Annotated in this window: 45 protein-coding genes and 1 pseudogene (2 of these 46 cut by a window edge); 19 read left to right on the top strand and 27 right to left on the bottom strand. The window is 71.7% G+C overall.

Annotation, left to right across the window (positions count from 1 at the left end; all coding sequences use genetic code 11):
- Both ACIGXE_RS15445 and ACIGXE_RS15440 read left to right on the top strand, forming a co-directional pair.
- Nucleotides 1–826, top strand: partial view of a dipeptide ABC transporter ATP-binding protein gene (locus tag ACIGXE_RS15445; protein WP_399747407.1) — the 3' end only. 1,286 nt of this gene lie to the left of the window's left edge; only the last 826 of its 2,112 coding nucleotides appear in the window; its start codon lies off the left edge, out of view; it ends in the stop codon at nt 824–826.
- Nucleotides 827–902: 76 nt separating this feature from the next.
- Complete coding sequence (locus ACIGXE_RS15440; protein ID WP_399747405.1) at nt 903–2,600, top strand: ABC transporter family substrate-binding protein; 1,698 nt, start codon at nt 903–905, stop codon at nt 2,598–2,600.
- A gap of 77 nt (nt 2,601–2,677) precedes the next feature.
- On the opposite strand, the gene ACIGXE_RS15435 is transcribed toward ACIGXE_RS15440, so the two are convergent.
- The 11 genes and pseudogenes from ACIGXE_RS15435 to ACIGXE_RS15385 form a co-directional block, all read right to left on the bottom strand.
- On the bottom strand, nt 2,678–4,078 hold the full coding sequence (locus tag ACIGXE_RS15435; RefSeq protein ID WP_399747841.1) for an aspartate aminotransferase family protein: 1,401 nt from the start codon (nt 4,076–4,078) through the stop codon (nt 2,678–2,680).
- A 201-nt stretch (nt 4,079–4,279) separates the two neighbouring features.
- Nucleotides 4,280–5,536 (bottom strand): annotated as a pseudogene (locus tag ACIGXE_RS15430) (methylaspartate mutase); the annotation flags it as partial.
- Complete coding sequence (locus tag ACIGXE_RS15425; protein ID WP_399747403.1) at nt 5,529–5,975, bottom strand: cobalamin-dependent protein; 447 nt, start codon at nt 5,973–5,975, stop codon at nt 5,529–5,531. The gene ACIGXE_RS15425 and the pseudogene ACIGXE_RS15430, both read right to left, overlap by 8 nt.
- Nucleotides 5,976–6,025: 50 nt before the next feature.
- On the bottom strand, nt 6,026–7,243 hold the full coding sequence (locus tag ACIGXE_RS15420; protein WP_399747401.1) for a fatty acid desaturase: 1,218 nt from the start codon (nt 7,241–7,243) through the stop codon (nt 6,026–6,028).
- A gap of 46 nt (nt 7,244–7,289) precedes the next feature.
- Nucleotides 7,290–8,813: a pyridoxal phosphate-dependent decarboxylase family protein gene (locus tag ACIGXE_RS15415; RefSeq protein ID WP_399747399.1), complete on the bottom strand. Its 1,524-nt coding sequence runs from the start codon at nt 8,811–8,813 to the stop codon at nt 7,290–7,292.
- A gap of 175 nt (nt 8,814–8,988) precedes the next feature.
- Nucleotides 8,989–10,266 carry an MFS transporter gene (locus ACIGXE_RS15410; protein ID WP_399747398.1) on the bottom strand — a complete coding sequence of 426 codons (1,278 nt, stop codon included), beginning with the start codon at nt 10,264–10,266 and terminating at the stop codon, nt 8,989–8,991.
- A complete protein-coding gene (locus tag ACIGXE_RS15405) occupies nt 10,263–12,863 on the bottom strand; it encodes an ATP-grasp domain-containing protein (protein WP_399747396.1) in 2,601 nt (866 codons plus the stop codon). Before ACIGXE_RS15405 ends, ACIGXE_RS15410 begins: the two co-directional genes overlap by 4 nt.
- Before the next feature lie 61 nt (nt 12,864–12,924).
- On the bottom strand, nt 12,925–14,382 hold the full coding sequence (locus ACIGXE_RS15400; RefSeq protein ID WP_399747394.1) for a biotin carboxylase: 1,458 nt from the start codon (nt 14,380–14,382) through the stop codon (nt 12,925–12,927).
- The gene (gene hypF / locus ACIGXE_RS15395; protein WP_399747393.1) at nt 14,379–16,823 is read right to left on the bottom strand and encodes a carbamoyltransferase HypF; all 2,445 of its coding nucleotides are present in this window, start codon (nt 16,821–16,823) and stop codon (nt 14,379–14,381) included. The genes ACIGXE_RS15400 and hypF overlap by 4 nt, the downstream gene beginning before the upstream one ends.
- Nucleotides 16,824–16,826: 3 nt before the next feature.
- Nucleotides 16,827–17,852, bottom strand: coding sequence for a hydrogenase expression/formation protein HypE (gene hypE, locus ACIGXE_RS15390; RefSeq protein WP_399747391.1), 1,026 nt, complete (start codon nt 17,850–17,852; stop codon nt 16,827–16,829).
- A gap of 59 nt (nt 17,853–17,911) precedes the next feature.
- Entirely contained in the window at nt 17,912–18,502 is a 591-nt protein-coding gene (locus ACIGXE_RS15385) for a cysteine hydrolase (protein ID WP_399747389.1), read from the bottom strand.
- A 1,114-nt stretch (nt 18,503–19,616) separates the two neighbouring features.
- Here ACIGXE_RS15385 and ACIGXE_RS15380 point away from each other — a divergent pair.
- Together ACIGXE_RS15380 and ACIGXE_RS15375 are read left to right on the top strand one after the other, a co-directional pair.
- Nucleotides 19,617–20,543, top strand: a complete 927-nt coding sequence (locus ACIGXE_RS15380; RefSeq protein WP_399747387.1) for a hypothetical protein — start codon at nt 19,617–19,619, stop codon at nt 20,541–20,543.
- 212 nt (nt 20,544–20,755) lie between these two features.
- On the top strand, nt 20,756–21,694 hold the full coding sequence (locus ACIGXE_RS15375; RefSeq protein WP_399747385.1) for a collagenase: 939 nt from the start codon (nt 20,756–20,758) through the stop codon (nt 21,692–21,694).
- Between the two features lie 93 nt (nt 21,695–21,787).
- Here the strand turns inward: ACIGXE_RS15375 and ACIGXE_RS15370 are convergent, their stop codons facing one another.
- The 11 genes from ACIGXE_RS15370 to ACIGXE_RS15320 form a co-directional block, all read right to left on the bottom strand.
- A complete protein-coding gene (locus ACIGXE_RS15370; protein ID WP_399747383.1) occupies nt 21,788–23,296 on the bottom strand; it encodes a DUF4246 domain-containing protein in 1,509 nt (502 codons plus the stop codon).
- Between the two features lie 167 nt (nt 23,297–23,463).
- Nucleotides 23,464–24,354 carry an acyl-ACP desaturase gene (locus ACIGXE_RS15365; protein ID WP_399747381.1) on the bottom strand — a complete coding sequence of 297 codons (891 nt, stop codon included), beginning with the start codon at nt 24,352–24,354 and terminating at the stop codon, nt 23,464–23,466.
- Nucleotides 24,355–24,365: 11 nt separating this feature from the next.
- The gene (locus tag ACIGXE_RS15360) at nt 24,366–25,217 is read right to left on the bottom strand and encodes an SAM-dependent methyltransferase (RefSeq protein ID WP_399747379.1); all 852 of its coding nucleotides are present in this window, start codon (nt 25,215–25,217) and stop codon (nt 24,366–24,368) included.
- 6 nt (nt 25,218–25,223) lie between these two features.
- Complete coding sequence (locus ACIGXE_RS15355; protein ID WP_399747377.1) at nt 25,224–25,487, bottom strand: acyl carrier protein; 264 nt, start codon at nt 25,485–25,487, stop codon at nt 25,224–25,226.
- A gap of 75 nt (nt 25,488–25,562) precedes the next feature.
- On the bottom strand, nt 25,563–26,108 hold the full coding sequence (locus tag ACIGXE_RS15350) for a PaaI family thioesterase (RefSeq protein ID WP_399747375.1): 546 nt from the start codon (nt 26,106–26,108) through the stop codon (nt 25,563–25,565).
- Nucleotides 26,105–26,896, bottom strand: coding sequence for a ferritin-like domain-containing protein (locus ACIGXE_RS15345; RefSeq protein ID WP_399747373.1), 792 nt, complete (start codon nt 26,894–26,896; stop codon nt 26,105–26,107). The genes ACIGXE_RS15350 and ACIGXE_RS15345 overlap by 4 nt, the downstream gene beginning before the upstream one ends.
- A gap of 47 nt (nt 26,897–26,943) precedes the next feature.
- On the bottom strand, nt 26,944–28,614 hold the full coding sequence (locus tag ACIGXE_RS15340; protein WP_399747371.1) for an AMP-binding protein: 1,671 nt from the start codon (nt 28,612–28,614) through the stop codon (nt 26,944–26,946).
- Between the two features lie 40 nt (nt 28,615–28,654).
- Complete coding sequence (locus ACIGXE_RS15335; protein ID WP_399747369.1) at nt 28,655–29,401, bottom strand: 4'-phosphopantetheinyl transferase family protein; 747 nt, start codon at nt 29,399–29,401, stop codon at nt 28,655–28,657.
- 98 nt (nt 29,402–29,499) lie between these two features.
- Nucleotides 29,500–30,750 (bottom strand): cytochrome P450, encoded by a 1,251-nt coding sequence (locus ACIGXE_RS15330; RefSeq protein WP_399747367.1) that lies wholly within the window; start codon nt 30,748–30,750, stop codon nt 29,500–29,502.
- A 3-nt stretch (nt 30,751–30,753) separates the two neighbouring features.
- Nucleotides 30,754–31,188: a hypothetical protein gene (locus ACIGXE_RS15325; protein WP_399747365.1), complete on the bottom strand. Its 435-nt coding sequence runs from the start codon at nt 31,186–31,188 to the stop codon at nt 30,754–30,756.
- Between the two features lie 49 nt (nt 31,189–31,237).
- The gene (locus ACIGXE_RS15320; protein WP_399747363.1) at nt 31,238–31,630 is read right to left on the bottom strand and encodes a hypothetical protein; all 393 of its coding nucleotides are present in this window, start codon (nt 31,628–31,630) and stop codon (nt 31,238–31,240) included.
- 330 nt (nt 31,631–31,960) lie between these two features.
- Between ACIGXE_RS15320 and ACIGXE_RS15315 the strand changes: the two genes are divergently transcribed.
- The 3 genes from ACIGXE_RS15315 (at nt 31,961) to ACIGXE_RS15305 (ending at nt 35,988) form a co-directional block, all read left to right on the top strand.
- Nucleotides 31,961–33,352, top strand: a complete 1,392-nt coding sequence (locus ACIGXE_RS15315; RefSeq protein WP_399747361.1) for a DHA2 family efflux MFS transporter permease subunit — start codon at nt 31,961–31,963, stop codon at nt 33,350–33,352.
- 135 nt (nt 33,353–33,487) lie between these two features.
- Nucleotides 33,488–34,381 (top strand): alpha/beta fold hydrolase, encoded by an 894-nt coding sequence (locus tag ACIGXE_RS15310; protein WP_399747359.1) that lies wholly within the window; start codon nt 33,488–33,490, stop codon nt 34,379–34,381.
- A 65-nt stretch (nt 34,382–34,446) separates the two neighbouring features.
- Complete coding sequence (locus tag ACIGXE_RS15305; RefSeq protein WP_399747357.1) at nt 34,447–35,988, top strand: AMP-binding protein; 1,542 nt, start codon at nt 34,447–34,449, stop codon at nt 35,986–35,988.
- A gap of 31 nt (nt 35,989–36,019) precedes the next feature.
- Here ACIGXE_RS15305 and ACIGXE_RS15300 read toward each other — a convergent pair whose 3' ends face one another.
- The 4 genes from ACIGXE_RS15300 to ACIGXE_RS15285 form a co-directional block, all read right to left on the bottom strand.
- The gene (locus ACIGXE_RS15300; RefSeq protein ID WP_399747355.1) at nt 36,020–36,928 is read right to left on the bottom strand and encodes a class I SAM-dependent methyltransferase; all 909 of its coding nucleotides are present in this window, start codon (nt 36,926–36,928) and stop codon (nt 36,020–36,022) included.
- A complete protein-coding gene (locus ACIGXE_RS15295) occupies nt 36,925–37,899 on the bottom strand; it encodes an acyl-ACP desaturase (RefSeq protein WP_399747353.1) in 975 nt (324 codons plus the stop codon). The genes ACIGXE_RS15300 and ACIGXE_RS15295 overlap by 4 nt, the downstream gene beginning before the upstream one ends.
- Before the next feature lie 78 nt (nt 37,900–37,977).
- Complete coding sequence (locus ACIGXE_RS15290) at nt 37,978–39,201, bottom strand: beta-ketoacyl-[acyl-carrier-protein] synthase family protein (protein WP_399747352.1); 1,224 nt, start codon at nt 39,199–39,201, stop codon at nt 37,978–37,980.
- Nucleotides 39,188–39,448: an acyl carrier protein gene (locus ACIGXE_RS15285; RefSeq protein ID WP_399747350.1), complete on the bottom strand. Its 261-nt coding sequence runs from the start codon at nt 39,446–39,448 to the stop codon at nt 39,188–39,190. Before ACIGXE_RS15285 ends, ACIGXE_RS15290 begins: the two co-directional genes overlap by 14 nt.
- A gap of 459 nt (nt 39,449–39,907) precedes the next feature.
- Between ACIGXE_RS15285 and ACIGXE_RS15280 the strand changes: the two genes are divergently transcribed.
- The 8 genes from ACIGXE_RS15280 to ACIGXE_RS15245 all read left to right on the top strand — a co-directional run bounded on the left by ACIGXE_RS15280 (nt 39,908) and on the right by ACIGXE_RS15245 (nt 50,431).
- The gene (locus ACIGXE_RS15280; protein ID WP_399747348.1) at nt 39,908–41,404 is read left to right on the top strand and encodes a condensation domain-containing protein; all 1,497 of its coding nucleotides are present in this window, start codon (nt 39,908–39,910) and stop codon (nt 41,402–41,404) included.
- A complete protein-coding gene (locus tag ACIGXE_RS15275; RefSeq protein WP_399747346.1) occupies nt 41,401–43,002 on the top strand; it encodes an MFS transporter in 1,602 nt (533 codons plus the stop codon). The genes ACIGXE_RS15280 and ACIGXE_RS15275 overlap by 4 nt, the downstream gene beginning before the upstream one ends.
- A 251-nt stretch (nt 43,003–43,253) precedes the next feature.
- A complete protein-coding gene (locus tag ACIGXE_RS15270; RefSeq protein ID WP_158688462.1) occupies nt 43,254–43,361 on the top strand; it encodes a keywimysin-related RiPP in 108 nt (35 codons plus the stop codon).
- Between the two features lie 111 nt (nt 43,362–43,472).
- Complete coding sequence (locus ACIGXE_RS15265) at nt 43,473–45,347, top strand: lasso peptide isopeptide bond-forming cyclase (protein WP_399747344.1); 1,875 nt, start codon at nt 43,473–43,475, stop codon at nt 45,345–45,347.
- Nucleotides 45,348–45,352: 5 nt separating this feature from the next.
- On the top strand, nt 45,353–45,610 hold the full coding sequence (locus ACIGXE_RS15260) for a lasso peptide biosynthesis PqqD family chaperone (protein WP_399747342.1): 258 nt from the start codon (nt 45,353–45,355) through the stop codon (nt 45,608–45,610).
- Between the two features lie 54 nt (nt 45,611–45,664).
- On the top strand, nt 45,665–46,081 hold the full coding sequence (locus ACIGXE_RS15255; protein ID WP_399747340.1) for a lasso peptide biosynthesis B2 protein: 417 nt from the start codon (nt 45,665–45,667) through the stop codon (nt 46,079–46,081).
- A gap of 4 nt (nt 46,082–46,085) precedes the next feature.
- The gene (locus tag ACIGXE_RS15250) at nt 46,086–47,885 is read left to right on the top strand and encodes an ABC transporter ATP-binding protein (protein ID WP_399747338.1); all 1,800 of its coding nucleotides are present in this window, start codon (nt 46,086–46,088) and stop codon (nt 47,883–47,885) included.
- 305 nt (nt 47,886–48,190) lie between these two features.
- Nucleotides 48,191–50,431 carry a sulfatase-like hydrolase/transferase gene (locus tag ACIGXE_RS15245; protein ID WP_399747336.1) on the top strand — a complete coding sequence of 747 codons (2,241 nt, stop codon included), beginning with the start codon at nt 48,191–48,193 and terminating at the stop codon, nt 50,429–50,431.
- Nucleotides 50,432–50,728: 297 nt separating this feature from the next.
- On the opposite strand, the gene ACIGXE_RS15240 is transcribed toward ACIGXE_RS15245, so the two are convergent.
- A complete protein-coding gene (locus ACIGXE_RS15240; RefSeq protein ID WP_399747334.1) occupies nt 50,729–52,396 on the bottom strand; it encodes a M4 family metallopeptidase in 1,668 nt (555 codons plus the stop codon).
- Between the two features lie 539 nt (nt 52,397–52,935).
- On the opposite strand from ACIGXE_RS15240, the gene ACIGXE_RS15235 reads away from it, so the two are divergent.
- The 4 genes in view from ACIGXE_RS15235 to ACIGXE_RS15220 are tightly spaced (at most 58 nt apart) and all read left to right on the top strand, a layout consistent with a single transcriptional unit that may run on beyond the window.
- Nucleotides 52,936–53,862: an ABC transporter permease gene (locus tag ACIGXE_RS15235; protein ID WP_399747332.1), complete on the top strand. Its 927-nt coding sequence runs from the start codon at nt 52,936–52,938 to the stop codon at nt 53,860–53,862.
- Between the two features lie 58 nt (nt 53,863–53,920).
- On the top strand, nt 53,921–55,711 hold the full coding sequence (locus ACIGXE_RS15230; protein WP_399747330.1) for an ABC transporter substrate-binding protein: 1,791 nt from the start codon (nt 53,921–53,923) through the stop codon (nt 55,709–55,711).
- A 12-nt stretch (nt 55,712–55,723) separates the two neighbouring features.
- Nucleotides 55,724–56,716: an ABC transporter permease gene (locus tag ACIGXE_RS15225; RefSeq protein ID WP_399747328.1), complete on the top strand. Its 993-nt coding sequence runs from the start codon at nt 55,724–55,726 to the stop codon at nt 56,714–56,716.
- A protein-coding gene (locus ACIGXE_RS15220) for a dipeptide ABC transporter ATP-binding protein (protein WP_399747326.1) crosses the window boundary here: on the top strand, nt 56,713–57,671 show its 5' portion. The gene runs 796 nt beyond the window's last position; the window shows 959 of its 1,755 coding nt (coding positions 1–959); its start codon is at nt 56,713–56,715; the stop codon falls past the right edge of the window. Before ACIGXE_RS15225 ends, ACIGXE_RS15220 begins: the two co-directional genes overlap by 4 nt.

Raw genomic sequence — 57,671 nt, 5'->3', positions numbered from 1 at the left:
GCTCCTGGAGATCCTGCGGTTCGGACGGCCGGAGAGCGGCCGGATCGAGATCGCCGGCACGGACGTCGCCGACCCCGGCTCCGCCGAGCGGCTGCGGGAGCTGCGCGGCGCCGTGCAGATCGTCATGCAGGACCCCATGGGGTCCCTGGACCCGCGGCTCCCGGTCTTCCAGCTGCTCGCCGAACCGCTGCGGGCCGTCGGTGCCGGCCGGCCGGCGATCCGGGCCCGGGTGGCCGAACTGCTGCGCCTGGTCGGCCTCGACACGTCGGTGGCGGACCGGTTCCCCGGCAGCCTCTCCGGCGGGCAGCGCCAGCGCGTCGGCATCGCCCGCGCGCTGGCGACCCGACCGCGGATCGTGGTCCTGGACGAGCCGGTCTCGGCCCTGGACGTGTCCGTGCAGGCCGGCGTCGTCAACCTGCTCGCCCGGCTCCAGCGCGAACTCGGTCTGGCCTACCTGGTCGTCGCGCACGACCTGGCCGTGATGCGGCACTTCGCCGACCGCCTCGCCGTCATGTATCTCGGGCACATCGTCGAGACCGGCAGCACCGAAGAGCTCTTCGAGAACCCCCGGCACCCGTACACCGAGGCCCTGCTCTCGGCGATCCCGGTGCCCGACCCGCGGCGCGAACGCTCCCGCGAGCGGATCGTGCTCGAGGGCGAGCAGCCGAGCGCGTCGAACCTCCCCCAGGGCTGCGTCTTCGTCGACCGCTGCCCGCTGTACCGGCTGCTCGACGAGGGGCCGCGGGAGCGATGCCGTACCGAACGGCCCGTCCTCGGCCCGGCGGCTCCCGGCTCCGGCCACCGCCACGCCTGCCACGCCCGCTGACCGCGGGCTCCACCACGCCGGCACCACACCCCACGGCGCCGCGCGACCCGTTCAAGGAATGAGGATCCACTCCGTCATGCGATCGAGATTCGCCGTCCCCGTAGCCGTCCTCTCGGCGGCCCTCACCCTCGCCGTCTCGGCCTGCAGCGCCTCCGGCCCCGGCACCGGGGGCGTCGGCACGGCACCCGGGAAGGGTGCGACCCCCGCCGCGGCCTCGGCGAAGGTCGACTACAACCCCCAGCCCTACGACAACGTCAGGGAAGGCGGCACCTACACCACCGCGGGCACCGTCGACGACCAGGGCAACCCGTTCAACGCCAACGCCACGCTCACCGCCAAGCGCGTCTGGTTCTGGTACAACCCGGACGTCATCACCTACTCGCCCACCGGTGAGGCGCAGTACAACCCCGACTACCTCACCGACGTGAAGGTCGACGTCAACGGCGGCAACCAGCGGGTGGTCCTCACCCTCAACCCCAAGGCGACCTACAACGACGGCACCCCGATCGACTGGACGGCCGTCAAGGCCACCTGGCAGGCCAACAACGGCACGGACAAGAAGTACAACGCCGCCGACACCGAGGGCTACGGCCACATCACCTCGGTCACCCGCGGCGCGGACGACAAGCAGGCCGTCATCGACTTCAAGGGCGCCGCCCCCTGGTGGTCCAGCCTCTTCACCACGCTCCTGCACCCCAAGGCCGCCACCGTCGCCGGGTACAACGACGCCTACGTCAAGCAGGTCCACCCCGAGTGGGGCGCCGGGCCGTACACGGTCGGGACGTTCGACGCCAAGAGCGGCGACCTCACCTTCGTGCGCAACCCCAAGTGGTGGGGCAAGAAGGGCAGGCTCGACAAGCGCGTCTACGTCAACCTGGAGTCGGACGCCGCGGCCAACGCCTTCAAGAACGGCCAGATCGACTACACCTCCGCCGGCGACGCCGAGGGCCTGAAGCGGCTCTCCGGCGTCCAGGGCACCGAGATCCGCCAGGGCGGCAGCCCCTTCGCGTACTCCTTCTACGTCAACGCCAAGTCCCCCAACCTGCAGGACGTCCAGGTGCGCAAGGCTCTCCTGGAGAGCATCGACCGGACCCAGATCGCCAGGATCCAGTTCCAGGGCCTGGGCGACTACAGCGAGCCCCTGCCCGGCTCCCTGCTGCTCTTCAGCTTCCAGAAGGGCTACTCCGACAACGTCGGCGCCGTGATCCGGCACGACCCGGAGAACGCGAAGAAGACGCTGGACGCCGCGGGCTGGAAGCCCGGCGGCGACGGCATCCGCGAGAAGGACGGCAAGAGGCTCACCGTCTCCTACACCCTGCGCGGCGACGACCCGCTGGAGAAGGCCACCGCCGGCGCCCTCGTCCAGATGCTCAAGCCGGTCGGCATCCAGGTCGACCTCAAGACCTCCACCGACGCCGACTTCGCCAAGATCCTCACCGAGCGCAGCTTCGACATCTTCCTCGTCGGCAACCGCTCCCCGGACCCGTACGGCGCCCGCTACCTGTGCGAGTTCTACTGCACCGACAGCGGCTCCAACATCGTGAGCATCGGCAGCCCCGAACTCGACAAGGAGATCCACGCCGTCTCCGCGATAGCCGACCCCGCGCAGCAGGCCGCCCGCGCCAACGCCGTGGAGCGCAAGGCGCTGGCGCAGTACGGCTACCTGCCCCTGTTCAGCGGCCCGTCCATCTACGGCGTCAAGAAGGGCTTGGCCAACGTCGGCGCCACCATCTTCGGCACACCGCTGCCGGAGACCGTGGGCTGGCAGAAGTAGCCACGCATCGACCGAGGGGCCGTTCCGGAACGATCCGGAACGGCCCCTCGGTCCACGACTGCGAGCGCGGGAGGCGGTCAGTCCACGTACTTGTCGGCGGCGTACAGCGCCTGGTCGAGGATGGCCAGACCCTCGCGGGCCTCCTCGTCGGTGATGGTGCACGGCGGAACGACGTGGATGCGGTTGTAGTTGTACACCGGCCACATGCCGCCCTCCTTGCAGGCGGCGACCACCTCGTCCACGGGGCGGGCCAGCTCGCCGCCGGCGGCGTACGGGACGAGCATCTCGCGGCTCTCGCGGTCACGGACGAGTTCCACGGCCCAGAACACTCCCAGGCCGCGCACCTCGCCGACCGACGGGTGCCGGTCCGCGATCTCGCGCAGTCCCGGGCCGATGACCTCCGCTCCCACGCGGGCGGCGTTCTCGTTGACGCCCTCCTCCCGCATCGCGGTGATGGTGGCGACGGCGGCGGCGCACGCCAGCGGGTGGCCGGAGTAGGTGAGCCCACCGGGGTAGGCGACCTCGCGGAAGGTCTCGTGCACGGCGTCGGAGAGGATGACCCCGCCGAGGGGTACGTAACCGGAGTTGACGCCCTTGGCGAAGGTGATCAGGTCCGGGGTGACGTTCCAGTGGTCGACGGCGAACCAGGCGCCCGTGCGGCCGAAGCCGGACATGACCTCGTCGGCGATGTAGAGGATGCCGTACCGGTCGCAGAGCTCCCGCACCCCGGCGAGGTAGCCGGCCGGCGGCACCAGGATGCCGGCGGTGCCGACGACGGTCTCCAGCACGATCGCCGCGATGGTGGACGGGCCCTCGAACGCGATGACCTGCTCGAGGTGGGCGAGGGCGCGCGCGCACTCCTCCTCCTCGGTGGTCGCGTGGAAGTGCGAGCGGTACAGGTACGGGCCGAAGAAGTGGGCGACGTTCCCGGACGCGCTGCCGGAGTTCTCGTTGGCCCAGCGGCGCGGGTCGCCGGTGAGGCTGATCGCCGTCGCCGTGCCGCCGTGGTAGGAGCGGTACGCGGACAGGACCTTGGGGCGGCCGGTGTGGATCCGGGCCATGCGCACGGCGTGCTCGTTGGCCTCGGCCCCGCCGTTGGTGAAGAACACCCGGTTGAGCTCGCCCGGCGCGATCTCCGCTATCAGGCGGGCCGCCTCACCGCGCCGGTCGTTGGCGAACGTCGAGGCGATCATGCAGATCCGGTCGGCCTGCTCCTTGATGGCGGCCACCACCTTGGGGTGGGCGTGACCGATGTTCAGGTTGATGAACTGCGAGGAGAAGTCGAGGTAGCGCTTGCCCTCGTAGTCCCAGAAGTGGCGGCCCGCTCCCCCGGCGACCGGCACCGGGTTCACGGCCCCCTGCGCCGCCCAGGAGTGGAACAGGTGGGCCCGGTCGTCGGCGACCACGCGGGCGCCGGCCTCCGGGTCGGGCAGAGCGGCGGGGACGGGGGCGGAGGAGCCGGTTGCGGTGCTCGTCATGGATACCTCGATCGATGGTTGGGCGAACGATGCGCGAGAGGGGTCGGGGGTCGGAGGCCGGGGGCTTCCGGAGGGCGGCCGGCCGGGGAGGAACAGCGACCTCTCCCTGGCCAGGAAGTAGTGGATGTCGGCGTGGACCGCGGCCATGCGGGTGCGCGGCGAGGTCCCCTCGGACGCGCGCAGCAGCGCGGCCTGGCGGCGCAGTACCGGACCGGAGAAGGGCAGCTCGCCGCTGCTTCCGTAGCGGATCGCGCCCTGGGCGTCGCGGCGCGGCACGATCGCGGAACGGGCGTGGACGCTGGCGCTGAACGGGATGTCCAGCCGCCCGTCCAGGAAGGCCCGCTCGATCCCCGCGAAGAGGTCGCCGGCCGCGAGGACCGGCTCGACGAGCTCGGCCACCTCGCGTTCCGTCCAGTGCTGTTCCTCCGCCACGCGGTCCTCGTCCACGCGGACGAAGTCGAACAGGTCCGACGCCCCGAGTGCCGCGGTGCGCAGTCCGGAGGCGTTCGCGGCCGCGTCGGGGATGCCCTGCGCCTCCTGCACCGTCTTCGTGATCACCTTGGTGGCGCCGCCGAGCCGGGCGGCCAGCCCGCCCAGCAGGATCAGTCCGCCGGCGAACTCGTGCGTGGTGGGGAACACGCCCATGAACTCGTGGAGGACGGGATAGACCTCCACGTCCGGGCCGAGGTAGCGGCGGGCCAGCGTGCGCGTCGCCCGCAGGGCCGCGACGTCCTGGTGGATCTCCCCGCTCTGCGGATAGGCGATCGACAGGCAGCGCACGCCTTCCGCGACGGCGGCGACGCCTTCCAGGAGCGTCATGGCGAGACTCACCGACGGCGGGACGAGCACGGCGGTGAGCGTGCCGAACAGCTCCCGGTCGACGACGACCCCGGAGCGCGCCAGCGCGCCGCACACGGCGTCCACCCGCTGCCACGCACGCAGCGAGCGGGACAGCGGAACGTCCTTGGAATAGGGCAGGTTGTAGCCGATGGCGCCGCCCTCGAAGGAGGTGATGCCCGCGGCCAGGGACACGGCGAACAGTTCGCGCGGGTCGGGCGACCCGTGGCGCACCTCCAGCGGCACGCCCACCGTCTCGACGAGCTCTCGGCCCCGGCGCCATCCGTGGGTGACCAGCGGATAGCCGTTGAGCTCGGCAGGGTCGCGGAGCAGGACCTCGCGGGCCGCGCCGAACTTCCGCAGCCGCGTGTGGGAGTCGATCGTGACGGACAGGATGTCCGGGCCGGCGCTCTCCAGGGCGCGCAGCAGGTCCCGCATCGGTTCGTGCCCGCCGACCCCGCAGCGTGGCTGCACGGCGGGGCGGCCGCGGGCCTCCGCGGCCCGCAGCACGTCGACCACGCGCGGAAGCCGCGGAGAGGCGAGCCGGGCCACGACGTCGGACCAGTCGGGAAGCGAGCCGGCGACGTCCGGGGCCAGTTCGAGTGCGTCGAGCTCAGTCATGCTGGAGTTCGGCCGCCTTGCCCGTGCTCAGCAGCCGGTCGAGGAGCAGCACGATCTCGCTGCCGTCGGCCAGGATGTGGTCGACCCCCAGGTCCCGCAGGCGCCGCAGGTCCTCCTCGGAGGTACGGCTGCCCACCGACAGGTTGCCGCCGACGATCACGGGCAGGCGCAGCCGGCCCTCGGCCCGCAGCTTCGGCAGGTCGCGGAGGTCGTGGTGGGCGTGACCGTTGAGGCTGCCGATGAGCACGGCCTCGGCCTGCGGATGGGCGTCCACCGCGTCGGCGTAGTCGCCGAGGGGCGTGCAGACCCCGAGGTTGACCACGGTGAAGCCGTAGTCCCGCAGTTGCAGGGCGATGAGCTGGTTGGCGACGGCGTGGGCGTCGCTCTCGGCGACGCCGAGGACGACGAGACGTTCGCCCCGGCCTGGCAGCGCGTACATCGGCAGCTTCCTCTCGGATTCCGGTGTCCTTCGGACCCGTGGGTGGTCGGTCAGTCTTCGAACGCCATGAAGAGGGCGCGGTGGTTGACCTCGGCGAGGCGATCGGGGTCGAACTCCTCGGGATCGGCGGTCCGCAGCGAGTCGAAGACGTGGTCGATGGCCGGGACCAGCCCCCACACCTCGTGGTACGGGGGCCAGCCGGGTGCTCCGCGCCGGTGGTCCTCCTCCCGCGCGAAGAGGTACGAGGCCCACTCCCGGCTCATGGGGTAGCGGTGGTGGTAGTCGTGCACGACCGTGTCCCCGGTGAGGACCAGGTAGCGGGTGGGGAAGTGGACGAACAGCATGCGCAGCCACCAGCGCGCCCAGGCCGCCTGACGCCGCAGCACCGGGAGTCGCGGTGAGGGCGCGCGCTCGCCGACGAAGATCGCGTTGGTCAGGCTCGCGAAGTACTCCCGGCCGCGGCGGGGGGCCTGGTCGGGCTGCGGGAAGCTGTGCTTCACACAGAGCCGGAAGACGTTGCTGATCTGGAAGAACAGGGTCATCGGCAGGACCCAGGCCACGAGGACCGGCACCCACAGGTCCAGTGCCACGACGAGCGCCGTGGCGAGCGCGTACCCGACGGTGGTGCCGACCCGCCAGGCGGGCGGTGCGTAGGAGTAGTACGAGCGGACCCGGGCGACCAGGAAGCGGACGTGGAACCAGGGGGAGACGCACACGCCCAGCACCCGGCGCCACATCCGGCCGCGGCTCATGCCGGGCCGCAGCTTCAGGGTCACCAGGAACGCCTGGACGGTGGGGTCCCGGGTCGTCATGTGGTGCAGGGCGTGGTGGTCACCGACGTGCTCGGCGCTGTAGCGGTCGAAGTCCTGGATCATGAGCGCCGCGGCGATGAGCCGGCCCACGAGCGCGTCGGGCTTCCGCTTGCGCCACATGTTCTGGTGGGCGCACTGGTGGTAGATCATCATCCGCAGGTTGCGGGCGCCGTGCAGGGTCGCGGCCCAGCCCGGCACGAGCAGCAGCAGCATCGGGCCGCCGGCCGTCAGCGCGGTCACGCTGACGGCCAGGCCCAGGGCGCACGAGACCAGGGCGTTCACCAGGTGCCGGGTGGCCGTCCGGCGGACGGCCCGCTGTCCCGCGTACGGCCGACCGGTCAGCAGGGTGAGCGGTGCGGCGAACACCCGCGGCAGCACCTGCATGGATTCGCGTACGGGGTCCGGCCGGCCAGGGCCGGCCGCGGGCGCCGTACGCGGGGCATTCACCTCGGTCATTCCCGTTCTCTCTCCACTGGACTCTCCGGGCGCGTGACGTGACGCGTCACGCCTGCTCTCCGGTCGCCTGCTCCTCCGCGGCGGCGAGCAGGTCGTCCAGGACGTGGTCGAGCTGTTCCGGGGTGGTCTCGGGGTTGAGCAGCATCAGCTTCAGGTAGACGCGGCTCACGCCGTCCTCGCCCGTGAGGTGCGTGCGGGCGATGAGGGAGCGGCCCTCCTCCATCAGCCGGCGGCGCAGAAGCCCGTTGAACGCGTCGGCCTCGGCGTCGCCGCCCTGCGCCGGGAGGTAGCGGAAGAGCACCGAGGTGAGCGGCGGCTCGGCGAAGAGTTCCAGCCGCTCCTCGCGGTCGATCCGCTCCGCCGCGTACCGCGCGAGGTCGTGGCAGGTGTCGACCATGGCCGCCATGGTCCTGGCGCCGAGGGTGCGCATCGTGACCGCGATCTTCAGCGCGTCGGAGCGGCGGGTGGTCTGCAGGGAGCTGCCCTGCAGACCGATGAAACCGGCGCAGGTGTCGTCGTCCGCGCTGAGGCAGGTGGTGGGCTGCAGGCCGAAGGAGATCAGCGTCTCGGCCCGTCGGACCAGCAGCACGGCCGAGGAGGCCGGGGACCAGCCGAACTTGTGCAGGTCCACGGTGATCGAGTCGGCCTCGGAGAGGCCGTCGAGGAGGCCGCGCAGGCGGGGGGAGAAGAGGGCGCCGGCGCCGTAGGCGGCGTCGGCGTGCAGCCAGACGCCGTGGCGGCGGGCGACGGCCGCGAGTTCGGGCAGCGGGTCGACGATGCCGAGGTCGGTGGAGCCGGCGACCGCGACCATGGCGACGGCGATCCGGTCCTCGGGGAGCTCGCGGAGGATCCGGTCGGCTTCCTCGGGGATCATCCGGCCGGCCTTGTCCACCGGGACGGTGACGATGTTCTCCTCGCCGATGCCGAGCAGGCGCACCGCCCGCTCGACGGAGAAGTGGACGCCCACGGGGCAGAGCACCACGGGCTGTCCGGCGCACGCGCGCATCCCGCCGAGGAAGGGGTAGGCGCCGGTCTTCTCCGCCAGGACGGTGTCCCGGGCCATGGTCATCGCCATGAGGTTGGACACGCTGCCGCCGGGGGTGAGGGTGCCTCCCGCCTCCTCCGGGTCGTAGCCCGCCAGCTCGGCCAGCCGGGCGACGACCCAGCGGTCCAGCTCCAGAGCGAAGGGGCCGCTCTCCCAGGCGTGGAGGGACTGGTTGAGCACCGCCGCGACGAGTTCGGCGACCGCGGCCGCGTCGATCGGGGGCGGCTGCATGCGGGCCAGGGCGGCCGGGTGCGTGAGGTCGGCCGACCACTGCGCGTACGGACGGATCAGCTCGGCCAGGACCGTCTCGGGCGCGCTGCCGTCCTCCGGCAGCAGGGGGCCGGTCAGCACCTCGCGGGCCGCGGCCCTGGCCCCCTCGGGGCCGCCGGCCGCCACCGGTCCGGTGCGCTGGGCCGACACCTCCTGGAGGATGTCGAGGGCCGAGTTGATCAGGGCCCGGACGCTCTCCAGACCTGCGGCGGTTCCTGCGGTCCGGAACAGGGGTCCGGGTGCGGACGTGGACACGAGGGATCTCCTCTGCGATGGGGGGTGTGCCGCGCTCGGGATGATGGCGGCGTACGGCGATGCCGGAAGGCCGGGGAAGGCTTCCGCGCGGGCCGGCGACCGCCGGGCCGGCCTGGGCCGGCCCGGCGCGCGCGGCGGACGGGCGGAAGGAAGCGGACGGGCGGAAGGAAGCGGGTCACGCTCTTTCGTCGACCGGCTCCGCGATCGGCTGGGTGGGGAAGTCCTTCAGCTGGGGCACGGGCGAGAACACGATCCACAGCAGCGCGGTCAGGAAGCCGAAGGCCGTCGCGTACAGGGTGTTGCGCAGACCGATCGCGTCGCCGAGGAGTCCGCCGGCCAGGGCGCCGAGCGGCAGCGGCCCCCAGGCGATGAACCGGCAGCCCGCGTTCACCCGGCCCAGCAGGCGGTCCGGGGTGATCGCCTGACGCAGGCTCACGACGTGGATGGTGGACATCGTGGAGCCGATGCCGCAGCAGGCGAAGGCCGTGACGTACAGGGCGTACGACAGCGGTCCCTTCCCGGGGGCCAGCGGGATCAGGAGCGGGGCGGCGCAGCACAGCACCAGTTCGGCGACCACGGCCCGGCCGAGGCCCAGCCGGTTCTTCAGCCAGGTCGCGGCGACCGCACCGGTCAGCGAGCCGACGGCGCCCACGCCCAGCACGAGGCCGATGGTGCCGGGGCTCATGCCCAGCTCGCGCGCCGCGTAGAGCACGAAGACCGTCTGCAGCGACATCCAGCAGAAGTTGTAGGTGCCGGCCTCCAGGGCGATGGCCCGGATGGAGCCGTTGCGCGCCACCACGCGGAGTCCCTCGGCGATGCTCCGGGCCGTCGAGGGCTTCTCGTCGGGGACGTCCGGAGCCGGCTCCGGACGGCGGATGGCGAGCAGGGTGGCCACGGAGACGGCGTACGAGAAGGCGTTGGCGAGCAGGGCGACCGGCGCCGTCAGCCATCCGACGAGCAGGCCCGCGAAGCCGGGCCCGCCGATCTGGGCCAGCGAACTGCTGGCCTGGAGCTTGCTGTTGCCCTCCACCAGGTGCTCCCGCTTGATGAGGGAGGGCAGATAGGACTGGTAGGAGACGTCGAACAGCACGGTCAGCACGCCGACGAGCAGCGCCGTCAGGTACAGGTACTCGATCCTCAGCAGGTCCAGGAAGGCGCACAGCGGCACGCTTCCCACCAGCAGGCCCCGCCCGATGTTGCTCCAGATCATCAGGGGCTTGCGGCGCCGGCGGTCGACCCAGACGCCGATGAACAGGGTCGCCCCGAGGAAGGGGGCGAAGCCGGCCGCGTTGAGCAGCCCCAGCTGGGTGGACGACGCCTGGAACTGGTAGACCGCCGCCAGCGGCAGGGCCAGCTGGGTGATCTGGGCTCCCATCAGCGAGACCGACTCGCCGCCCCACAACTTGAGGAAGTCGCCGTCCCGCCACAGTCCGCCGGACCGCTCGGCGCTCACGCCTCGCCTCCCGGCTCGTCGGTGACGTGGTAGCAGCAGCCGATCTGGGCACCGTTGGACATGCTGACGATGCCGACCCGCGGGTCGGGCGTGCCGCGCACGAGCATGCCGGCGTAGCCGCCGCCGACCATGAGCACGCCGTACGCGACGACCATGCGCTCGAAGCCGGCGCCGTCCTCGGCCACGAAGCGCTCCGCGACCGGCAGCACGCGCTGCTGGACGACGAACGGGCCGCCGACCGCGCCCCTGATGTGCTTCTCCCATTCCTCCTGGCTGACCGTCCAGCCCGGTATGACGCCGACGCCGCCGTACAGCAGGGTGGGCTTGAGCGCCAGGTCGTCCTTGTGCGCCAGGACGTACGGGAGCAGGTCGACGGTGCCGCCGTCCCGGTGCACGGGTTCGTCGCGCAGGAACCGGGTCCAGGGCAGGATCCGTTCCACCAGGGCGAGTTCGTCGGCGGTGAAGGCGTCGCGGTTGCGCTCGTCGCTGAGCATGGCCAGGCTGCCCTTGTTGCCGTACAGCTCGCAGTCAAGGCCGGCGAACAGGAAGGTGTGCCCCGCGTGCACCGCGTCGAGCAGCGGGTCGACCAGGTCGCGGCTGCGCTGCTCGTCGGCCATCTCCCCGGGGAGGAAGATCCGGTAGACGACGTCCACCTTGCGTCCGTGGACGTGCGGGACGCCGTCGCGGTACTCGAACTCGGAGAGGCTGCAGACCAGGGCGTCGAAGCCGTGCCGGAGCCAGTCGGGGACGACGAAGTCCAGCCACGGCTTGGTGTAGGTGTATCCGTCGGGCCATTCGGTGAGGGCCAGCACCGGACGTGCGGGCAGGTCGAACCCCGCGTCGGCGGCCTCGGCCCGCAGCACGTCGGCGATCCGGCCGATCGGGTCCGGGTGGGTCAGCCGCTCCTGGTGGGCGAAGTCCTGGAACGCCCTGTTGCGGTCCGCCGGGCGGGAGAACTCGCCCATCTGCCAACCGCCCAGCGAGCTGCCGGTGTTGAGCTCCATCAGCTTGAAGCCGCCCGGCTCGCGGTACATGTCCGCCCGGGACATGGCGGGCATCCGCCGGCCCGCTCCGCGCATCACGAGGTCGACCTGGGTGTCCGTCATGCCGACGGCGCGGGCGAAGGCACGGCGGTCGCCGTCGAAGAGACGGTCGGGGAGGGTGGTCAGCAGCTCGAACAGGCCGTTGAGGTCGGCCTCGAGCCGGACCCGGTCCGTGGCGTCGAGGAAGACCGGCCGGTTCAGCGCCTTGCCGCCGCCCGCCCCGTAGCTGTTCCAGTCGTTGCGTAGCTCCGGGACGACCATGTGCGCCGTCTCCCGCTCGGCCGACAGGTAGCGCCGGGTGACCGGGTTCTCCAGGAGCGCCCCGAGGCCGTCGAGGGGGGACCCGCCCAATACCGGCCTGATCTGGGCCTCCGCCCGGTCGAGCGCGGTGGTGCAGGACGCCTCGTCGTCGCCGGTCGCGATGACGGCAGCGGTCCTGGGGGTGAGCGCCTGCGGCGGGAGCAGCAGTTCGTCGCCGGGGCCGGCGAGCGGCACCACGTCCGTCACGCCGGGGACCTCGTGGGCCGCCCCGAGCTCCAGCCGCTCCAGGACGCCGTCGTGCGGCGGGTAGAGGAAGCGCACCTCGGCGTAGCGGTCCTGATGTGCCGTCAGGTCGGGGGTGCGGCCGGAGGCCAGCGCGGCGCCGGCGAGCGTGAGGTCGACGCCGAGGGCCAGCGTGCCGACGTACGGGATGAGGTCGCCGCCGAGGCGCCCGTTGAGCTCGATGAGGCGGCAGCCCGAGGGGGTGAGGCGGATCTCGATGTGGGTGATGCCCCGGTCGACGCCCAGCGCCCGGTGGGCCGCCTTGACGAGGGTCTCGACCTCCTCGGCCCACGGCTCGTGACGCCAGGGGCCGACCAGATGGCCGACCTCCTCGAAGCACGGGTCGAAGCCGAGCCGCTTGCGGGCGACGAACACCGGCTCCGCCTCGCCGTCGACCACGCAGCTGTCCACGCTGATCTCCGGACCGGTCAGGTACTCCTCGACCAGGACGCCCCGCTCGGCCGGGATGCCGGGGAACGTGGTGCCGGCCACCTGCGCGTAGGCCTCGGCCAGTTCGGAGGCGGCGCGCACCAGCGTCACTCCCATGCTTCCGGCGAGGGAGCGGGGCTTGAGCACGACCGGGTAGCCGATCTCGGCCGCGTAGGCGGCGGCCTCCTCCGCGCCGTGCACGAGACGGTGCCGGACGCCGGGCAGGCCGGCCCGGTCCAGCAGGGAGCGGGTGGTGTACTTGTCACGGCATGCCTCGGCGGCCGCGGCGGAGAGGTGCGGCAGCCCGAGACGTTCGGCCACCCGGGCCGTGGCGATCAGTGAGAGTTCGTCCCAGGTGAACAGACCGGCCGGAGCGCCGGCCCCGTCGGCCTCGGCCGCTTCCGCGTGCAGTGCCTCGACCGCCTCGCCCAGGGTCTCCGCGCGGGTGGTGTCGGCGATCCGGAAGGACGAGACGTAGGGCTTCTCCCAGGTGAGTTCCTGGGAGGTCACCAGGGAGATCTCGTACTCCCTGGCCAGCGAGGCCATCGCGTACTCGCGGTAGGCCTTCAGTCGGCTTCCCACGACCACGAGTCGGGGTCGGCGCTCTTGCATCCGAAGTTCACGCTTTCTTTCGTCGGGGAATTCAGCAGGGCCGGGGCCGGCAGCTCATGGCGAAGGACTCCGCGGTCTTGCGGATGGCGGCCTCGACGGAGTCGCTGGACGCTCCGCGGAAGCGGAACCGCGCGGCGACGTGCTCGTAGCCGCCCACGGCGGGGATCACGTCGCCCGGCCCGGGCACCACCTGGGCGTACGGGCCGTCTTCGCCGGCCGCCGTGGCCCAGGCGACCGCCGTGACCTCGCACGGGGGCGGAACGGGGAGCGGGAGCAGCAGCCAGCCGGCGGTCGCGTGGCCGCCGGCGGGCGTCGCCTCCTGCGCGGGCGTCGCCTCCCGCGCGGGTGCGGTGACCGTGCCGGAGGCGGGGCCCGTGCCCGAGGCGGGGCCCGTGCCCGAGGCGGGGCCCGTGCCCGAGGCGGGGCCCGTGCCGGAAGCGGGGCCCGTGCCGGAAGCGGGGTCCGGACCGGAAGCGGAGTCCGGACCGGAGGCGGGCTCCGGGCCGACCACGGCCACGGCCGGCCGGCGCCCCAGCTGGATGTCCGCCGCCGCCGACATCAGGTCGAGGCCGTGCACCTCGCGCCACACGAACGGGATCTCCCCTCCCCCGACGCGGGCCCCCGCCTCCAGGAAGACCGGCCGGGGCGTGCCGTCGGAGGCCCTGCCCAGGAAGAGCTCCATGTGGAACACCCAGGGCCGGCCGTCGCCGAGTGCCTCGGCCGCCGCGGCGGTGAAGCCGCCCAGCGGTCCGAGGAGCTCCGGATCGTCCACCTCGACCGAGCCCAGGTAGCTGCCCTTGGTGAACTCCTCGCAGTTGTTCACGTACCGCGACACGCGCCAGGCGCCGAGCGCGTCACCGGTCCAGAGCCCGTCCACGTGCAGGACCGGGTCCGCCACGAAGGACTGCACGATGCGCGGCTCGTGCCGGTCCGGCAGGAAGATCCCGGCGTGGGCGTCGAGCTCCTCCTCCGTGTGCAGCAGCAGCACTCCCCTGCTGGCGGTGCCGCGCCGTGGCTTGACCACCACGGGCCAGCCGTGGCGCCCGGCGAAGGCCCGTACGTCGTCGGCCGTGTCGGCGTCCGCGTAGTCCGGCACCCGCACTCCGGCGGCGTCGACCAGGCGGACCATGGCCAGCTTGTCGCGGAAGCGCTCCAGCTCCGCCGGGGTCTGGCCCGGCAGCCCGAAGGCGACGCGCAGCGCGGCCGCGTTGTCGAGGTCTCCCTCGTTGAGCGCCATCAGCCGGCTCGCCGGGCCGAACCGTCCGATCAGCTCGGCGACCGCGGTCCGCGTCTCGACGGGGTCGTCGGTGGCGCCGACCACCCGCACCCCGGCCGCGTCCTCGGGAACGGAGGTCCGGCCCAGTTCCGTCGTGACGTAGGTGACCCGGTGGGCCCGGTGGTCGAGGTAGGCGGCGTACCGGGCGTGGTCGCCCCGCCAGCGGTGCAGGACGACGACGTGCTCCGGCTCCGTTCCCTCGGATCCGCTCATCGGGGCGGCTCCTCGTCGGACGCCGTGAGCCGCGCGTGGGCCACCATGATCTGCCCCAGCGCGATGCCTCCGTCGTTGGTGGGCACCTGCTGCTGGCAGTACGCCGGGAACCCGGCGCGCCGCAGTTCCACCAGGCAGTTCACCAGCAGGAACTCGTTGAGGAAGACCCCGCCGGAGAGCACCACCTGCGCGAAGGCGTCCGCGCCCTCCGTCTCGCGGACGGCCCGGCAGCGCTCGACGACCATGTCGACGACGCCCGAGTGGAAGCGTCGGCTGATCTCGGCGCGGTCGACGCCGTCGGCGAGGTCCCGGGCCAGCGCCCGCACCACGGGCCGGGGGTCGATCTCGACGCCCGTTCCGGTGTCGTCGAGCGCGAAGCGGTAGCGCAGTTCCGGGGCCGCCAGGGAGAGGTCCCGGGCGAGCAGGCCCTCCAGCTCGATCGGCCCCTGCGCCTCGTACTCCGCATGGGTGGTGACGTCCAGGAGCGCGGCGACGCCGTCGAACAGGCGGCCCATGCTGGAGGCGAGCGGCGCGTTGACGCCCCGCCGGGCCATGGTGGCGAAGACGTGCAGCTGCTGCTCGTCCCACCGCCCGAGCACGGGGAAGGCGCCCACCGCGGCCTCGGGGTCGCCCAGGGCGTCCAGGGCCAGCGCGAAGCCGGTCCTGACCGGTTCCTTCACCGCGCGGTCGCCGCCCAGCAGCGGGACGGTGCGCAGGTGCGCGACCCGGCGGGCCTCCCGGTAGTCGCCGAGCAGGAACTCGCCGCCCCAGGTGGTGCCGTCCGGCCCGTAGCCGGCCCCGTCGAACACGACGCCCAGGGTGGCTCCGGTCAGCCGGTTCTCGGCCATGCAGGAGGCCATGTGCGCGTGGTGGTGCTGCACCTGGACGACCCGGTCGTAGCCGGCACCCTCCTCCTGCAGCGCCAGTCGGGTGGCCCGGAACTGCGGATGCAGGTCGACGGCGGCGTTCCGGGGCGTCAGCTCGTGCAGGGCGGCGAGATGGCGAGCCGTCTGCTGGTGGGACTCCCAGGTCTCGTCGTTCTTCAGGTCGCCGATGTGCTGGCTCAGATAGACCCGGGTGCCGCGGGACAGCGCGACGGTGGTCTTCAGCTCGGCGCCGAAGGCGACCGTCGGGGCCAGCTCGACGCCGACCTCGACGGGGTAGGGGGCGTAGCCGCGGGCCCTGCGCAGGAAGCTGATCAGCGGGGCGTCGAGCTCCGGGTGCGCGGAGCAGCGTACGAGCGAGTCGTCGACCCTCGTCTCGATGCCGCGGTCGTTGTACAGGACGAGGTCCGCGATGGCGAAGAGGTGCTCCAGGGCGTCCTCGTTGCGGTACGCGATCGGGTAGCCGGAGATGTTCCCGCTGGTCATGACCAGCGTGTCGAGCCCCTCCTCGGCCAGCAGCAGGTGGTGCTGGGGCGCGGAGGGCAGCATCACGCCGATGTTGGGGTTGCGGGGCGCGATCGCCTCGGGCAGCCCGTCGGGCCGCTTGCGGACGAGCACGATGGGCCGTGACGGCGAGGCGAGCAACTCCGCCTCCGCCGGCCCGATCTCGGCGAAGGCGGCCGCCGTCTCCAGGTCCCGGGCCATGACGGCGAAGGGCTTGGAGTCGCGACGCTTGCCCGCCCTCAGGCCGCGTACGGCCGCCTCGTCGCGGGCGTCCACCGCGAGGTGGAAGCCGCCGACGCTCTTGACGGCGACGATCCGCCCCTCACGGAGCGCCGCCACCGCCGCGGCCAAGGCCTCCTCCCCCTCGAGGGAGTTCCCGGCGGCGTCGGCCGACAGGAGCCGGGGTCCGCAGTCGGGGCAGGCGTTGGGCTGGGCGTGGTAGCGGCGGTCGAGCGGGTCGCCGTACTCGCCCGCGCAGGCGGCGCACATGGTGAACTCCGCCATGGTGGTCTGCGCCCGGTCGTACGGCAGCGCCCGCACGATCGAGTAACGCGGTCCGCAGTTGGTGCAGTTGATGAAGGGGTAGCGGTACCGGCGGTCCTCCGGGTCGCGCAGCTCGGCGAGGCAGTCCGCGCACACGTGCCCGTCGGCGGGGACGATGGTGTCCTTGCTGCCGGTGTGCACGCTCGTCCGGATGACGAACTCGGCCGGCGGGTCGGCCGGTACGGGAAGCTCCTCGACCCGGACCCCGGTGACCCGCGCCTGCGGCGGCGCCTGGTCGGTGAGCGCCGCGAGGAACGCCTCCACGGCGGCGAGCGGGCCGGTCACCTCGGTGAGCACGCCCTCCGGGTCGTTGAGCACCCAGCCCGCCAGACCGTGGGCGTGGGCCGCCTTGTAGACGAACGGCCGGTAACCGACACCCTGGACCACTCCGGTGACCCGGGCGAGGCGCCGCACGACCGGCGCGCCGGGGTCTCCGGCGGTCCCGCCCGTGCCCGTGGCGGAGTCACCCCGTCGAGGGCCGCCGCGCACATCCTGTTCGGTGGTGGTCATGGGTCAGCAGAGCCGCGGGAGTTCGGCGCCCAGCAGTTCCTCCACCACGGAGTCGCGGCCCTCGGCGTCGCGCATCAGGACGAGAGCGCCGTCCTGCTCGGTGACCTCGCCGATGACGACCGCGCCGGCACCGTAGGCGTGGGAGCGCAGGGCGTCCAGGACCTTCTGCTCCGCCGAGGGGTCGACGAACACGCAGACGCACCCCTCGTTCGCGGAGTGGATCGGGTTGATGCCCAGCATGTCCGTGGCCATGAGGGTCTCGAACTGGATCGGCAGCGCCTCCTGCTCGATCCGGATGGTGTGGCCGACCGCCTCCGCGTACTCGTGCAGGACCGCGGCGAGACCGCCCCGGGTGACGTCCCGCACGGAGCGCACGTCGCCCTCGTCGACGGCGGCGAAGAGCTCGTCGAGCATGCCGTTGACCGGGGCGCAGTCGCTCAGCACCCGCTGCTCGAAGCCGAGGCCCTCGCGGATCGAGAGGAGGTGCACGGTGTGGTTGCCGATGGGGCCGCTGAGGATCACCCGGTCGCCCGGCCTGACGTTCCGCATCCGCAGCGGAGTCCGCTCGAACACGCCCACCCCGGCGGTGTTGAGGTAGATCTGGTCCGCTTCGCCCTTGCGCACGACCTTGGTGTCGCCGCAGACGATCTGGACGCCGGCCTCCCGGGCGGTCTCCCGGATCGAGGTGAGGACCTGCACCAGACGGGCGATCGGCAGACCGGTCTCCAGGATCATGCCCAGGGTGAGGTAGAGCGGCTTGGCTCCGACCACGGCGAGGTCGTTGACCGTTCCGCAGACCGCGATCTTGCCGATGTCACCGTTGCCGAAGAAGGGCGGGTCGACGACGAACGAGTCGGTGGTCATGGCGATCTGCCCGGTGGCGATGGGCAGCATGGCGCTGTCCTCCATCTCGCCGATGTAGACGTCGCCGAGCGTCTCGACGATCACCTTGAGCAGTTCGTGACTGAGCTGAGTGCCACTGCCGTGGTCGAGGACGACTTCACCGAGTTCGGTTGCCGGGGTGGTCATCGGGGGTTCCCTTCGGGACGTAGGGGGTGGTGCGCTGTCCGCGCGATGGAAGGGAGGTGTTACGGAAGGATCTTGACGACCTTGCGGGGCAGCTCGCCGTCGCTGTCGAGGGTGGCGAGGATCTCCTCGGAGGTCGCCACGGTGGCGCAGTAACCGCTGAGCCACTCGAGGGAGCGGTCGCGGGCCTCGGGGTCGCCGGACACCACGCAGTCGGAGGGGACCCAGATGTTGTAGCCGCGGAAGAAGGCGTCGGCGGCCGTCGTCTGCACGCAGATCTGCGTCTGCAGGCCGGTGACCAGCACGGTGTCCACGCCGTTCTTCTGCAGCAGGTCGTGCAGCTCCGTCTCGTAGAAACCGCTGTCCTTGTTCTTCTCGACGACGGTGTCGGACGGGTCCAGGAAGTCCTTCAGGATGGCCGCGCCCTCGCTGCCGCGCTGCAGCGGCAGGGTGCCGTCGAAGTCCCGCTCCACGTTGGGGTCGTCGGGGAGGTTCACCAGCTGGAGGTGGTAGATGCCGTGCCCGCGGCGCCGCATCTCCTCGAGGAAGTGGACGAAACGGGGCTGCGCCTCGGCCATGGCGGCGGTCCGCTCGGGCGTCTTGTGGACGACGTCGGACTGCAGGTCGTTGGTGAGGACGGCGATCTTGCCCATGCGGGTTCCTTGTGTGGTTCGGAGCACGACCGAGCGCGGCCCGGCCCCTCCACGGGTGGTGGAGGGCAGGCTGCGTCGGTCCATGAATGCTGGTGGCAAATGAGGCATGACAAAGGCATGACAGACCGTCAGGCCGTTCGGGACACTGCTGGTTGAGAGGGGCTGCCCTTCCCGGCGCAAAGTGGTGGTCGGTCACGTGCGACCCGAGGCGGAGTGTCGGAGATCCTCGGGCGGGGCAGACATTTGCATATCGCCCATGAACACGTCAACAACGCCACGCTGTTGATGATTCTGTGAAGCTTCCGCGAGCGCCCCGCCGGCGGAACCGCCGCCGTCCACGCACACTCGGGACGCCGAACCGGGCCCTGCACAGGGCGACATGAGCGCCCGGTCCGGCAGTCGCCCCCGGGGCCTTGACCTGCGGAACCCGCACAAGTGATGATCTCCGTCGGCGAGATGCGCGTCGCCTCCCTCCGCCGACCCTCACGCGGCGAGAGCCCCGCCCCCACCGGAAAGCGTGTCCACGAGTGTTACCTGCTCAGGGCGAGTCGTCGCTCACAACTCCTCCACATCCAGGCCGGTTCCCCCACCACCGCCGGGCCGCCCGCGACCCCCGCCGGCACCCCTCGCACTTCGGCCACCCCCGGCCCCCACTGCACCCCTGGCCCCGGCTACGCCCCTGAAATCCGCGGCACTCCTGACACCCGCGGCACTCCCGGCGCTTCGGCACCGGCGCCACTCCTGGCGCCCCGCCCGTACCCGTTGCGCGTCACCCTTGAGCGCGGCGGCGCAGTCAAGCCCCCCGTTTTGCGGGCACCCGGAGAGCCCCCGCGACGCGGCCCGCCGAGACACCCTGAACCGCGGACGGCCGGGGCAGGGGCGACCCCGAGAGCCCGAGACGCGCCTCGACGGCAGGGCGAACGCGCCCGCGCACCCCTCCCTCTCCCCGGGCTCGACGGCCGGGCACGGCATGATCAAGTCTCTCGGGATTCGATGGTGGGGGGGTGGCGTGAGGGATTGGCGGACTGATCCGACGTTCGCGATGTGCCGGGCACTGGCAGACGGAGCGGATCTGGCCTCGTTCGCGGGAGGAGCGTTCGATGTGCGGGCGGTGGTGGCCGGCATTCAGTCCGGGACCCGACGCGGGTTGCTCCTCGACGCCGTGCCGTGGGGGAACTTCCCCCACGGGGACGATGCCCGGGCAGCCGTTCATCTGCTGCACACCGGCGAGGGCTCCGCCCGCCGTGCGACGGACATGCTGGGGGGCCTGTGCGCCAACGACAGCCGGGCCGCCGCCGCCCTCGCCGTTCCGTTCCTGATCCCCGTCGCCACCGATGCCGACCACCCTCACCGTGCCGCCGCCCTCGCCGTGCTCTCCGGCCCGGCCCGCGCCCGGCACTACGGCGTCGCCTCCCGGGATGAACTCCTTCTGCACCGCAACGATCCTCGGCACCACTCCCCCGACGACTACGACGACTACGGCGTCGAGGTGACGGGCTACCCGGCAGGCTGGTCGGTGGCCGCCGCACGAGCCGCGATCACCACCGCGACACCCGCACTCCTGCCGCTTCTCAACGACTCCGACCCCACCATCCGCATCGACGCCGCCTACGCCCTGGCCACCGCCGCCGACCCCGACCGCACGGTCGGAACCGCCCTCGCCACCAGGTTCACCACCGAGCAGGACGCCACGGTCCGCGCCGCCCTGGTCCTCGCTGCCGCCGAGACCACCCGAGCCCACGTACAGCCGCCGGCCGTCGCACGGTTCCGAAGGCGGTGGCGAGACCGAACAGAGGCACCCGAAGTCCGCCTGGCGGCGGCGATCGGCTGGCTCTGCCTCACAGATGCGCCCGTCCCCGAGGACCTTTACGAGACCATCGACGCCCTCGCCACGGACGAACGCGCGCAAGCCATGGACGCCCTGCCGTGGATGTACGCCGCCGCCGGAACCGGTGAACCGGGGCTCCTGCGCTGTATTCGCTGCATGCTCCACCCCGAAGAGCCCGAACCGTGCGACGACCCCTGGGCCTTCTCGCTCTGAGCGACCGGCCTCACCCCCGTTTGTGCATCGAGGTGGTCCGACGGGACCAGGTACGTGCTCGGTCGCCGGGGCGGAGCACCCCACCCTGAACCCGCCACGGCCGGCGCCTTGATGTGTCCCTGCCGTAGCTCTTGATAAGCCATGTGACATGTGCAATTTTACAGCGCAACCCGTCAACGGACGGGACTCCCCCTCTTCTTCAGGAGTGAATCTTGCGCGCCCTGGCCATCGCCACAGCCCTGCTCACAGCCGCCCTCGCGGCCTCTCCCGCCCAGGCCGCCCAGGCCGGTCCCCAGCCGGATCACGTCTTCGCGGACCCGGCCCAGCGGCCGGCCCACGGCGTCACGAAAGGCGCCCTCGGTGCCACCGGGACCACCGGCGGCAGGCTGGAGTCGCGCATCCTGCCGATCGTCCACACCTGCAGCCCCACGCTGCGGATCCGCGCCCAGGAGATGACCGCCGCCCAGCTGACGGCGACCTGTGTGAGCCTCGCCAACCAGGACGCGTACTTCCACAACGTGGTCAAGGACTCGGGCCCGGTGGCCGACGACTACAACACCACCCTGGAGGTCGACGTCTTCAACTCCAGCGCCGACTACAAGACCTACGCCGGGAGGATCTACGGCATCGACACCAACAACGGCGGCATGTACCTGGAGGGGGACCCCGCCCGGACGGGCAACCAGCCGCGGTTCATCTGCTACGAGCGCACCGACGTCAGCCCGGGCTGGCAGATATGGAACCTCAACCACGAGTACACCCACTACCTCGACGGCCGCTTCGACCTGTACGGCGACTTCGGCGCCAGCCAGACCACGCCCACCGTCTGGTGGGGCGAGGGCATCGCGGAGTACGTCTCGTACTCCTACCGCGGTGTCCCCTACACCAACGCGACGACCGAGGCCGGCAAGCACACCTACGCCCTGCGTACGCTGTTCGACACCACCTACGACAACAGCGACGTCAACCGCACCTACAACTGGGGCTACCTCGCCGCCCGTTACATGGTCGAGAGACACCCGGCCGACGTCGCCACCGTGCTCGGCCACTACCGCACCGGAAACTGGACCGCCGCGCGCGCCTTCCTCACCTCGCTGGACTACGAGAGCGACTGGAACGCCTGGCTGACCGGCGTGGCGACGGGCGTCTGACCCCGTGGGCCGGCCACGGCCGGCCTCCCCCGTACCCGCCCGGCAGGGACGAGCCCCCTGCCGGGCGTGCGCGACTCGGGTGGCTGCGGCGGGTCAGTGCTCGCAGAGGGAGAACTCCCGCTCGTAGAGCTGCTCGTTGTGCTCGTCGACGAAGAACTTGCGTTCCCGCATGAGCTCTTCGCGGTACGCCTTGGCCTGGTCCAGCGTCATGGTGGCGGTCTCGGACCACGGTTGCTGCGGGGGCACGTCGGAGGTCGAGACGATCCTCTCCGACGGGTCGACCAGGAAGAACGCGAGGATCTTGCGGTGCCCCGGGCGGGTGGGGTCCACGAGGCGGAACGAGCCGACGCGGTGTTGCAGGATGTTCGGGAACGCCAGGCAGCGCCCCGCCGGCGTCGATGCCGATCCCAGCTGCTGGTTCAGCGCGTCCTCGTCCTCCAGGCCGTAGACCTCACGAAGACCGTCGTCGTCGTTCTGCTCGTAGTCCGGGTCGTCGAGTGCGGCCCGGAAGCTCAGCCGGCTCTCGGTGATGTTCTCGCTGTCCCAGTAGTAGATGCCGGTGGAGACGATCCGCTCGTTCAGCATCCCCTCGACGTGCCAGGAACCGCCCGGGTACTCGGGCTTCTCCGGGGTGAGATGAACGGTGGCGAGCTTCACGATGACCTGCAGACGGCGGCCGCGCAGGTCGACCCGGGCGGATTCGTCGGGCAGCTCCGGCGGGGTGAAGGCCGGGGCGTCCGGGACGACGGGGCGGCGGTTCTCCCACCAGTCGTCCTGGGCCACTTCCCATGCCCGGACGGCCTCCTTGTGGGCCTCGGCATCGGCGTACGCGGACTTGTCCGGATACGCCGGCTCCGAGTCGTACCACCCGTAGGGATCGGCCTCGATGCGCAGCGGCCGCGGATGGCGCAGATCGGTGAGCACGTTCTCCAGCAGCGGGAGCATCCGGGCGAACAGCTCCGGCAGGACGGAGGCCAGCTCCTGATGCTTCTCGGGGTGGACGTTGTTCACGTACGAACGGAAGGCGACGTCGCCGTCCTCACTGACGTCGACATCCGTGGGCAGCCACTGGAACCGCTCCGAGAACTCGTACTTCGAGTACTGGTTCGTCGGGTTCCGCCAGGCCTCCTCGGGCGCCCCGCTCGCCTCCCTCACCAGGCAGAACAGTGAGGGATGCACCAGATCCAGCACCTGCCCGTCGGATCCGGGGTGCCAGTCCCGTTCTGCTTCCGGGACCTCTTCCAGAACCCGCACCGCCTCGCGCAGCCGGGATCCGAGCTTGTCGTCGACCAGCGTGTCCGACTGCCACACCCCGTCGACGGCGGACACCTCGATGCCGGTTCGTCCGTCCCGCAGGGCGGCGTAGTGCACGAGTTCGTCGAGCACGTAACGAACCTGCGCTTCGGTGAGGCCCTGGGCGACCGCCTCCCGCGTCCACCGGGCGACGATGCCGGCGTCGTTCATCTTGTCGAACCACCCCGGCTTCGCCCGGATGTGCGCGCTGCACTGCATCATCTGCAGTTCCCGCAGCGTTCGGGGTGTCGCGAACGCTATGGAACGGGCGGTGTGGAAGGGCAGCGGGAAAGCAGACAGGCCGGTCAATTCTCGTGGTCCCTACGGTCGGTGTGCGGTGGCGGGAAGGATAGCCCAGCGGTCTGACACCGCAGCCGTGCGGCGCACGAGAGGCCGCCCCCTCGTGGTGGAGAGGGCGGCCTCCGAGACGCGCTAGGAGGATGTCGTGGCCTCGCCGCCTCTTCGTGCCGCGCGGCTCAGAGCCGAGGCCCCAGCTGCCCGCACGCCGTGACGAACGAGATCAGTTCCTCCACCTTGTCCGACTTGGCGTCCACCGCGCGGTTGACGACCTTGACCAGGTGGTCGTACGCCTCGGTGTGGTCGTACCGAGCCGTGTCGGCGATCTTCAGGGCCCAGCGCCAGTACCCGCGAATGGTGTCCGCGAGCGGCATCCGGAACTCGGCGATCACTTCGCGGATCGGGTCCACCACCGCGTCCCCGTAGCGCTCCAGGTAGCGCCCGACCATGTCCGCGAAGAACGAGAAGTGCCGGGCCTCGTCCCTGCTGAGCCGCACCAGGATCTCCTTCAGGAGCGGATCGCCGACGACCTGGCGCAGATGCTGGTAGTAGATCTGTGTGGCCTTCTCCTGCACCAGGGGATAGACGAAGAACTGGACGGCCTGCGAGTAGGGCAGGTCGAAGTGCTTCCGTCCCTCGTCGGCCAGCGAGGCCCACAGTTCCTCCTGCTCGGCGAGGCCGGTGGCCAGCTGGTAGCGGGCGAGTGCCCGTGCGTGGGTGTCCTCCTCCTGCGCCCAGCGGACGGTGAAGTGGTACAGCTCCCGGTTGTGGATGTACGTCTCCCGGTCGACGCTGTCGTCCACCGGGAAGTTCTGCTCGTACAGCGCGAAGTAGCCGGGCAGATGGTCCTCGATGATGGTGACGAACTGCACCGCCGAACGCTCGCCCTCGGTCAGCCGGCCGGCGTCGGCCTGGGACCAGTCGAAGCTGAAGTCGGTGTCCCAGCGCTTCGCGGGAGGCGAGGTGCGCAGGAAGGCGCCGACCGCCGCGTCCACGTCCGCGGCGGGCAGCAGCGGTCCACCGACCTGGGCGCGCCGCCACCCGGCGGGTATGGCGTCGATCTCCGTCATCGTGCCCTCCATCAGCGGGATTTGGCGAGGGTCAGCGCGTAGTGCTTGGTCGTGTAGCCCCACCCCGCGTTGGCCGTCTTGAGATAGCGGACCAGCTGCTCGGACAGGCCGGGCTCGATCTCGTCCAGGCGTGCCGCGTTCCGCTCCACGTTGGCGAGCCAGTCCTCGATCGTGCGCCAGTAGCCCTCGGTCAGGTCGTCCACGGCGATGACCGAGAAGCCGGCGTTCTCCGCGCCGCGCACCAGGTCGGAGAGCGGACGCATGTCGCCCCAGCCGAAGATCGAGTCCCGCACGAAGACGGAGTTCTCGCGCTCGGCGAACTCGGCGCGCTTGGCGTCGTTGCGGTAGCAGCTCTCGGACACGTACATCCGGCCGCCCCGCTTGAGCGCCGCCCAGGCCTTGCGGTAGACCGCGTCCAGGTCGGGCATGTGGACGATCGACCCGAGCATGGTGATCGCGTCGTAGGAGCGCGGTTCGAGCTCCAGGTCCTCGATCTGCCCGATGCGGGTGCTCACCTGGCCGGTCAGGCCCATCGCGGCGGCCTGCTCGGCGATGTAGGCGTGCTGGTTGGGCGCGGGGCTGATGCCCGTCGTGGTCACGCCGTACTCGGCCGCCATGAAGAGGATCAGCGAGCCCCAGCCGCAGCCGATGTCGAGCAGTCGGTCGCCCTGCCCGACGCCGAGCCGGTCGGCGACGTAGTGCAGCTTGTTCTGCTGGGCCTGGTCGAGGGTGTCCTCGTCGGTGCGGTAGATGCCGGCGCTGTACTTGCGGGTGCGGTCGAGGTACAGCTCGAAGACCCTGGGGTCCTGGTCGTAGTGCTGGTTGGTCTTCGCTTCGGCCGGTTCGATGTGGTCGACGGTCATGGGCGGTCAGCCCCGCTCGGCGACGAGGGCGGCGACGGCGTCGGCCACGTCGTTGATCGTCTTGAAGCCGAAGACCTGGTCGTCCTCCAGCTCGATGTCGTACGTGCGCTCGATCCGGGCGACAGACCGCAGCACCTTCACCGAGTCGGCGCCCTCGACCGAGGTGAGATCGCGGTCGGGGGTCAACTCGGCTGCCGGGCGGCCGAACTCGGCGGCGACCAGTTCGGTCACGGTGCGGATGATCTCGTCCTTGGTGTGGGTCTGGGACATGTTCGTTCTCTCCTCGTACGGTGTCTTTGCGAAAGAGCTGTGTTCAGCGGGCCCGGCGGCGGCCGCGCCCGGCGGTCAGTCGGCGCGCAGCGCGGCCAGCGCCTCGTCCACGAGCCGGACCTCGTCGTCGGACATCGCCATCCGGGCCTTGGTCTGCTCCGGTGTCACCGGCTGATAGGAACCGGTGACGAAGACGACGGCCTGTCCGGCGGCGTCGGTGATCTGGGCGTGCGCCGTGTACGGGCCCGTGTCGCCCGCCACCGCCTCGGTGCTCGCCGTGCAGCGGTACGTGGCGCCGATGCGGAGGGGTTCGACGTAGCGGGTGCGCATGCTGGTGGTGAAGACCGAGACGCCCAGGCGGAGCACAAGGAGATTGCCCATGATCTCGTCGCAGACCGTGGCGGACATCCCGCCGTGCACCACGCCCGGGTAGGACTCGAAGGTGCGGTCGAACTCGAGGGTGCACTCGATGCCGCCGTCCGGCGTGTGCCGGAACTGGAGCCGCAGACCGTGCTCGTTGGCGGGCGAGCAGCCGAAGCACTGGTAGTCCGGCAGGACCCGCCAGGGCAGCTCGACCGGCTCGCCGCCCCGCGAGTCCGCCTCCGTGGAGAGCGCGGTCACGCGGCGATCACCTCGGCCAGCGCGCGGCGCACCTTGCCGTTGCTCGACAGGTCCATGTCCACGATGCTGCCGAACACCTTGCGGATCTTCCCCTGGAGCTCCAGCAGCTCGTCGCCGTCGGCGATGCGCTCCAGGAACAGCTCGAAGGCGGTGTCGATGGTCTCGTGGTCCTCCAGCTCGGTCAGCTCGCTCTTGAAGATGCCCACGGGGTGCTTGATGCGCTTGTCCGAGGTGTAGACGTAGAGCGTCTCGAGGACCGAGGCCGTCTCCTCGGGGTGCCGGAGCAGCCGGTCCTTGCAGTAGTGGATGAACTCCCGGGCGTGCCCGGCCTCGTCCCGACTGGCGTTCAGCAGCAGGGTGTTGAGGACCGGCTCGTCCACCGCGCTCGCCACCCTGCGGTAGATGTGGTTGACCGTCAGCTCGGAGATGATGTTGGTGGCCAGGGTCGCGGACGGGGTGATGCCCGGGGCGTACGGGGCCCGCATGGCCGCCACCGCGGCGTCGTCCACCTTCTCGCCGATGGCGTCGAGCCAGGCCTTGAACATGTAGTGGTGCTGGACCTCCTGGTTGCCCCACACCACGGCGAAGGTCGAGAAGTCGTAGTCGTCGACGAACTCGTTGAGGAAGCCGTGGACGGCGGCGATCACGTTCGACTCGCCCATCACGGCGCTCTTGGCGATCGTCACGTACTCGGGCTTGACCTTGTCCTTGTCGACGGCGGAGAAGTCGATGTCGGTCAGCTTCCAGTGGTTGCGCTCGTACTGGGTGAAGACGTCGTAACTGTGCATCAGTTCATCCCTTGGTCGTGGAAGTGAGCTGCGGCGGTGTGCCGGTGTCAGCGGCTGTTCGCGAAGTCGTTCCGGGCGGCGAGACGTTGGAGCTTTCCGCTGGTGGTGCGCGGCAGCGTGTCCGGGGCCACGAGCACGACGTGCAGGTCGTGCAGGCCCAGAGCCTTGCGGACCAGGGTGCGCAGGCGGTCGGCCAGGGCGGGGTGCTCCGCCTCGGGGCGGTCGGTCTCCGCGACGAGGACCATGAACTCCCGCTCGCCGTCCTGCTCCTGGTCGCGCTCGTGGTGGACGAAGGCCACACAGCGGCGGCGGTGCACGCCCTCGTCGGTCCGTACGGCGCTCTCCACGTCGTCCGGGTAGTAGTTGTCGCCACGCAGGATGAGCATCTCCTTGCGGCGCCCGGTGATGTGCAGTTCGCCGTCGGCGAGGTAGCCGAGGTCGCCGGTGCGCAGCCAGCCGTCGGTGGTGAACGGCTGGGTCAGGGTGCCGGTGTCGTCGACGTACCCCGCCGTGACGGACAGGCCGCGCAGCTGCACCTCGCCGACCGACCGCTCGTCGAGCGCCACGCCGCCGTCGCTGTCCGGGTCGGCGATCCGGACGTTCATCCCGAGCACGGGCCGGCCGACGGCGACCAGGCCGCGCGCACCCGGCGCCGTCCGCTCGACCGGTACGGCGACACCCCGCTCGGCGAGCGCCGCGCGGTCCACCCAGTCGAAGCGCGGACCGCGCCCGAGCGGCGGGAAGGTCACCGCGAGCGTCGCCTCCGCCAGGCCGTACACCGTCAGCATGACGCGCGGGTCGAAGCCGGCCGGGGCGAAGTGCCCGAAGAACGTCTCGAGCGAGTCCACGGCGATCGGTTCGGCGCCGTTGAACGCCACCCGCCAGCGGGACAGGTCGTACGACCCGGCCTCGTCGGCCGGCACGGCCTCCACCAGGTAGTCGTAGGCGAAGTTGGGCATCGGGCTGACGGTGTAGCCGCCCTCGGCGAACCGGCGCAGCCAGCCCGCCGGGTCCTTGACGAAGGCCGAGGGCCGCCAGATGGTGCAGGGCACGCCGGTCAGGATGCCGGTGAGCGTGCCGAACAGGCCCATGTCGTGGAAGAGCGGCAGCCAGCCGGAGTTCTTGTCGGCCGGCGTGAGCCGGATGCCGTCGCGGATCGCGCGCAGGGTGGCGAGGACGTTGGCGTGGGTCAGCCGGACGCCCTTGGGGTGCGAGGTGCTGCCCGAGGTGTACTGGAGGACGATCTCGCATTCGGCGGCCACGTCCGCGCCGCTCACCTCGTCCGCCTCCGCCTCGCCACCGTGGGCCAGGATCTCGGCCGCCCCGAGCACCCGGCGGCCCGGGAGCGCCTCCTCGATGAGGGGCAGCATCTTGGCGAGGCGGCTCGAGACCACCACGTCCTTGATCCCGGCGTCGTCGAGCACGCCGACCAGCCGGGCGGCACCCTCCCGTGAGTGCATCGGCAGCGGGCACACGCACGCGCCGAGGCGGCTGAGCGCGAAGAGGATCAGCAGGAAGTCCGGCTCGTTGGTGGACAGCGCGCCGACCCGGTCGCCCTTTCCTATGCCCAGGCCTCGCAGGTGCGCCGCGATCCGCCGGGACCGGGCGCTCAGCTCGGTCAGGCTCAGCGCCACCTTGTCGGCCGGGAAGTCGACGGTGACCTCTCCGTGTGCGATGGCGATCTCGTCAAGGGCGGTGTGCAGTGTCGGTTCGTCCATGGGCGTCCCCCGTTCGTACGACGGCGTACGACGGCATGCGTCACCAAGACGTCCATGCCGCCTGTACGGCGCTGATGTCGATGTCACTGTTGTCGTCGATGACCAGTGGTGTTGCGTCTGTCGAGGCGCTGGGGCCTAGCTCCCAACGCCCGTCGGGGCCGGTGTGCCGCGGTGTCCACCGGGAGAGGCGGACGGCGGCGGGCACCGTTGCCGCGGTGACCGCCAGGTGACGGCCGCCGAGGTCCACCACGCGCGTCCGCAGCCCGGCCGGCCGGCCGCGCCAGGTCGCCTCGGCCCACTCCCGGCCGGGGTGGCCGGTGAAGTGGATCGTGGAGAGTCCGGCGCGCAGGCCGCGCCCGAGCGCCTTGGCCACGCTCTCCTTGGCCGTCCACAGGTGCCGTGCCCCGCCCGGTTCGGACAGGAGCGCGCGGTCGGCGCCGCCGCAGAAGCGGTCGGCCACCTCGCGCAGCGCGTGCTCGTGGGTGTCCTCGACGTCGATTCCGCACGGGCCGGTGCCGAGCACCAGCACGAGCAGTCCGCTGTCGTGGCTGACGTTGAAGCACGGCCACCGCGTCGGCGCCCCGGCCGGCCGTGGGCGTCCGTCGGCGTCGGTGACGACGGACACCCGGTGCGCCGGCAGGCCGGTGGCCCGGCTCAGGACGGCCCGGACAAGCAGCCGGGACGCCTGTGCCTGGGCGCGCCTGCGGCCGGGGGCGTACCGGTCGCGCAGCGCCGCGCGCTCCGGCTCGGGCAGATCGGGCGGGCCCTGTTCCGCCGCGGTGTACACGGCGGACAGGTCCGCGAGGTGAACGTGAAGGGATGGGGCGTGGTGCGGTCCGGCGCCCGTCGCTGGTGCCATGAGGTCCCCGCCGGCGGTGCCGTGGGCTATGCCGGTGCCGGTCCGCCGGCCGTGGCGGGCAGCGTGGCGAGTCCGCGGAACTGCAGGTTGTCGGCGCGCCAGCGGTACGGGCGGGCTTCGTCCAGCGCCAGGTCGGGGATCCGCTGGATCAGCTCCCGCAGGACGCAGGCGCCTTCCAGTCTGGCCAGTCCGGCCCCGATGCAGAAGTGCACGCCGGTGCCGAGCGCCACGTGCCCGGTCTCGGTGCGGGTCACGTCGATCCGGTCCGGGTCGCTGAAGTGCTCCGGGTCGCGGTTGGCCGATCCCCGTACCAGGTAGACGAGTTGGCCTTCCTTGATGGCCGTGCCGTGCAGCTCGATGTCGCGGGTGACCAGGCGGTGGGTGAGCTGCACCGGACCGTCCCAGCGCAGGATCTCCTCCACGGCGGCCGGGACGAGCTGTGGCTGGGCCTTGATCAGCTCCCACTGGTCCCGTTGGGTGAGGAGCCCGCGCAGGCCGTTGCCCATCATGTCGACGGAGGTCTCGTAGGTGGCCACCAGGAGAAGCAGCAGGTTCGAGCAGAGCTCCTCGTCGCCGAGCCGCTCGCCGTCCGACTCGGCCTGCACCAGACGGGAGATCAGATCGTCCTTGGGGTTCTTCCTGCGCTCGGCGATCACCGCGCCCAGGTAGTCCATCATCTGCTCCAGCGACCGGACCGCCGGGCCTTGGGTGCCGAGCAGGTCAGGGGCGCCGCCGAGGAAGATCTTGATGGTGTCGCACCACTGGGTGATGAGCGAACCGTCTTCTTCGGGAAGGTCGTAGAGGGCGAGGAGCACACCGGCCGGCACGGCGTAGCTGAGGTCGGGAATCAGGTCGAAGCCGTCCGCCTTCTCCAGCATGGCGTCGACGAGCCGGGTGACGATCCCCGCCACCCGCGGTTCGAGCAGCCGCACGTCGCGCGGGCTGAAGCCCTGGTTCATGAGCTTGCGCACCCGGGTGTGCTGGGGCGGGTCGAGCATCCACATCCACTGCTCGGCGAGCGCGAGGAAGCGCTGCATCGCGGCGGAGGGGTTGGCCCCGCCGCGAGCGGCGAGCAGGTGGATGCGCCGGGACGAGAAGGTCTCGTGATCGCGTATCGCCGCGTTCACGTCGTCGTAGCGGGTCAGCAGGAAGCCGTTGAGCTGGTCGTCCCAGTGCACCGGATCGTGCTCGCGCAGCAGCGCGTACGTGGGGTAGGGGTCGGCGAAGACTTCAGGCGTGAGCAGCTTGAGGCCGCTGGTGGGGCCGTCGGTGGGCACGACTCAACTCCCCTCGTGCGCTGTGGCGTTCGCGAGACCGTCGGCCATGGCGCGGGGCAGCTCGGCGATGCCGGTGCCGACCAGCACGACGGTGCCGGCTTCGTTCTCCACGCTGATGTCGCAGGTGAGCAGCGCGTGGTCCGCGGGCAGCTCAGGGGCCACGGCGGACGCGGCTTCCGCGTCGGCCTCGGCGGCACGGACGGTCGCGGTGACGGTGTCGCCCGCGTAGACCGGGGCGAGGAAGCTGAGGGAGAGGGCTCGCACGTGCACTCCGGGCTCGGCGAGCAGGGGGACCACGGAGAGGGTGAGCGCGCCCTGGGCCATCCGGCGGTCGCCGTGTCCACCCATGTGGTGCGCGCCCAGGTCGCCGGTGAGGCGAGCGCTGACGTCGATGTCTTCGGCGCGTAACGTGCGCGTGTTGGTGCGGGTGGTGCTCACGGCAGAACCATCCGTTCTCTTGAAGCGCTTACGTAAGGAACGCTGCGGATCACGCGCTGACGATGAGGCCCTTGCTGCGGCCGCTGATCACGACCTCGCCCCCGCACCGGATGCGCGCGTCGAAGGCGATCTTGGTCATCCCGGCGGTCGGCTCCAGGCGGGTGACCTCCAATTCGGCGACGATCTCCTCGTTGCGCTCCAGCGGCCGGGTGGCTCGCCACTCCATGCGCTGCGACAGGTAGTTGAGGTCACCGCCGAGCTTGGTCAACGGGGCGACGGTCAGTACGTACGGCAGGTGCTCGGGCAGCGATTCGGTCGGCGTGCCCGCCAACTCGTAGTAGTCGCGTACCTCTTGGTCGGTGTACTTCTTGGCCCAGGTCAGCACGGTGCCGACGGAGATGTCTCCGTGGACGGCGTTCTTGATGGCGATTGACGACAACATCCCCTCCAGTACGGGAAACCGACGTGGCGAAAGATGGCCGGTCGCTACCTACCAGTAGGTAGCGGCCTGTTCGAATCATGCCTCACGGGACGGTCACGCGGGAAGGCGTTCCGGGATTGTGCCCTGCGTCACATGTGGCCGGATCGCTGCCGCCGCCGGGGCACCGCTCGGTCCGGGCCGAGGGCCTCGCGCAGCCACTCTTCGACCCGTCCCCCGTCGGGGGCCGGCGGCCCGTGACGGCATCGGGCATCCGGTCGTTGTCGGGGCGAATCCTTCCACGTCGTCGGCGGGCGGTGACGGGAACGAACTCGTGACGGCCGAGGGAGCTGCATGCCCAGGGAACGCCTTGATCCCGCCCTGCTCAGGCTGTGTGGCGTTCTGGCCGTGGGTGCCTTCGCTCCGCTTCTCGACAGCACGATCGTCTCCGTGGCGGTCGACGCCCTCGCCGACGACCTCGGCGTCCCGACGACGACCGTGCAGTGGGTGAGCACCGCCTACTTGCTGGCGTTCGCGATGGTCATGCCGATGAGCGGCTGGGCCGGTGACCGGTTCGGGACCCGGCGGGTCTGGCTGGGCGCGCTGGCCCTGTTCTCCGTCGGTTCGCTGCTGTGCGCCTGCGCCCGGAGCGTCGAGTCGCTGGTCCTGTTCAGAAGCCTGCAGGGGGCCGGTGGGGGGCTGATGATGCCGGTCCTGCAGACCATCGTCGTCCGAGCCTGCGGCGGTCGAGGCGTCGGCCGGCTCGTCGCGGTCGTCTCGTTGCCGGCGCTGCTGGGCCCGGTCCTGGGGCCGGTGTTCGGCGGGCTGCTGCTCGGACATCTCAGCTGGCGCTGGATCTTCTACGTCAACCTGCCCGTCTGCGCGCTCGCGCTGTTCCTCGGCCGGCGGGACGTGCCCAAGGATCATGGGCGGCGGGCTTCCCGCCTCGACGTCGTCGGGCTGCTGTTGGTCTGTCCGGGCCTCACCGGGCTCGTGTACGGGCTCGCGCAGTGCGGCGACCAGGGCGGGGCGGCAGGAGGGCGGGTGCTCCTGCCCATGGCGGCGGGGGGCGTCCTGGTCGTGGCGTTCGTCGGACGGAGCCTGCGGAGCAGCGCGCCCCTCATCGACATGCGTCTGTTCGGGCTGCGTTCCTTCGCCGCGACGTCGGTGCTGATGTTCGCCGGCGGTCTGACCACGTACGGCGGGATGTTCCTGCTGCCCCTGTACTGCCAGCTCGTGCTCGACAAGGGCGTCGTCGCCACCGGCCTCCTGCTCGTTCCGCAGGGCGTCGGCGCGCTGGCGGCCCGGGTGGCCGGCGTGCTCACCGACCGGATCGGGCCCCGTCCGGTCGTGGTGGCCGGCCTGCTGGTGAGCGCGGTCGCGACGTGGCCCTTCGCCGCCTCGGTGGGTGAGGGCTCGGTGATCGCTGTCGCCCTGTTCCTCCGCGGCCTCGGGATGAGCGCCGTCAACCTCGCCGTGACGGTCGGCGCCTATCAGGGGCTGGCGGACTCCCAGGTCGCGGACGCCAGCACGACGACGCGCATCCTCCAGCAGCTCGGCGGCTCCTTCGGCATCGCCGCCCTCGCCGTCCTGCTCCAGCGCGGTGGCCACACCGCCGCGGCCTTCGCCCAGGCCTTCGGCCTGACGGCCGCCCTCACCGTCTGCGCCGTCGCCGTGGCAGCACTGCTGCCCGGCCACCGAGCACCGGCCTCGGCATCTCCGGCGACAGCCGAAGGACGGTCCTGACGGCCCTCTGCCGCCGGGCCCGTGGCCCGTCCGCCCGGCAGCGGCCGGGCGGTTTCCGGACAGTCGCGGGTGAGGGGGCCGGTCACATGATCGGCGAACGCGTGACCTTTGTCCGCGCGTCGCGGTTGACCGGGCATGAACGCTGAGAGGATCCGTCACCTCACCTTCGACGGCTTCGGCTACCGGTGCCGGATCGTCGAGAACGCCGCTCCCGTCACCGAGCCCGTCATCGTCCTCGGTGGCGCCTTCCAGGACATGTACGCCTATCAACGGCTCGAGGCACGCTGGGCCGCGTCGGCGACCGTCGTCAGCGTGGACCTGCCGGGGTCCGGCGCGGCCGACGTGCTGCCCGCCACGTACGGCTTCGATTTCCTCGCCGACGCGCTGGCGCACCTGCTGGACCGGCTGGGCCTGGGACGGGTGAACCTCTTCGGGGCCTCCTACGCCGCGCCGATCACCTACGCCCTGGCCCAGGAGCACCCCGAGCGCGTCGCCCGCCTGGCCCTGGTGGGTGCCGCTCCGGTGTATCCGCCGGACCAACGCGCCGCGCTCCGGACGATGGCCGAGGCCCTGGAGTCCGGCGACGCCGGCGCCTACGCCCGGATGAGCATCGCGGCACTGCTGGCCCCCGAGGAGCGGGAGGTCCACAAGCGCGCGGTCGTGACCCGCGTCCTCGCCCGCACCATGGGGTCGGTCACGTATGCCGACATCCCCCGGCACCTGGCCTCCACCCACCGTGTCATCGACTGGCCGGGGCTGCGGCCGGGCGGTGTCCGGGACGTTCCGGCGCTGGTCTTCACCGGCGAACACGACAGCCTCACCTACCCCGACCTCGGGCGTGAGGTCGCCGGCACCATCGACGGCAGCGTCTTCACCCTGATCCGGGGCGCCGACCACCTCTGCCATCTCGAACGCCCGCTGGAGATGTCCCAGTTGCTGGCCCGCTTCTTCACCGACCAGCCACTCGACGACCTGCCGTACCTGACTCCCCTCGAACACCACACCCGGCAGGCCTCCCTGGTCCCGTGACGGCTCCGAAGCGCACCCCGGCCGATCCGTCGCCGCACTCCTCCCACCGACCTCAAGGGGCCCCGATGTCCGACCTCCGGCCCGAGCCGGCCGACCAGGCCTTCGTCACCTACACGGAAGCCATCCTCGGCACCCTGGCGCGCCGTCCCGACCTGCCCGTGATCATCTGCCCTGACCGCCGGCAGATCACCGGGGGCGAGCTGCGCGACAGCGTCCACCGGCTCGCCCGGGAGCTGATCGCGCGGGGCATCCGGCCCGGGCAGACCGTTTCCCTGCTCACCGGCAACACCCCTCAGGCGCTCGTCGCGCGCTACGCCGCCAACCTGGCCGGAGCGCGCGTGACACCCCTGTACGCGGGGCTGTCCCCGGACGTCCTGGCGCACCTGGTGGACGTCGTCGACACCGAGCTGCTGCTGGTCGACCCCACCCGGTACGCGGACCTGGAGCGGCTCGCACCGCTTCTCCACGTGCCGATGCTGGCGACGCTGGGCCCGCACCCGGGCGCCGACGACATCTGCGCGGCGGCGACCGGCCGGCCGTCGGGGCCCGTGACCGTGCCCGTCGGCGCCGGCGACGACTGGTGCATCCGCCACACGGGCGGCACCACGACCGGGCTGCCGAAGAGCCTGCAGATGAAGCACGGCCCGTACCGGCGCATGCTGGACGACCTGTGCTCCCCCACCCCCTTCCGCTATCTGGCCTGTACGCCGCTGACGCACATCGCCGGGCTCTGGGCGGACCTGGCGCTCCTCCAGGGCGGATCCGTCGTCCTGCAGCCCGCCTTCGATCCCGGCGAGGCCCTCGCGGCGATCGAACGCGAGCGGATCACCCGTCTGTTCCTCCAGCCGCCGCTCCTGCACCGGCTCCTCGACCATCCCGCGCTGCCCGCCACCGACACCTCCAGCATCCGGAGGATCACCTATGGCGGCAGCCCCGCGTCAACGACCAGACTGCGGCAGACCGAGAGCGTCTTCGGCAAGGTGCTGCAGAGCTGGTACGGGCAGAACGAGACGCTCGGGCTCACCGAGGTCCGCCCCGAGGAACACCACCTCGTCGGCCGGCACGGGCAGATCACCGTCGGCCGCGCCATGCCCGGCGTCGAACTCCGCGTCGTCGACCGGCACGGCGGCGTCCTCCCGGCCGGCAGCGAGGGCGAGATCCACGCCCGCGCCCACAGCGCCATGAACGGCTACTGGAAGCAGCCGGAGCTGACCGCCCGCGTGCTGCACGACGGCTGGGTGAGCACCGGCGACATCGGCTACCTCGACGACGCCGGTTACCTCTTCCTCGTCGACCGCGGCCACGACACGATCACCGTCGACGGCGCGGAGATCTATCCCAGCGAGATCGAGGAGGTGCTGATGACCCATCCCGCCGTCGCCGAGTGCGCCGTCTTCGGGATGCGTCATGACGACGCCCGTGAGCACGTCCACGCCGCCGTCGTGCCCGTCCGCGGTCACAGCGCCGACATCGACGAGCTGCGCGACTTCGTCGCCGCCCACAAGAGCGGCCGCCATGTCCCCCACACCTTCCACGTCTTGCGGGCCATCCCGCTCAGCGGCATCGGCAAGCCCGACAAGCACGCCCTCCGCCGGGCGCTCGCCTGAGCGAACGCACCCGCAGGACACGTACGGTGGATCAGCCGGTGCGGCGGGCCGGCCAGCGTCGAAGGGTGATGCGGTACAGCGTGGAAGCCTGGCGCAGGAAGACGATCTCGCTGGCCCTGAGGTAGGTGCGGTACCGCCGGTAGGTGTCGGGGCCGACGAGCCGCAGGGCCTCTTCCCGGGCCTGGAACAGGCGGGCGGACCAGCCGCGCAGCGTGCGCGCGTAGTCCGCGCCGTCCTCGCGCAGCGTGGTGATCGCGAAGTACGGCTCACACGCGGTGGCGATCTCGGACAGCCGCGGCAGTGCCGATCCCGGGAAGACCTCGCGTGCGAAGAAGTCGGGTACGGAGTCGTCGTGGTCCGCGTGGTCGGCGAGCGCGATGGTCTGGAGGCTGAGCCTGCCCATCGGCGGCAGCCACCCGGCGCACCGCTCGAAGAAGGCACGGTAGGCCCCGATCCGCTCCTCGTGGGACATGGCCTGATGGGTGAAGTGTTCGAATGCTCCGATCGAGACGATTCCGTCGTACGGGTCGTCCGGCTCGTGGTCGCGCCAGTCCCGGAGTTCGACGTCCACGCGGGGCAGCCCGAGTGAGCGCACGTGTGCGTGCTGGTCGGCGCTGAGGGTGAGGCCGACCGCGTGCCGGACGCCGGTCTCCTCCGCGGCCGTCCGCAGCAGACTGCCCCAGCCGCACCCGATGTCCAGCAGGCGACCGCCCGCCGTGATGCCCGCTTGGTCCAGGTGGTACCGGAGCTTGGCGTGCTGTGCCGCCGCCAACAGATCGGTCCGTGCGGGCGAGCCGACGATGCCGTCCCACAGGGCGCAGGAGTACGTCAGGCCGGGATCCAGCCACAGGGCGTAGAAGTCGCCGCCGACGTCGTAGTGGGCCTCGATGTCCGTGGCGGTGGCGCCCGCGCGCCGACGCCGGTCGGTCTGGGTGTTCACGTGCGGCCTCTCTCGTCGTACGACATGGACGGACCCGGGCGGGAAGCCAGGGCGACGGGAGCGGCTTCCCTCAGCCGGTCGAACAGCCGGCTGGAGCGTTCGGCCTTCCTCCGCAACTCGTCCAGATGGCGGCCGATGCGGTCACGGGCCTGCTCGCCCGCGGAGCCGAGGCCGGAGCGGGTCATCACTCCCAGGGCGCGCAGCAGCGGCTGCAGCACGTGACGGCGGTGGACGTCGAGGTTGTAGATGCCGGACGCGGCGATCCGCAGGGCGCGCTGCCGGAAGCCGGGGATCGTGGTTCCCGGCATGTCGAAGGCGCAGATGACGTCGGCGAGGGCGGCGACGGCACCGTCGGGGTCCCACTCCAGTGCGGTGGTGTACAGGTCGCGGTAGAAGATCATGTGGAGGTTCTCGTCCGCGGCGATCCTCGTGGTCAGCTGACGGGCCACCGGATCGGTACAGGCCAGCCCGGTGTTGCGGTGGGCCTCGCGGGTGGCCAGTTCCTGGACGGTCACGTAGGCCAGGCCGTGCAGCAGGGAGGCGTGGTCGCTGGCGTAGCCGGTGGACACGTGCCGCATGCGCAGCCGCTCCAGGGTGACGGGGTCGACGCATCTGCGCGCGTGGACATAGCCGCGCAGCGCCTGGGCGTGGCGGTCCTCCTCGGCCGTCCAGCGGTGCACCCACGCGCCCCAGGCGCCGTCGCGGCCGAACTGCGTGGCGATCTCGAAGTGGTAGCTCGGCAGGTTGTCCTCGGTCAGCAGGTTGACCGTCAGCGCGTCCGCCACGGCCTGCGGGAGCCCGGACTGATCGGCCTGCCACGCGGTGCCGTCCAGCGGACCGTCGTAGTCGGTGGCTTCGCTCCAGGGGATGTAGGCGTGGGGGAACCAGTCCGGCGCCGCGGCGAGGTGACGGTCCAGAAGCCTGGCCACGGTCGGTTCCAGCTCGGTCAGGAGATCGTGGGGGTGGGTCATCACGGGCTTTCGGCCAGGTGGCGGGCGGTCGGATCGGATGCGGGCCCGGCGGCGGGGGCGGCCGGTGCCGTCGGGGTGTCAGGGGGAGGTCAGCAGGAGGACCGCGTTCTGCCCGCCGAAGCCGAAGGAGAAGCTCAGGGCGGCGTCGGCGGAGACGGCGCGAGGTTCTCCGGCGACGATGTCGATCTCGTGGTCCGTGTCCTGGTTCTGGAAGTTCGCCACCGGCGGCACCTTCTGGTGGCGCAGCGCCAGCACGGTGTAGGCGGCCTCGATCGCCCCGGCCGCGCCGAGGGAGTGGCCGATGACGCCTTTGGGGGCGGTGACCGGTGGTGTCCGGTCCCCGAAGACCCGTCTGAGGGCCGCTGCTTCCAGCGCGTCGTTCCTGGGCGTGGAGGTGCCGTGCGCGTTGATGTGCCCGATGTCGTTCGGCCGGCACCCGCCGTCCTCGAGGGCGGCGGCGATGGCCTGCAGCACGCCCCGGCCCTCGGGGTGAGGGGAGATGGGGTGGTGCGCGTCGGCACTGGCCCCGTAGCCGCGCAGCAGGGCCTGCACGGGTGCCCGGCGGGCCCGCGCTCCGGACAGCCGCTCCAGTACCAGGACGGCGGCGCCCTCGCCGAGGACGAATCCGTCGCGCGCCGTGTCGAACGGCCGGCTGGCGAGGGCCGGCTGGTCACGGCGCCGGGACAGCGCCTGCATCCGGGCGAAGCACGCGGCGGAGATCCGGGTCCGTGCGCCCTCGGCGCCGCCGGTCAGCACGATGTCGCACACGCCCGAGCGCAGCAGGTCCCGCGCGACCCCGATCGCCGTGGCGCCCGAGGCGCACGCCGTGGACACGGTGAAGTTGGGCCCCTGCGCCCCCAGGTCGAGCGCCACTTCCCCCGCCGCCATGTTGGGCAGGCTGCGCGGCAGCGCGAGCGGGGAGACCCGCTCCGGATTTCCCGCGTGGAGGTGGGAGAAGAGGGTCTCGTACGTGCTCATGCTGGTGCTGCCGACGCCGAGGACGACCCCGACCCGTTCTCCTCGCCAGCTGCGCGCTTCGAGTCCGGCGTCGACGACCGCGTGCCGGGCGGCGACCAGGGCGAACTGGGTGAAGGGGTCCAGGCGCTGGGCGAGTCGGCCGAGCTGCGCCTCGGCGTCGAAGTCCGCGATCCGGCACGAGAAGTCGACGGGCAGTCCCGCCAGGAGGGGATCGGCGTCGGCCACCGACCGGCCGCGGCACAGGGTCGCCCAGTTCGCCTCGGCCGTGTGCCCGGCCGGCGTCACCAGACCCAGGCCGGTGATCGCGATGTCAGGTTGCCTCATCGAACACCTTCGCCGCCTCGCCGAGAGTGGCGGAGGGCGAGAGGGTAAGGGCGCTCTCGGGCAGGACGATCCCGAACACCTCCTCGGCCGCCACCACGAGTTCCATCAGGGCCAGGGAGTCGATGTCCAGACTCTCCAGCGTGGCCTCGGCGGTCAGGTCCTCGGCGCGTACCGGAATTCTCAGATGTTCGGTCAGCAGGGTGATGAATTTCTCGGAAAGTGCCGACTGCTCCAAGGCCTTCGTCATACCAACAGCTCCTCTTTCCGCGGGGCCGGCGGGGGACATGCGGTTCCGCTCATATGGGTACGTTCCATGCACGAGCTCGGGGCGCCTGCGTCTCACCTGCTTTTCGCACCGGCTGATGTTTCCCGGTGGGCTGCCTGCCAGTTGGACCGAGCCTCCGGCACCGCCATCGCCGCGAGGAGCGCGCAGCACGAGTATGTCCCTTGCCGGGGCTTCACATGGCGAGCGGCTCGCTGGAGGCGGCCGCCGCGATTGCCGACGGCGCGGACACAGCGCTTGTGGAAATGCCCGAATTACCGCGGGGGCTCCTCGAATTCGCCGTCCGCGGGCCGGACGCGCGCTCCGAGCCGCTCGGCCGTCGCATTCTCCGTTCGGGTGGTTGCCTACGGCTGTTCAGGCCAGCGCCCGCCCGTGGTCCGGGGACCCGCGGGCAGACTCGTGCGGAGCCTACGGGAGGTGCCGATGCCCGGTTCCAGCTGTGCGACTCCATCCGCTGCCGGTCCGAGCGGCGGCCTCGACGCCGAGGGCAGCACGGTGGGCCCGACCTCGCGCACACTGCCGCTGACCGCGACCCAACGCAAGATCTGGCTCGCCGACCAGGGGGCGTCCGGCCCGCACGAGGCGTACCGGATCAGCCAATGCGTCGAGATCCACGGACCGGTCGACACCAGGCTGTTCGAAGCGGCGATGAGGCAGGTCCTCACCGAGGCGGACACGCTGCGTGTGCGTGTCGCCGAGACCTCGGACGGCCCCGTGCAGGAGGTGCGCCCGGCAGCCGGTGGCGCCCTGGTGTCCGTCGACGTCAGCGGTGAGCCGGAACCTCGCGACGCGGCGCGGGGGTGGATCGCGGCGGACATGGCCGTACCGTTCGACCTGGCCCGCGGCCCGCTCTTCCGGTGCGCGCTGATCACGCTGCGGCAGGACCACTGGCTGTGTTACCTGAGCGCTCACCATGTGGTGGCGGACGGCTTCAGTCTCTTCCTGATCACGCGCCGGTTCACCCAGGTGTACACGCTGCTGGCAGCCGGCGAACGGGTGGGAGCGTCCCCGTTCGGATCGCTGGCGGACCTGGTCAAGGCCGACGGCGACTACCGGTCCTCGGCCCGGTACGCCGCCGATCGCGCCTACTGGACGCGGACGTTCGGCGACCCGCCGGATCCTGCCCCCGTACCCGCCCGTCCGGCCTTCGCACAGGGGCAGGAGGACGGCGCAGAGCGGGACGTGGGCAGCGGATACCTGTCCGCGCGGGCTGTCTGTGCGAGCGGGGAGCGTCCGCTCGCTCGGCCGGAGGCTCTTCAGGAGGCGGCCCGGCTCGCCGGGATCGGGCGGTCGCGTTTCCTCTGCGCTGCGGCGGCGGTGTACGTGCATCAACTGACGCGGGCGCCCGAAGTGGTGATCGGCCTGGCCGTCACCGGCCGCCCACAGCGCGACCTCATGTCCACCCCGGGCGTGCTCCACAACATCGTGCCCCTTCGCCTCGGGGTCCGCTCCCCCATGCCGCTGGCCGAACTGCTCACCCAGGTCGATCGCGCGATGCTCGAGGCCGTGGACCATCAGCGCTACCCCGGTGAGGATCTGGCCCGCGACCTCGGCCTGCCCGGCAGCATCGCCTCCCGGTTCTCGCTGATCGTCAACATCATGCCGTTCGGCCGCCCCCTCAGCCTGGCCGGCCATCCCTGCACCGTCTCGGACATCCAGGTCGCCGCCGGCCGGCCCGCCGGCCTGAAGCTGCTCGCCCTGGACCGGCGCGACGGTGCCGGCCTACGGCTGGACGTACAGGCACCCCGCGAGCACTACAGCCGGGCCGACGTGACCGCTCATCAAGAGCGGTTGCTGATCCTGCTCGGCGCCATGACCACGGCTGCCCCGGACCGGCAGGTCGGCACCTTCACCCTGCCTTCGCCCGGGGAGCGAACACGGCTCCCGCACGCCGACGCCGGCAGTCGACCCCGGCCGTGACGGTCGGACCGGCGACCGGAACCGCTCGGCAGGGCGGCGGACTTCGGCGCGCCCGGCATCCGGGAACGGTCCTCACCCTGGTCTCGGCCGCCGCGTTCATGGCCATGCTGGACAACCTGGCCGTCACCAACGCGCTGCCCAGCATGGGCGAGAGCCTCGGCCTGGGCATCAGCGGACTCCAGTGGGCCGTGGCGTCGTACACCCTCGTCCTGGCCGCGACCCTGCTGTCCGCGGGCGCGGTCGGGGCGCGACTGGGGCACCGGCGGGCCTTCCTCACCGGGCTGCTCGGTTTCATGGCGGGCTCCGCCGTCAGCTCCCTGGCGACCACGCTTGCCGTGATGGTGGCCGGGCGCGTCGTGCAGGGGCTGGGCGCCGCCTTGCTGCTGCCGGCCGGCGCGGCGCTGCTGCGCCACACCTACCCCGACGCGACCGCCCGGGCCCGTGCGCTCGGCGTACGGGCCGCGGTCGGCGGGCTCGGGGTGGCGCTCGGCCCGGCGCTCGGCGGCCTGCTGACGCAGGCCCTGGGCTGGCGCAGCGTGATGTGGGTCAACCTGCCCATCGGCGTGGCGGCGCTGGCCGTCGCCCGGTGGGCGTTGCCGTGCCCGCCCGTGGCACCCGCGGGATGGGATCCCGCGGGTCAGGCACTCGCGGTCACCGGTCTCGGCAGCCTCGTGTACGGCCTGCTGCAGGGGCCCGTCGACGGCTGGAACGCGCCGGGTACGGCGGTCGCGCTCACGGTCGCGGCCCTGGCGCTGCCCGCCTTCGCGCTCGTGCAGACCCGCGTGGCCCGCCCCCTGCTCGACCCTGTGCTGCTCCGCGACCGGGAGTGCCGCGCCGTCGCCCTGTCCTGCTTCTCCTCCAGCGTGGCGCTCTTCGGCGGCTCCTTCTTCCTGAGCCTCTTTCTGCAGGACGTCCTCGGCTGGTCGCCCGCCGGGGCCGGGGTGGTGTTCCTGTGCGCCTCGGCGTTCATCGTGCTCGCCTCGCCCGCCGCCGCGGCCCTGACGGTCCGTTTCGGCGTCCGCGTCCCCCTGGCACTGGGCCTGGGGCTCGACGCCCTCGCTCTGGCCGGGCTCAGCTGCTTCGGTCGGCAGGCCGCCTTCGCGGACTACTGGTGGCTCCTGCCGGCCCTCGGCGCCGGAACGGGTCTGCTGTTCGTGCCGGCCACCGTCACGCTGGTCGGCCGTGCCCCCGCGTCCCAGGCCGGCACGGCCTCGGCGGTGGTCGACACCCTGCGGGAGGTGGGCGGCGTCGTCGGCGTGGCCGCGCTCGGCGCGGTACTGACCGCACGCATGCGCGGCACGCTCCATGACCGCGCCACACGAGCCGGGCTCTCGCCGGACGCGACGGAACACCTGGTGCGGACCGTCGTGAGGGACGGTCCGGTGCACGGACCGGACGCCGGAGCGCGTGCCGGCACAGGAGCCTCCCCCGTCAGCGTCTGGGCGGAGGACTCCTTCGTCGACGGCCTGCACCTGGCCTTGCGCTGCGGGGCCCTGACGCTGACCGGCACACTCGCACTCGTCCTGGCGCTGCGCCTGTCCGGTCCGCTTTGCGATGCGCGCGACGCGGTGGACCGGAATCGGGACGACGGGATGTGAACCTGCGCCCCCTTGACCCGCAAATGGCTGCGCCAGGGCCGCAATCAGAATAGGGAGGCGGCCGGAATCGTTCGGGGCGCGCGAGGCGAACCGTGCGCCGCGGGTGTGCTGCGGCCCGGCCTGAATACGCCATTGTGGTGATCCGGTCGCCTTACCTAGCGTGGTCGAAGCGGAATGACCGGTCTCCGGATCGGGAAATCGCCGCATGCGCATGCACACCGAAATCCTCTGCAACGAAAAGGAGTTCGACCATGACGTATGAGCGCCCCACCCTCACCAAGGCCGGCAGCTTCCGCAAGGTGACGGGAATCAAGAACACCGGGCCCAAGGACGTCCTCGGCGGCAAGCAGCTCCTCTGACGTGAGTCCCGTGCCGCCCCGCTGAACCGGCGGCCGGGCCACCGGGTGGCGGCTCCCAGCCGCCACCCGACCACCCTGCTTCCCGTACCTCGCCGACCGAAGGCCGTAGCCGTGGAAGACTCGCTGTCGCTCCATGCCCTGCCCACCTGGTTCGCCGTCCTGCCCGACACCGACGCGGCCGCCGCTGTCGCCACCCGAGCACTCGCCCACGCCGCCCAGGGGCTGCGCCACGCGTCAGGGCGCCCGTGGCTGGTGGGGCGCTGGGCGCCCTCGAGCATGGTGGTGGGCGAGTGCCGAGGAACCCGTATCGCCGTGCTCGGCGAACACTCCGTCACCGCCGAAGCGGCCCGACGCGCAGCCGCAGCAGCCGAAGGCAGGTCCCTGTCGGCGCTCGACCGCATCAGTGCCACCTGGACGGGCAGCTTCCACCTCGTGGCCAGCAGCGGCGGGCGGGTCCGGGTCCAGGGCGGCGTCGTCGGCATGAGGCGGGTGTTCTTCACCAGTCCCACCCTCCCGGCGGCCGGCCGTGTCAGCCTGGCCTCCGACCGGGCCGACGTACTCGCCGAACTGGTCGGCGCCGAACTCGACGAACGCAGGCTCGCCCTCGAACTGCTCACGCTGGGCGTGCCGCACCCGCTGTCGGGATCCCCGATGTGGAAGGGCGTACACGCCCAGCCCGGCGGCCACTACCTGACGCTCGACTCCGACGGACGGGCCGAGGAGACCCGCTGGTGGTCGCCCCCCGAACCGCACCTGCCCCTGGCCGAGGGCGCCGGGCGCTTCCGGGAGGCGCTCACCGCCGCCGTCGCCACGCGCACGCGCGGGCGCGAGCTGGTGACGGCCGACCTGGGCGGCCTCGACTCCACCGCCGTGTGCTGCGCCGCCGCCCGCGGGGACGCGAAGGTCGCGGCGTACACCGCCGCCATCCACGACGAACTCGGCGACGACGTGTACTGGGCCCGCCGGACCACCGAGGCACTGGGGACGATCGAGCACCACATCGTCCCCGCGTCCGACCTGGCCATGACGTTCGACGGGATCGACACCCTCGACGACCTCCTGGACACCCCCAGCATCCTCACGGTCGACCGCAACCGTCGCATGCACATCATCGCCCTGGCGGCAGCCCGCGGCTCGCGCCTGCACCTGACCGGCCTGGGGGGCGACGAGCTGCTCGCCGGAGCGCCCGCCCGCCTGCACGCGCTGATGGGCACGCATCCCCTCACCGCGCTGCGGGACCTGCGCGGATACACCGCGAAGTACCAGTGGTCCCGGTGGCGCGTGCTGCGTCAGCTCCTGGACCGCCGCTCCTATCGCGCCTGGCTCGGCAGGGTCGCCCGGGACCTCGACGCGCCGCCGGCCCCGGCGGACGAACCGCTGCTCGACTGGTCGGCACCCCCGCGCATGCCGGGCTGGGCCACGCCCGAGGCCGTGGAGGCGGTACGCGAGCTGCTCCGCGCACACCTCCCCGAAGCCGAACCACGTGGCCGCGGGCACGGCGAGCACCGGGAGATGGCCGCGATGGACGGCATCTCCCAGTGGACCCGGCACATCGGCCAGATGGCCGCCCCTCTCGGCATCACAGTGGCGGCCCCCTACTACGACGACCGGGTGATCGAGGCCGCCCTTGCCGTCCGGCCGCAGGAGCGGATCACTCCCTGGCGGTACAAGCCGCTGATCGTCGAAGCCATGCGCGGCATCGTCCCCGAGGCCAGCCGCACCCGCGGCACCAAGGCCAACGCCACCTTCGAGGAGGAGGCGGGGCTGCGCCGCCACCGCGCCCGCCTGCTGGCGCTGTGCGAGGAGTCGCGTCTCGCCCGGCTGGGCCTGGTCGACGTGGAGGTTCTGCGCGAGTGGTGCCGCCGGGCCCTGTCGGCCGAGACGGAGAGCTACCTGCTGCACCCGACCGTGGCCTGCGAAGTATGGCTGCGCTCCCGGGAGATGACACCGTCCCGGACGCGACCCCCGACGGAACGGAAAAGGTGAGGCCGATGTGCACGTTGAAGCCCGGAGTGCTGCTGACCGAGACCGAGTACGGCATGGCCCTGCTCGATCAGAAGAGCGCCGAGTACTGGACTCTCAACCCCACGGCGGCCGTCGTGCTCCGTGAACTCCTGGACGGCCACAGCACCGAGCGGGCGGCGGCGGCCCTCGTCGAACGGTACGAGGACGTGGACACCGAAGTGGCCGCGCAGGACGTCGTGAAGATCGTCGAAGACCTCCGCTCCGCCGGGCTCATCACCCTGTAGGCCGCCCCGGCCGCCGGCCGCCGACCGCCGACCGCCGAGAGAAGGGATACACAGTTGTCGACCCCGGAAGCCGTTCCCTACCGCCCTCGTTCCGTCCCTCCGGCCCGCCGTCTCGGCACGCGCCTGGTGATCGGCTGCGCCCACGTCCTGGCCACCCTGCCGCCCCAGCGGATCCGGGCGGTCCTGGCTCGGCTCCGCCGCGGAGCCCGGCCCGCCACGCTGGCCGAGGCGGAAGCGGCCCGGGCGACGGTGCTTGCCGTGAGCCTGGCCGCAGGCGGGCACAAGGGCTGCCTGCCCCGGTCCCTGGCCACGGTGCTGTTGTGTCGCTGGCGCGGCCAGTGGCCCACCTGGTGCGTGGGGGTGCGCACCCGCCCGCCGTTCGCCGCGCACGCCTGGGTGGAAGCCGAGGGTGAACCCGTCGGCGAGGGCACGCCGGCCGGATACTTCCAGCGCTTCTTCGCGGTGGAGTGAGCCCGTGACCACTGCGCCGCTCGCCCTCATGGGGCACCTCCGACCGCAGCGCGGCCGTATGACGGCGGGCGTCCTGCTGGGTCTGCTCGGCAGCGTGATGGGCCTGGCCCAGCCCATGGTGGCCAAGCGGGTGATGGACGACATGGGCCGGGGGGGTCCGGCGTACGGCCCGGTGATCGCTCTCAGCGTGCTGGTGGCGGTGGGAGGGATCCTGGCCGGCCTCGGGCACTACGTGCTGGACCGGTCCGCGGAGTCCGTCGTCTGTGCCGCCCGGCGCCGGCTGATCGACCGTCTGCTGGCGCTGCGCGTACCGGTGGTGGAGCGCACCGAGCCGGGGGATCTGATCTCCCGCGTCACCTCGGACACCGCGCTGCTGCGGCAGAGCGCTCCTCAGGCGGTGTCGGCCGCGGTCACCGGCACACTGATCACCCTCGCGACGGTGGTCATGATGGGCCTGCTCGACGCAGTGCTGCTCGGCGTCACGCTCGGCGTCATCGCGTTCATCGGCGTCGTCGTCGCCGTCGTGGCCCCGCGGATCGGCCGCGCGACCCGGCACACGCAGGAGGCGGTCGGCCGCATGGGCGCCGCGCTGGAGCGGGCTCTGGGGGCCTTCCGTACGATCAAGGCGTCGGGTGCCGAACGGCAGGAGGCGGAGGCGCTGTACCGGGCGGCCGAGCACGCCCGGCGTACCGGTGTCCGCGCCGCGGCCTGGGAAGCGGTGTCCGCGACCCTGTCGGCGGTCGTCGTGCAGGTCTGCTTCCTGGTCGTGCTGGGAGTGGGGGGCGCGCGCGTCACCTCCGGTGCCATCGGCGTCTCCACCCTGGTCGCCTTTCTCCTCTACCTCTTCGCGCTCGCGCCCCGGATCGGCCAGCTGGTGGAAGGCGTCGGCCAGTTCCAGATCGGTTCTGCGGCCGCAGCCCGGATCCGGGAGGTCGAGAAGCTGGAGGTCGAGAAGCTGGAGGTTGAGAACCTGCAGGCCGAGAAGCCGGACGCCGAGGAGCTGGAGGCCGAGGACGAGCGACACGCGGGCGAAGGAGGTGCGCGTCGGCCGGCAGCCGATCCGCTGCCCGCCCATGTGGCCTTCCGCGACGTCCGCTTCGCCTACCGCCCCGGGCTGCCCCGGGTCCACCACCGTGTCTCCTTCACCGTTCCCGGCGGAGGCCTGACCGCGTTCGTCGGGCCGTCCGGGACGGGCAAGACCACGGTCTTCTCTCTCATCGAACGCTTCTACGACCCGGACGCCGGCCAGGTGCTGCTGGACGGGAAGGACGTGCGCCAGTGGCCCCTGGCGGAACTCCGCGCGGCCATCGGGTACGTGGAACAGGACACACCCGTCCTCGCCGGCACCCTGCGCGAGAACCTGACGCTGGGCGCCGTCGACGCCACGGAGGAAGAACTCCGCCACGCCCTGCGCCTTGTCCGTCTCGACGGGGTGACGGACCGCCTGCCCCATGGCCTCGACACCGACGTCGGCCACCGCGGCAGCAGGCTCTCGGGCGGTGAGCGCCAGCGCGTCGCGATCGCCCGGGCCCTGCTGCGCCGCCCGAGACTGCTGTTGCTGGACGAAGCCACCTCGCAGCTCGACGCGGCCAACGAGGCGGCACTGCGCGACACCATCGCCGACATCGCCGGTCGCATCACCGTCCTCGTCGTCGCCCACCGCCTGTCCACGGTCACCACGGCCGACCGTATCGTCGTGATGGAGGCCGGCCACGTACGGGCGGTGGGCACCCACGCCGAACTCCTCGAAGCGGACGCCCTCTACCGCGAGCTCGCCACCACGCAGCTGCTGAACGGCCGGTGAGCGACACGGGGACTCGCTGCGATGTCCCAAAGCCCGGCGGAACGAGATCCGGAGGCGCCGGCCCAGCCTCCCGCCGGGCCCGCTCCCCGGACTCTCCGAGCTTCACAGGGACCGGGACCGGGATCGGGACCGGGACCGGGACCGGGACCGGGACGGTGCGCTCTGGCCGATGACCCGTCAAGTCACCTGCTGTCACACGTTCTTCATGCTCCGTGCATGGTCCTGGTGCGGCTCCCCCGCGCACGATCGACAGACGCCGGGTCCGACCCGGCCCGGTCGTACCCGCACCCGAGGAGCAGTCCCCCATGCCCAGCCGCCGTACCTTCCTGGCCGCTTCGACCGCGACGCTCGGTCTGACCGCCGTCACCGCCACGACCGCCGGGTCGGCCCAGGCGGCGCCCGCGGTGACGGTCCCGGACACGCAGGACGGCTCCGGCACCCGGCTGCCGAACATCGTCGTCGTCCTCGCCGACGACCTCGGCTACGGCGAACTCGGCGCCTACGGCCAGAAGCTGATCACCACCCCCCGCCTGGACCGACTCGCCGCCGAGGGGCTCCGCTTCACCGACGCCTACTCCACCGCCGCCGTCTGCGCACCCTCCCGCTGCTCCCTGCTGACCGGACTCCACACCGGCCACTCCACGGTCCGCGCCAACCCCTCCTCCGGCGGCCAGGGCTCGCTCACCGCCACCGACACCACCTTCGCCCAGGTGCTCCGGGCGCGCGGCTACCGGACCGCCGTGATCGGCAAGTGGGGCTTCGGACCGGAGGCCGCCGGCCAGGACAGCCATCCGGCCGCCCGCGGCTTCGAGGAGTTCTACGGCTACATCGACCACAGCCACGCCCACCAGTACTACCCCGAGTACCTCTGGCACAACGCGGTCAAGGAGCCCATCCCCGCCAACGCCGGCGGCGCCCAGGCCGTGTACGCCCCCGACCTCCTCGAACAGCACGCCCTGGAGTTCATCGACACCCACACCGCCGAACCGTTCCTCCTGCTGCTCACCCCGAACGTCCCGCACGCGCCCAGCGACATCCCCGACACCAGCGCCTACGCCGACCGGAGCTGGACGGCCGCGAACAAGGGGCACGCGGCCCAGGTCTCCTCCTTCGACTCACTGGTCGGCAAGGTGGTCGACCGGCTCCGCGCCCTCGGCCTGGAGCAGGACACCGTCGTCCTCGTCACCAGCGACAACGGCCCCCACGAGGAGGGCGGGGTCGACCCCGACCTGTTCGACGCCAACGGGCCGCTGCGCGGCTACAAGCGCAACCTCTACGAAGGCGGCGTACGCGTGCCCCTCATCGCCTGGGGCCCCGGCCGGGTCCAGCGGGGCACCAGCAACCGCCCCACCCCGCTGACCGACGTCCTCCCCACCCTCGCCGAGCTCGGCGGCGCCCCCGCCCCCACCGACGTGGACGGGCTCTCCGCCGCTCCCCTGCTCGCCGGCAGCCCCGACTCGGCGCGCCACGGACACCTGTACTGGTTCCGCGACGAGCTGGGGGTCACCAGCCGGGCCAACGCCCAGGACGACAAGCGCGCCACGTGGCTCGCCGAGGCGGTCCGCAGGGAGAACTGGAAGGCCGTGCGCTTCGCCCCCGAACGCGACCACAACCTCCCCGACGACAAGTGGCAGGTGGAGCTGTACGACCTGGCGACCGATCTCGGCGAGACCCGCAACGTCCTCGACAAGAACCCCTCCAAGGCCGCGGAACTGGTGGCGCTGATGCGCTCCTCCTGGAAGGACTCCTATCCGCGCACCCCGTTCGGGACCCGCCTGACGTTGCCCCGCCTTGCCGTCCCCGGCCAGGCGTTCACCGTGACCGCCACCCTGGACAACGGTTCCGCACGGCCCTGGACCACCGCCGCGCTCGGCCTGCGCGCCCCCGCCGGATGGACCGTGACCTCCGCCTCCCCGACCACGGCCGGGGAGCTCGCCGTCGGCGCCCGGCTCACCGCCTCCTGGCAGGTCACACCGCCCGTGGACGCCACCCCCGCGACCACGTGGGAACTCACCGCGGAGGGCACCGCCCTCACCCCGGCCGGCCCGGTCCACTACCCGGCGACGGGCACCGTCCCGACCCCTCCCCCCGCCCCCACACGCGACTCCTACCTCTCCGACCTCACCTGGATCAGCGCCACCAACGGCTGGGGACCGGTGGAACTCGACACCTCCAACGGCAAGAGTGCCGCCGGCGACGGCCCGCTGATCTCCTTCGGCGGTACGACGTACCCCAAGGGTCTGGGCGTCCACGCGCCCAGCGACATCGCCTACCACCTCGGCGGTGCCGCCGTGCGCTTCACTTCCCTGGTCGGCATCGACGACTTCTCCGCCAAGCAGAGCACCCTCGGCGCCACCCGCGCCAAGGTCTACGGCGACGACCGCCTGCTCCTCACCACCCCCACCCTCACGGCCGCCACCGGCCCGGTCCAGGTCGACCTGGACGTGCGCGGCGTCCGCGTCCTGCGACTGGTGGTCGAGGACGCCAACAACCGCACGTCCTACGACCACACCTCCTGGGCCCTGGCCCGGGTCACCGTGTCCTGACACCCGCACCCACCTGCCAGAGGCCGTCTCGGATCACTCCGAAACGGCCTCTTCGGCGGTCAGGGGGAGGGGGTGCTCACGCAGGCTGGAGACACCGGAACGGAACACGGCGCGAACGATGGGACCGGGCATGGACGCCTGAGGCGGGGGATCACCAGCCGCGGCAGGGCAAGGGAGCCACCGGCCCGCTTGCCGTGGTCTTCCGCATCCACGGCGCCGGTTGACGGGAGGCGCGCGGGGCGGTGGCCGGCAACCCGGCCACCGCCCCTTACCCGCCCGCGTTCACCGCCGTACGGGTCAGGCCTTGACGTTCACCGCCGCCCAGGCGGCGTCCACGGCCCGGACCTCGGCGCTGCCCGCGCCGTAGAGGTCGGCGGCCGCCTTCAGGGTGCCCTCACGGGCACCGTGGTAGTCCGTGGTGGAGGTGAAGTACGCGGTCAGCGCCTTGTACCAGATCTGCACCGCCTTGTCGCGGCCGATGCCGGTGACCGTGGAGCCGTCCACGGTCGGGCTGTCGTAGTGCACTCCGTTGATGTCCTTCGCGCCGCTGCCCTCGGACAGCAGGTAGAAGAAGTGGTTGGCGACACCGGAGGAGTAGTGCACGTTGAGGTTGCCGACGCCGGCACTCCAGTAGTCGGCCGAGCCGCGGCCGTCCTTGCTGGGCTGGTCCTGGTAGCGCAGCGGCTTGCCGTTGCCGAAGATGTCGATCTTCTCGCCGAGCAGGTAGTCGCCCGGGTCCTGGGCGTTGTTCGCGTTCCACTCCACCGCGGTGCCGAAGATGTCCGAGGTGGCCTCGTTCAGGCCTCCGGACTCGCCGGAGTAGGTCAGGTTCGCGGTGGCGGAGGTGACGCCGTGGCTGAACTCGTGGCCGGCCACGTCGAGCTGCGTCAGCGGGTGCTGGTTGTTCGCGCCGTCGCCGTAGGTGATGGTGAAGGACTGGTCGTTCCAGAAGGCGTTCTGGTAGGCGTTGCCGTAGTGGACCCGGGAGACCGGGGCGCGGCCGTCGTTCTTGATGCCGTTGCGGTGCAGGACGTCCTTGTAGAAGTCCCAGGTCTCGGCGGCGCCGTAGGCGGCGTCGACGGCGGCGGTCTGGTTGTTGCCGGGGGTGCCGTCGCCCCACGCGTTGTCCGCGTCGGTGAACAGGACGCCCTTGCCGCCCGTACGGTGCTGGAGGTCGACGACACTGGCGCCGCCGCGCACGGTGTCGACAAGGTCGAAGCCCTTCGACGACGTGGTGGAGTTGAGCGCGACGGTGCCGCTGTACTGGCTGACCCCGGTGCCGGCGGCGCCGACCTGGGGGCTGCCCGGCTTGGCGGTCGCGGAGCCGGCCTTGGCGGTGAGGCCGCCGGCTATGTCGTCGATCAGCTGCTGCTCGTACAGCTTCCTGCCGGTGTTCGCGTCGGTGACGACGCGCAGCAGGCTCGGAGTGACGCCGTCCTCCTGGATACCGCTGACGACGGTCTCGTAGGCGAGGACGGGCTTGCCGTCGGCGGCCCAGATGACCTTGCGGGGGGCCTCGTCGGTGGCGGCGTCCGTGGCTCGCGCGGCCTTGGCGGCCTTGACCGCGGCGGACTTGGCGGCGGTCGGAGTGAGCTTCGGGGTCAGGGAGGAGACCTTGATGGCCGCCTTGACGGCCTTGGTGACGTCCTTGACGGCGCCGTCGGGGGCGCGGTGGACGATGAGGTCGCCGCCGAGGACGGGAAGGCCGGCGTAGGTGCGCTCGTAGCGCGTGTGGACCGTGCCGTCGGCGTCCTTGACGACGTCCTTGACGACCAGCTTCTCCTTGGCTCCGAGACCGAGCGACGAGGCGGTGGCCGTGACGGAGGCCCCGTCGCGGGGCTCCGGAGCGGCACCCGCCGACGCGGTGGCGGCACCGGCCGCGATCAGGGTGCCGGTGAGGACGACGGCGCCGGAGGTGAGGGCGAGCCGCCGTGCCGTGCCACCGGCGGAGGAAAGCGAGGACATGTGGTTTCTCCAAGGGTTCATGGGGAGTTGGGCGGGATCGCCGCCCACCCGTTCAAGGCGGACTGCCGTGATGGGCAGGGACATTCGCAGCCCGTCGCGCACATGTCACGTGAGACATAAGGTGATTCGACCGGTCGTGACGGATTTGCCGCCCGTCTCTTCACGAGAAGGAAGGGCCCACGACACACGGCGACACGCTGGCGCCGAATTCCGAAACGCGAGCGAAAGGAGCCCGACGGGGCACACGCCGCGCCAGGTGCACCGCGGAGCCCCCGTAAGGGAATCCGAATGTGATGCCCATCTCTCCTCTTCGGGCGATTCGCGGTAGTTGGCGAGCATTTTCATTGCGAAGACATGAACAGAGAAACACTCTAGACATCCAAGGCAATACCGCTGATCCACCTTCGAATCTGGCTCATTGCGCCCGTGTCGATCTTTCGATCTAATGCTCAATGCCTGGAGCGGTGACCCCGTCTCCGACGTGATCCAGGGCGTTCCCCCACAGTCGGCGCGCCCCGAACGAGCGGGAGTGCGGCAGCGTGGCAGTGGTATCGGTGGTGAACGCGTTCCGGCGTGATCGGGTCGGGATCGTCTCGTTCCACGTCGTCGGGTTCTTCGTGCTCCTCGCCCTCGCGGCGCCTCTGATCACCGCCCTCTACGGCAAGAACCCGACCGAGCACTACGGCCAGAACGAGGCCGGCCTCCTGAGTCCGGAGGGCCTGCCCCTGCTGCCCGACGGCGGCATCTCGGCCGAGCACTGGTTCGGCATCGAGCCCGGCCTCGGGCGTGACGTCCTCGCCCAACTCCTGTACGGCATCCGCACCTCGCTGCTGATCGCCTTCACATCGGCCGCCGTCGTCGCCGTCATCGGCGTTGTCGTCGGAGTGGCCGTGGGTTATCTCAGCGGGCTCGCCGACCGGGCGTTCACCTTCGTATGCAACGTCCTGCTCGCCTTTCCGAGCCTGCTGTTCCTGCTCACGCTGGGGCCGGTCATCCAGACCCGCTTCGTCGCACCCGACGAGAACGAGCCCCCGTGGATGCAGTTCGCGGTTCTCATCCTGGTCTTCTCCGCCTTCGGCTGGGTGCCGCTCGCGATGGTGCTGCGCACGGCCGTACGATCCCTGCGCGAGCGGGAGTTCGTCGAGGCGGCCCGGGCCCTCGGTGCGAGCCGGCGGCACATCGTGTTCCGCGAGCTGCTGCCGAACGTCTGGGCGCCGGTCCTCGTGCACATCACCCTCACCGTGCCCGCGACGGTCACCACCGAGGCCGCGCTGTCCTTCCTCGGGGTCGGGATCAACGAGCCCGTCCCCGACTGGGGCCGCATGATCTCCCGGGGCGCCGACGTCTTCTACGACGACCCCACCTACATGGTCTTCCCCGGCGCCTCGCTCCTCGTCTTCGTCCTCGCCTTCAACCTCCTCGGCGACGCCGTGCGGGACGCGCTCGACCCGCACACCGTCCGCTGAGCCCCGCACCTTCTCTCCCCCTCATCGGCAACACCCGCACCACACGATGGAGTTCGTCATGCCCGCAATCACCCTGCGCGCCGCAGCCGTACCGGTTCTCGCCACCACCGTCGCCCTGCTGCTGTGCTCATGCTCCGCAGGTGCGGGCGCGGGCACAGGCGCCGGGCAGGGCAGGAACAGCACCGCCGCCAAGAGCGGCCAGCGGCTGACCACCACCCTCGGCACCGTCAAGGACAGCCAGGGCCCCGCCCCCGAGATCCCCGGCGCCCGCAAGGGCGGCACCGTCACCGTCGCCAACCAGGCGGACTTCCCGCACCTCGACCCGCAGAAGATCTACGCCGGCGAGCGGTACAGCACCTCCCTGCTGTGGGGCCGACAGCTGACGCAGTATCAGATCGTCGACGGCAGGCCCCGGTTGGTCGGCGACCTCGCGACCGACACCGGCACCTCCACCGACGGAGGCCGCACCTGGACGTACCACCTGAAGGACGGCATCGCCTGGGAGGACGGCAAGCCCGTCACCGCGCAGCAGGTCAAGTACGGCATCGAGCGCACCTTCGCGCCCGGCTTCGAGGTCGGCCCCTCCTACTGGCAGCCCTGGCTCACCGGCACCAAGGACCTCACCGAGGCGGTGAAGAAGTACGGCGGCCCCAAGAAGGACGGTGACCTCGAGGCGATCGAGACGCCCGACGACAAGACCATCGTCTTCCACTTCCCCCAGCCGCAGTCCGACGTGCCGTACATGGCCGCCCAGTCCTCCTCCTCACCGGTCCGCGAGGACAAGGACACGGGCACCGGCTACGACGTGCAGCCCTTCGCCACCGGGCCGTACAAGATCGTCGAGCACAAGCAGAACCAGAGCCTCACCCTGGAGCGCAACCCGTACTGGAGGCCGGAGACGGACTCGATCCGACACGCCTACCCGGACCGCTTCGAGTTCACCTTCGGCAAGGAGGCCCTCAACACCGCCCAGGAGGTGTTCACCGGCCAGGGCGCCGGTGCGACCACGCTCACCACCAAGGACCAGCTGCCGCCGGAGCTGATCTCGACGGTCGAACGCGACCCCGCCAAGCGCAAGCTGGTCGTCTCCGGCAGCAAGGGCGCCTACACCCAGGACCTGTACATCAGGAACGACCGGGTCACCGATCCCGAGGTCCGCAAGGCCATCCACTACCTCTTCCCGCGCGAGCAGGCCCGCCAGGTCCTCGGCGGCCGCTACGCCGGCGACTTCGCGACCACCCTCTCCTCGCCGGCCGTCGTCGGCTGGAAGAAGTACGACCTCTACCCCGTCTCCCCCGCCGGCGACATCACCAAGGCCAAGGAACACCTGGCCAGGGCGAAGACGAAGGTCACCCGACTGACGTACGCGTACCCCACCGAGAGCCCGGCGGACGACCAGGTCGCCCAGGTCCTCGCCGACGCCTTCGCCAAGGCCGGGATCAAGCTCGTGCTGAAGGGCCTTCAGCCCGGCGCGTTCAACGACCAGATCTTCGGCGGGGAGGACAGCCCGTACGACCTGTTCCTGTCCACCAACTCCGTGGACTGGCCCACCCCGTCGACCCTGCTTCCGCTCGGCTACGAGAGCCACCTGGACGCGGTGTCCAACACCATCCGGTACGCCAACCCGCAGGTGGACGAGGAGCTCGCCCGCATCGCGAAGATCGGTGACGCCCAGAAGAAGGCCGAGGAGCTGATCACCCTGGAGAGGACGGTCATGAAGGACGTCCCCCTGGTGCCGTTCCTCTACAAGAGCGTCTCCCAGTTCCGCGGCGAGAAGATCGGCGGCGCCGCCATCCACCCGATCTACGGCGTCACGGCCCTGGCCGACGTGTACGTCAAGAACTCCTGACCTCCTGCGACCATGACCCGTTACCTCCTCAAGAGGGTCGCGCAGGCCGTGGCGGTACTCTTCGCGATCACCGCCACGGCCTTCGGGCTCTTCCACGCCGCCCCCTCCGACCCCGCCCTGATCGCCTGTGGCCCCAGGTGCACCTCCGCACAGCTCGCGGCCGTCCGCACGAGCATGGGCCTCGACCAGCCGATCGCCTCCCAGTTCACCGACTACGTCGGCGGCATCGTCGTCGGCCGCACCATCGCGGACGTCGACGGCACCCCGATCCCCTGCCCGGCCCCATGCCTCGGCTACTCCTACACCCTCCACCAGCCCGTGCTCACCGCCATCGGGGACCGCCTCCCGGTGACCGTCTCGATCGCGGTCGGCGCCCTCGCGGTGATCCTGGTCCTCGGTGTCGGCTCGGGCCTGGTCGCGGCGCTGCGCCGGGGCACCGCGACCGATCGTCTGCTGTCCGGCTTCAACCTGCTGGGCGCCAGCGTCCAGATCTCCTTCCTCGGCTACGTGGTCCTGTTCCTGCTCGTCTACTCCACGGGCCTGTTCCCACCCCCGCGCTACGTGCCCTTCGCCGACCGGCCCGGCCAGTGGGCCCTGGGCCTGATCCTGCCGTGGCTGGTCCTCGGCTTCGTCAACGCCGCCGTCTACGCCCGGCTGACCCGCTCACAGATGCTGGAGACCATGCACCACGGGTACGTCCGCACGGCTCGCGCCAAGGGCCTGGGCACCCTGCGCACCCACCTCAGGTACACGGCGCGCGGAGCGGCCGGCCCGCTGGTGCAGCTGCTCGGCCTGGAGGTCGGGGCATTGCTCGGAGGCGCGTTCATCACGGAGACCGTGTTCGGTCTCGGCGGCGTCGGCAAGCTGGCCGTGGACGCGGTGACCGGCAACGACCTGCCCACGGTCGTCGGCACCGTCCTCGTCGCCGCCTTCTTCGTCGTCGTGTTCGTGGCCGTGGCCGACCTGGTGGTGGCCTGGCTGGATCCCCGAGTGAGGCTCGCATGAGCGATCGACCCGCATTGAGCGTCCGCGATCTGGCGGTCACCTTCCGGACGCCGCACGGCCCGGTCCCGGCCGTCCGGGACGTCTCCTTCGACGTAGCACCGGGCGAAGTCCTGGGCCTCGTCGGGGAGTCGGGCTCGGGCAAGTCGACGATCGGCCTGGCCGCCCTGGCCCTCCACGACCCGGCGCGCACCCACGTCCGGGGCAGCGTCCGACTCGGCGGCGACGGCCTCGAACTGGTCGGCGCACCCGAACCCGCCCTGAGGCGGATCAGGGGCGCCCGGGTCGCGATGGTCTTCCAGGACGCCCTGGACGCGCTGTCGCCCTACCACACGATCGGCGCACAGGTGGCGGAGGCGTACCGCGTCCACCACCCACGGGCCGGCCGCAAGGAGGCGCTGGAACGGGCGGCGGCGATGCTGGAACGGGTGGGCATCCCGGCCGCCCGCGCCTCGGACCACCCCCACCACCTCTCGGGCGGCATGCGCCAACGCGTCGTCATCGCCATGGCGCTCGTCAACGATCCGGGCGTCCTCATCGCCGACGAACCCACCACGGCACTGGACGCCCGAGTCCAGCACCAGGTGCTCGGCCTGATCCGCGAACTCCAGTCGGAGGCCGGGACGGCCATGCTCCTCATCACGCACGACGTGGGCGTGGTGGCGAGGACATGCGACCGCATGCTGGTGATGCGCGACGGCGAGGCGCTCGAGGAAGGCCCCACCGAACGCCTCCTGGCCGCCCCCGCCCACCCCTACACCAAGGCCCTCATCGGAGCGGCTCCCACCCTGGACACCGTCCCCGGCACCCGTCTTCCCACGGTCGACGACCCGGAGCCGGAGCCACGCGCCAAGGCCCGCCTCCGCGCCGCCCCCGATCCCGGAGTCCTGGCCGAGGTGCGCGAGCTGCGCGTGGACTACCCGGGCCGCCGTCGCACCCGCCCCCAGACCGCGGTGAA

The organism is Streptomyces sp. NPDC053431 (genome assembly GCF_044544925.1).
In the GTDB taxonomy this organism is placed as follows: Bacteria; Actinomycetota; Actinomycetes; order Streptomycetales; family Streptomycetaceae; genus Streptomyces.
Note: the sequence above shows the minus strand (reverse complement) of the source record. Positions and strands in the feature narration are given on the sequence as shown.

Bases quoted from the DNA above. Each gene is read 5' to 3' on its own strand.
- ACIGXE_RS15440 (WP_399747405.1), top strand. From the start codon at position 903: ATGCGATCGAGATTCGCCGTCCCCGTAGCCGTCCTCTCGGCGGCCCTC.
- ACIGXE_RS15435 (WP_399747841.1), bottom strand. From the start codon at position 4,078: ATGACGAGCACCGCAACCGGCTCCTCCGCCCCCGTCCCCGCCGCTCTG.
- ACIGXE_RS15425 (WP_399747403.1), bottom strand. From the start codon at position 5,975: ATGTACGCGCTGCCAGGCCGGGGCGAACGTCTCGTCGTCCTCGGCGTC.
- ACIGXE_RS15420 (WP_399747401.1), bottom strand. From the start codon at position 7,243: ATGACCGAGGTGAATGCCCCGCGTACGGCGCCCGCGGCCGGCCCTGGC.
- ACIGXE_RS15400 (WP_399747394.1), bottom strand. From the start codon at position 14,382: ATGAGCGGATCCGAGGGAACGGAGCCGGAGCACGTCGTCGTCCTGCAC.
- hypF (WP_399747393.1), bottom strand. From the start codon at position 16,823: ATGACCACCACCGAACAGGATGTGCGCGGCGGCCCTCGACGGGGTGAC.
- hypE (WP_399747391.1), bottom strand. From the start codon at position 17,852: ATGACCACCCCGGCAACCGAACTCGGTGAAGTCGTCCTCGACCACGGC.
- ACIGXE_RS15385 (WP_399747389.1), bottom strand. From the start codon at position 18,502: ATGGGCAAGATCGCCGTCCTCACCAACGACCTGCAGTCCGACGTCGTC.
- ACIGXE_RS15365 (WP_399747381.1), bottom strand. From the start codon at position 24,354: ATGACGGAGATCGACGCCATACCCGCCGGGTGGCGGCGCGCCCAGGTC.
- ACIGXE_RS15360 (WP_399747379.1), bottom strand. From the start codon at position 25,217: ATGACCGTCGACCACATCGAACCGGCCGAAGCGAAGACCAACCAGCAC.
- ACIGXE_RS15355 (WP_399747377.1), bottom strand. From the start codon at position 25,487: ATGTCCCAGACCCACACCAAGGACGAGATCATCCGCACCGTGACCGAA.
- ACIGXE_RS15345 (WP_399747373.1), bottom strand. From the start codon at position 26,896: ATGCACAGTTACGACGTCTTCACCCAGTACGAGCGCAACCACTGGAAG.
- ACIGXE_RS15340 (WP_399747371.1), bottom strand. From the start codon at position 28,614: ATGGACGAACCGACACTGCACACCGCCCTTGACGAGATCGCCATCGCA.
- ACIGXE_RS15320 (WP_399747363.1), bottom strand. From the start codon at position 31,630: ATGTTGTCGTCAATCGCCATCAAGAACGCCGTCCACGGAGACATCTCC.
- ACIGXE_RS15315 (WP_399747361.1), top strand. From the start codon at position 31,961: ATGCCCAGGGAACGCCTTGATCCCGCCCTGCTCAGGCTGTGTGGCGTT.
- ACIGXE_RS15310 (WP_399747359.1), top strand. From the start codon at position 33,488: ATGAACGCTGAGAGGATCCGTCACCTCACCTTCGACGGCTTCGGCTAC.
- ACIGXE_RS15305 (WP_399747357.1), top strand. From the start codon at position 34,447: ATGTCCGACCTCCGGCCCGAGCCGGCCGACCAGGCCTTCGTCACCTAC.
- ACIGXE_RS15295 (WP_399747353.1), bottom strand. From the start codon at position 37,899: ATGACCCACCCCCACGATCTCCTGACCGAGCTGGAACCGACCGTGGCC.
- ACIGXE_RS15290 (WP_399747352.1), bottom strand. From the start codon at position 39,201: ATGAGGCAACCTGACATCGCGATCACCGGCCTGGGTCTGGTGACGCCG.
- ACIGXE_RS15285 (WP_399747350.1), bottom strand. From the start codon at position 39,448: ATGACGAAGGCCTTGGAGCAGTCGGCACTTTCCGAGAAATTCATCACC.
- ACIGXE_RS15280 (WP_399747348.1), top strand. From the start codon at position 39,908: ATGCCCGGTTCCAGCTGTGCGACTCCATCCGCTGCCGGTCCGAGCGGC.
- ACIGXE_RS15270 (WP_158688462.1), top strand. From the start codon at position 43,254: ATGACGTATGAGCGCCCCACCCTCACCAAGGCCGGCAGCTTCCGCAAG.
- ACIGXE_RS15260 (WP_399747342.1), top strand. From the start codon at position 45,353: ATGTGCACGTTGAAGCCCGGAGTGCTGCTGACCGAGACCGAGTACGGC.
- ACIGXE_RS15245 (WP_399747336.1), top strand. From the start codon at position 48,191: ATGCCCAGCCGCCGTACCTTCCTGGCCGCTTCGACCGCGACGCTCGGT.
- ACIGXE_RS15240 (WP_399747334.1), bottom strand. From the start codon at position 52,396: ATGTCCTCGCTTTCCTCCGCCGGTGGCACGGCACGGCGGCTCGCCCTC.
- ACIGXE_RS15230 (WP_399747330.1), top strand. From the start codon at position 53,921: ATGCCCGCAATCACCCTGCGCGCCGCAGCCGTACCGGTTCTCGCCACC.
- ACIGXE_RS15225 (WP_399747328.1), top strand. From the start codon at position 55,724: ATGACCCGTTACCTCCTCAAGAGGGTCGCGCAGGCCGTGGCGGTACTC.